54 protein-coding genes and 1 pseudogene are annotated in these 55,888 nt (G+C 68.4%); 18 read left to right on the top strand and 37 right to left on the bottom strand.

Annotation, left to right across the window (positions count from 1 at the left end):
- Together ACWEH3_RS24825 and ACWEH3_RS24830 are read right to left on the bottom strand one after the other, a co-directional pair.
- A partial coding sequence (locus ACWEH3_RS24825) for an aldehyde dehydrogenase family protein (protein WP_452358389.1) occupies positions 1-926 on the bottom strand: 926 nt, incomplete at its 3' end.
- Positions 927-1,027: 101 nt separating this feature from the next.
- Positions 1,028-1,225, bottom strand: coding sequence for a hypothetical protein (locus tag ACWEH3_RS24830; protein ID WP_450023655.1), 198 nt, complete (start codon positions 1,223-1,225; stop codon positions 1,028-1,030).
- A gap of 61 nt (positions 1,226-1,286) precedes the next feature.
- On the opposite strand from ACWEH3_RS24830, the gene ACWEH3_RS24835 reads away from it, so the two are divergent.
- The 7 genes from ACWEH3_RS24835 to ACWEH3_RS24865 all read left to right on the top strand — a co-directional run bounded on the left by ACWEH3_RS24835 (position 1,287) and on the right by ACWEH3_RS24865 (position 7,245).
- A complete protein-coding gene (locus ACWEH3_RS24835; protein ID WP_450023653.1) occupies positions 1,287-1,850 on the top strand; it encodes a hypothetical protein in 564 nt (187 codons plus the stop codon).
- Positions 1,847-2,497: a hypothetical protein gene (locus ACWEH3_RS24840; protein WP_450023651.1), complete on the top strand. Its 651-nt coding sequence runs from the start codon at positions 1,847-1,849 to the stop codon at positions 2,495-2,497. Before ACWEH3_RS24835 ends, ACWEH3_RS24840 begins: the two co-directional genes overlap by 4 nt.
- 16 nt (positions 2,498-2,513) lie before the next feature.
- On the top strand, positions 2,514-3,389 hold the full coding sequence (locus tag ACWEH3_RS24845) for a lysophospholipid acyltransferase family protein (RefSeq protein ID WP_450023649.1): 876 nt from the start codon (positions 2,514-2,516) through the stop codon (positions 3,387-3,389).
- A gap of 76 nt (positions 3,390-3,465) precedes the next feature.
- A complete protein-coding gene (locus tag ACWEH3_RS24850; protein WP_450023659.1) occupies positions 3,466-5,340 on the top strand; it encodes a hypothetical protein in 1,875 nt (624 codons plus the stop codon).
- Positions 5,337-5,525 (top strand): hypothetical protein, encoded by a 189-nt coding sequence (locus ACWEH3_RS24855; RefSeq protein ID WP_450023647.1) that lies wholly within the window; start codon positions 5,337-5,339, stop codon positions 5,523-5,525. Before ACWEH3_RS24850 ends, ACWEH3_RS24855 begins: the two co-directional genes overlap by 4 nt.
- The gene (locus tag ACWEH3_RS24860; protein ID WP_450023645.1) at positions 5,525-5,911 is read left to right on the top strand and encodes a hypothetical protein; all 387 of its coding nucleotides are present in this window, start codon (positions 5,525-5,527) and stop codon (positions 5,909-5,911) included. The genes ACWEH3_RS24855 and ACWEH3_RS24860 overlap by 1 nt, the downstream gene beginning before the upstream one ends.
- A complete protein-coding gene (locus ACWEH3_RS24865) occupies positions 5,908-7,245 on the top strand; it encodes a hypothetical protein (RefSeq protein ID WP_450023643.1) in 1,338 nt (445 codons plus the stop codon). Before ACWEH3_RS24860 ends, ACWEH3_RS24865 begins: the two co-directional genes overlap by 4 nt.
- A 274-nt stretch (positions 7,246-7,519) precedes the next feature.
- Here the strand turns inward: ACWEH3_RS24865 and ACWEH3_RS24870 are convergent, their stop codons facing one another.
- The 9 genes and pseudogenes from ACWEH3_RS24870 to ACWEH3_RS24910 form a co-directional block, all read right to left on the bottom strand.
- On the bottom strand, positions 7,520-8,581 hold the full coding sequence (locus ACWEH3_RS24870) for a methyltransferase (protein WP_450023641.1): 1,062 nt from the start codon (positions 8,579-8,581) through the stop codon (positions 7,520-7,522).
- Positions 8,582-8,631: 50 nt separating this feature from the next.
- Positions 8,632-10,356 (bottom strand): GAF domain-containing sensor histidine kinase, encoded by a 1,725-nt coding sequence (locus tag ACWEH3_RS24875; protein WP_450023639.1) that lies wholly within the window; start codon positions 10,354-10,356, stop codon positions 8,632-8,634.
- 108 nt (positions 10,357-10,464) lie between these two features.
- On the bottom strand, positions 10,465-11,121 hold the full coding sequence (locus ACWEH3_RS24880) for a response regulator (protein ID WP_450023637.1): 657 nt from the start codon (positions 11,119-11,121) through the stop codon (positions 10,465-10,467).
- 180 nt (positions 11,122-11,301) lie between these two features.
- On the bottom strand, positions 11,302-11,958 hold the full coding sequence (locus ACWEH3_RS24885; protein WP_450023636.1) for a DUF2267 domain-containing protein: 657 nt from the start codon (positions 11,956-11,958) through the stop codon (positions 11,302-11,304).
- A 146-nt stretch (positions 11,959-12,104) separates the two neighbouring features.
- Positions 12,105-12,623: a DUF302 domain-containing protein gene (locus ACWEH3_RS24890; protein WP_450023634.1), complete on the bottom strand. Its 519-nt coding sequence runs from the start codon at positions 12,621-12,623 to the stop codon at positions 12,105-12,107.
- 28 nt (positions 12,624-12,651) lie between these two features.
- A pseudogene (locus tag ACWEH3_RS24895) lies at positions 12,652-13,017 on the bottom strand (hypothetical protein); the annotation flags it as partial.
- Between the two features lie 35 nt (positions 13,018-13,052).
- Positions 13,053-14,060 (bottom strand): Acg family FMN-binding oxidoreductase, encoded by a 1,008-nt coding sequence (locus ACWEH3_RS24900; protein ID WP_450023632.1) that lies wholly within the window; start codon positions 14,058-14,060, stop codon positions 13,053-13,055.
- 131 nt (positions 14,061-14,191) lie between these two features.
- Complete coding sequence (locus ACWEH3_RS24905; protein ID WP_450023630.1) at positions 14,192-14,401, bottom strand: hypothetical protein; 210 nt, start codon at positions 14,399-14,401, stop codon at positions 14,192-14,194.
- A 144-nt stretch (positions 14,402-14,545) separates the two neighbouring features.
- Positions 14,546-15,541, bottom strand: coding sequence for an Acg family FMN-binding oxidoreductase (locus tag ACWEH3_RS24910; protein WP_450023628.1), 996 nt, complete (start codon positions 15,539-15,541; stop codon positions 14,546-14,548).
- A gap of 141 nt (positions 15,542-15,682) precedes the next feature.
- Here ACWEH3_RS24910 and otsB point away from each other — a divergent pair, with 141 nt between their 5' ends.
- A complete protein-coding gene (gene otsB / locus ACWEH3_RS24915; protein ID WP_450023626.1) occupies positions 15,683-19,663 on the top strand; it encodes a trehalose-phosphatase in 3,981 nt (1,326 codons plus the stop codon).
- Positions 19,664-19,666: 3 nt separating this feature from the next.
- On the opposite strand, the gene ACWEH3_RS24920 is transcribed toward otsB, so the two are convergent.
- Together ACWEH3_RS24920 and ACWEH3_RS24925 are read right to left on the bottom strand one after the other, a co-directional pair.
- Positions 19,667-20,293 carry a hypothetical protein gene (locus ACWEH3_RS24920; RefSeq protein WP_450023624.1) on the bottom strand — a complete coding sequence of 209 codons (627 nt, stop codon included), beginning with the start codon at positions 20,291-20,293 and terminating at the stop codon, positions 19,667-19,669.
- 301 nt (positions 20,294-20,594) lie between these two features.
- On the bottom strand, positions 20,595-21,557 hold the full coding sequence (locus tag ACWEH3_RS24925; protein ID WP_450023622.1) for an MBL fold metallo-hydrolase: 963 nt from the start codon (positions 21,555-21,557) through the stop codon (positions 20,595-20,597).
- A 148-nt stretch (positions 21,558-21,705) separates the two neighbouring features.
- Here ACWEH3_RS24925 and ACWEH3_RS24930 point away from each other — a divergent pair, with 148 nt between their 5' ends.
- Positions 21,706-22,224 carry a phosphate signaling complex PhoU family protein gene (locus ACWEH3_RS24930; protein ID WP_450023620.1) on the top strand — a complete coding sequence of 173 codons (519 nt, stop codon included), beginning with the start codon at positions 21,706-21,708 and terminating at the stop codon, positions 22,222-22,224.
- A 207-nt stretch (positions 22,225-22,431) separates the two neighbouring features.
- Here the strand turns inward: ACWEH3_RS24930 and katG are convergent, their stop codons facing one another.
- The 10 genes from katG to ACWEH3_RS24980 all read right to left on the bottom strand — a co-directional run bounded on the left by katG (position 22,432) and on the right by ACWEH3_RS24980 (position 32,805).
- Entirely contained in the window at positions 22,432-24,663 is a 2,232-nt protein-coding gene (katG, locus tag ACWEH3_RS24935; RefSeq protein ID WP_450023618.1) for a catalase/peroxidase HPI, read from the bottom strand.
- Between the two features lie 35 nt (positions 24,664-24,698).
- Positions 24,699-25,142 carry a Fur family transcriptional regulator gene (locus tag ACWEH3_RS24940; RefSeq protein ID WP_355079392.1) on the bottom strand — a complete coding sequence of 148 codons (444 nt, stop codon included), beginning with the start codon at positions 25,140-25,142 and terminating at the stop codon, positions 24,699-24,701.
- A gap of 232 nt (positions 25,143-25,374) precedes the next feature.
- On the bottom strand, positions 25,375-26,544 hold the full coding sequence (locus ACWEH3_RS24945) for a zinc-dependent alcohol dehydrogenase (protein WP_450023616.1): 1,170 nt from the start codon (positions 26,542-26,544) through the stop codon (positions 25,375-25,377).
- On the bottom strand, positions 26,442-27,071 hold the full coding sequence (locus tag ACWEH3_RS24950; RefSeq protein WP_450023614.1) for a hypothetical protein: 630 nt from the start codon (positions 27,069-27,071) through the stop codon (positions 26,442-26,444). Before ACWEH3_RS24950 ends, ACWEH3_RS24945 begins: the two co-directional genes overlap by 103 nt.
- 193 nt (positions 27,072-27,264) lie before the next feature.
- Positions 27,265-28,026, bottom strand: coding sequence for an enoyl-CoA hydratase (locus ACWEH3_RS24955; protein WP_450023612.1), 762 nt, complete (start codon positions 28,024-28,026; stop codon positions 27,265-27,267).
- Between the two features lie 211 nt (positions 28,027-28,237).
- The gene (locus tag ACWEH3_RS24960; protein ID WP_450023610.1) at positions 28,238-29,428 is read right to left on the bottom strand and encodes a glycoside hydrolase family 19 protein; all 1,191 of its coding nucleotides are present in this window, start codon (positions 29,426-29,428) and stop codon (positions 28,238-28,240) included.
- Between the two features lie 324 nt (positions 29,429-29,752).
- Complete coding sequence (locus tag ACWEH3_RS24965) at positions 29,753-30,427, bottom strand: hypothetical protein (RefSeq protein ID WP_450023608.1); 675 nt, start codon at positions 30,425-30,427, stop codon at positions 29,753-29,755.
- Between the two features lie 143 nt (positions 30,428-30,570).
- Complete coding sequence (locus ACWEH3_RS24970; RefSeq protein ID WP_450023606.1) at positions 30,571-30,846, bottom strand: hypothetical protein; 276 nt, start codon at positions 30,844-30,846, stop codon at positions 30,571-30,573.
- A gap of 122 nt (positions 30,847-30,968) precedes the next feature.
- Positions 30,969-32,192: an oxygenase MpaB family protein gene (locus ACWEH3_RS24975; RefSeq protein ID WP_450023604.1), complete on the bottom strand. Its 1,224-nt coding sequence runs from the start codon at positions 32,190-32,192 to the stop codon at positions 30,969-30,971.
- Positions 32,143-32,805 (bottom strand): TetR/AcrR family transcriptional regulator, encoded by a 663-nt coding sequence (locus ACWEH3_RS24980; RefSeq protein WP_450023602.1) that lies wholly within the window; start codon positions 32,803-32,805, stop codon positions 32,143-32,145. The genes ACWEH3_RS24975 and ACWEH3_RS24980 overlap by 50 nt, the downstream gene beginning before the upstream one ends.
- Before the next feature lie 172 nt (positions 32,806-32,977).
- Between ACWEH3_RS24980 and ACWEH3_RS24985 the strand changes: the two genes are divergently transcribed.
- The gene (locus tag ACWEH3_RS24985) at positions 32,978-33,406 is read left to right on the top strand and encodes a hypothetical protein (protein WP_450023600.1); all 429 of its coding nucleotides are present in this window, start codon (positions 32,978-32,980) and stop codon (positions 33,404-33,406) included.
- Positions 33,407-33,415: 9 nt separating this feature from the next.
- Here the strand turns inward: ACWEH3_RS24985 and ACWEH3_RS24990 are convergent, their stop codons facing one another.
- On the bottom strand, positions 33,416-33,586 hold the full coding sequence (locus ACWEH3_RS24990; protein ID WP_450023598.1) for a helix-turn-helix domain-containing protein: 171 nt from the start codon (positions 33,584-33,586) through the stop codon (positions 33,416-33,418).
- 15 nt (positions 33,587-33,601) lie between these two features.
- A complete protein-coding gene (locus ACWEH3_RS24995; protein ID WP_450023596.1) occupies positions 33,602-34,363 on the bottom strand; it encodes a GlxA family transcriptional regulator in 762 nt (253 codons plus the stop codon).
- A gap of 71 nt (positions 34,364-34,434) precedes the next feature.
- On the opposite strand from ACWEH3_RS24995, the gene ACWEH3_RS25000 reads away from it, so the two are divergent.
- Positions 34,435-34,770 (top strand): cupin domain-containing protein, encoded by a 336-nt coding sequence (locus tag ACWEH3_RS25000; protein ID WP_452358390.1) that lies wholly within the window; start codon positions 34,435-34,437, stop codon positions 34,768-34,770.
- On the opposite strand, the gene helR is transcribed toward ACWEH3_RS25000, so the two are convergent.
- The 8 genes from helR to ACWEH3_RS25040 form a co-directional block, all read right to left on the bottom strand.
- Positions 34,755-36,965: an RNA polymerase recycling motor ATPase HelR gene (helR, locus tag ACWEH3_RS25005; RefSeq protein ID WP_450023538.1), complete on the bottom strand. Its 2,211-nt coding sequence runs from the start codon at positions 36,963-36,965 to the stop codon at positions 34,755-34,757. The genes ACWEH3_RS25000 and helR overlap by 16 nt on opposite strands.
- A gap of 152 nt (positions 36,966-37,117) precedes the next feature.
- Complete coding sequence (locus ACWEH3_RS25010) at positions 37,118-37,564, bottom strand: nitroreductase/quinone reductase family protein (RefSeq protein WP_450023536.1); 447 nt, start codon at positions 37,562-37,564, stop codon at positions 37,118-37,120.
- A gap of 69 nt (positions 37,565-37,633) precedes the next feature.
- Positions 37,634-38,620: a glycine betaine ABC transporter substrate-binding protein gene (locus ACWEH3_RS25015; protein ID WP_450023534.1), complete on the bottom strand. Its 987-nt coding sequence runs from the start codon at positions 38,618-38,620 to the stop codon at positions 37,634-37,636.
- Positions 38,617-39,354, bottom strand: coding sequence for an ABC transporter permease (locus ACWEH3_RS25020; protein ID WP_450023532.1), 738 nt, complete (start codon positions 39,352-39,354; stop codon positions 38,617-38,619). The genes ACWEH3_RS25015 and ACWEH3_RS25020 overlap by 4 nt, the downstream gene beginning before the upstream one ends.
- Entirely contained in the window at positions 39,351-40,634 is a 1,284-nt protein-coding gene (locus ACWEH3_RS25025) for an ATP-binding cassette domain-containing protein (protein WP_450023530.1), read from the bottom strand. The genes ACWEH3_RS25020 and ACWEH3_RS25025 overlap by 4 nt, the downstream gene beginning before the upstream one ends.
- A complete protein-coding gene (locus ACWEH3_RS25030; protein WP_355079357.1) occupies positions 40,631-41,275 on the bottom strand; it encodes an ABC transporter permease in 645 nt (214 codons plus the stop codon). Before ACWEH3_RS25030 ends, ACWEH3_RS25025 begins: the two co-directional genes overlap by 4 nt.
- Before the next feature lie 622 nt (positions 41,276-41,897).
- Positions 41,898-42,743, bottom strand: a complete 846-nt coding sequence (locus tag ACWEH3_RS25035; protein ID WP_450023528.1) for a helix-turn-helix domain-containing protein — start codon at positions 42,741-42,743, stop codon at positions 41,898-41,900.
- 154 nt (positions 42,744-42,897) lie between these two features.
- The gene (locus ACWEH3_RS25040) at positions 42,898-44,559 is read right to left on the bottom strand and encodes an FAD-dependent monooxygenase (protein WP_450023526.1); all 1,662 of its coding nucleotides are present in this window, start codon (positions 44,557-44,559) and stop codon (positions 42,898-42,900) included.
- 109 nt (positions 44,560-44,668) lie between these two features.
- Between ACWEH3_RS25040 and ACWEH3_RS25045 the strand changes: the two genes are divergently transcribed.
- Positions 44,669-45,154 carry a MarR family winged helix-turn-helix transcriptional regulator gene (locus tag ACWEH3_RS25045; protein ID WP_450023524.1) on the top strand — a complete coding sequence of 162 codons (486 nt, stop codon included), beginning with the start codon at positions 44,669-44,671 and terminating at the stop codon, positions 45,152-45,154.
- A 78-nt stretch (positions 45,155-45,232) separates the two neighbouring features.
- Here the strand turns inward: ACWEH3_RS25045 and ACWEH3_RS25050 are convergent, their stop codons facing one another.
- The gene (locus ACWEH3_RS25050) at positions 45,233-45,652 is read right to left on the bottom strand and encodes a YrdB family protein (protein ID WP_450023522.1); all 420 of its coding nucleotides are present in this window, start codon (positions 45,650-45,652) and stop codon (positions 45,233-45,235) included.
- Between the two features lie 87 nt (positions 45,653-45,739).
- Here ACWEH3_RS25050 and ACWEH3_RS25055 point away from each other — a divergent pair, with 87 nt between their 5' ends.
- Together ACWEH3_RS25055 and ACWEH3_RS25060 are read left to right on the top strand one after the other, a co-directional pair.
- Positions 45,740-46,555 (top strand): class I SAM-dependent methyltransferase, encoded by an 816-nt coding sequence (locus ACWEH3_RS25055; protein ID WP_450023520.1) that lies wholly within the window; start codon positions 45,740-45,742, stop codon positions 46,553-46,555.
- Between the two features lie 377 nt (positions 46,556-46,932).
- Positions 46,933-47,691: a dienelactone hydrolase family protein gene (locus ACWEH3_RS25060; protein ID WP_450023518.1), complete on the top strand. Its 759-nt coding sequence runs from the start codon at positions 46,933-46,935 to the stop codon at positions 47,689-47,691.
- A gap of 60 nt (positions 47,692-47,751) precedes the next feature.
- Here the strand turns inward: ACWEH3_RS25060 and ACWEH3_RS25065 are convergent, their stop codons facing one another.
- Complete coding sequence (locus tag ACWEH3_RS25065; RefSeq protein WP_450023516.1) at positions 47,752-48,165, bottom strand: nuclear transport factor 2 family protein; 414 nt, start codon at positions 48,163-48,165, stop codon at positions 47,752-47,754.
- A 276-nt stretch (positions 48,166-48,441) separates the two neighbouring features.
- On the opposite strand from ACWEH3_RS25065, the gene ACWEH3_RS25070 reads away from it, so the two are divergent.
- Positions 48,442-49,341, top strand: coding sequence for a MurR/RpiR family transcriptional regulator (locus ACWEH3_RS25070; RefSeq protein ID WP_450023514.1), 900 nt, complete (start codon positions 48,442-48,444; stop codon positions 49,339-49,341).
- Positions 49,342-49,358: 17 nt separating this feature from the next.
- On the opposite strand, the gene ACWEH3_RS25075 is transcribed toward ACWEH3_RS25070, so the two are convergent.
- Positions 49,359-50,753: an amino acid permease gene (locus tag ACWEH3_RS25075; protein ID WP_450023512.1), complete on the bottom strand. Its 1,395-nt coding sequence runs from the start codon at positions 50,751-50,753 to the stop codon at positions 49,359-49,361.
- Between the two features lie 157 nt (positions 50,754-50,910).
- Between ACWEH3_RS25075 and ACWEH3_RS25080 the strand changes: the two genes are divergently transcribed.
- The 3 genes from ACWEH3_RS25080 to ACWEH3_RS25090 are packed head-to-tail and all read left to right on the top strand — an operon-like array spanning position 50,911 to position 54,629.
- Positions 50,911-51,684 carry an enoyl-CoA hydratase/isomerase family protein gene (locus tag ACWEH3_RS25080; RefSeq protein WP_450023510.1) on the top strand — a complete coding sequence of 258 codons (774 nt, stop codon included), beginning with the start codon at positions 50,911-50,913 and terminating at the stop codon, positions 51,682-51,684.
- Position 51,685: 1 nt separating this feature from the next.
- Positions 51,686-53,836: an acetate--CoA ligase family protein gene (locus ACWEH3_RS25085; protein WP_450023508.1), complete on the top strand. Its 2,151-nt coding sequence runs from the start codon at positions 51,686-51,688 to the stop codon at positions 53,834-53,836.
- The gene (locus tag ACWEH3_RS25090) at positions 53,829-54,629 is read left to right on the top strand and encodes a crotonase/enoyl-CoA hydratase family protein (RefSeq protein ID WP_450023506.1); all 801 of its coding nucleotides are present in this window, start codon (positions 53,829-53,831) and stop codon (positions 54,627-54,629) included. The genes ACWEH3_RS25085 and ACWEH3_RS25090 overlap by 8 nt, the downstream gene beginning before the upstream one ends.
- 104 nt (positions 54,630-54,733) lie before the next feature.
- On the opposite strand, the gene ACWEH3_RS25095 is transcribed toward ACWEH3_RS25090, so the two are convergent.
- A complete protein-coding gene (locus ACWEH3_RS25095; protein ID WP_450023504.1) occupies positions 54,734-55,771 on the bottom strand; it encodes an NAD(P)-dependent alcohol dehydrogenase in 1,038 nt (345 codons plus the stop codon).
- Between the last annotated feature and the right edge of the window lie 117 nt (positions 55,772-55,888).

The following is a 55,888-nucleotide window of genomic DNA, read 5'->3' on the forward strand; positions in this document are numbered from 1 at the left end:
CGTGGTCCTGAGCCACTTCGCGGCCCCACCCCCCCCAGCGCCCCCCCCCGCCGGGGGGGGGCCACCCCGCCCCCCCCCGGCAGCACGAACACCGGGTTGACACTGGACATCTCGGCGAAAACGGGGATGGGTACCGGCCGTGCCGCGGCCGCCGCGACGAGCGCGAGCCCGGCCCGCCGCGAACCGGTGAAGCCGACCGCCCGGATTCGGGGGTCGCGCACCAGCGCCAAGCCGGTGTCCACGCCGCCGTGGATCAGCGAGAAGGTGCCTTCGGGCAGGTCGTGCTCCCGTACGGCCGCGCGGACCGCGCGGCCGACCAGTTCGGAGGTGCCCGGATGGGCGGGGTGGGCCTTGACCACCACCGGCGCACCCGCCGCCAGGGCCGAGGCGGTGTCGCCACCGGCAACGGAGAAAGCGAGGGGGAAGTTGCTCGCCGCGAACACCGCGACGGGTCCGAGCGGGATCCGGCGCTGCCGGAGATCGGGCTTGGGCAGGGGGCTGCGCGCGGGGTCGGGCCGGTCCAACCGGGCGCCGGTCCAGCTGCCATCGCGCACCACGTCGGCGAACAGCCGGAGCTGGCCGGTGGTGCGGCCGATCTCGGAGCGCACCCGGGCCTCCGGCAGTCCGGTCTCGGCGATCACCCGGTCGACCAGAACCTCGCCGAGCGCCTCGATCTCCCGGGCGACGCTCTCCAGGAACGCCGCGCGCGCACCCAAGCCGGTGTGCCGGTAGCGCTCGAAAGCGGTCGCGGCCAGTTCGGCGGCATGGGCGACCGTCCCGGCGTCGGCTTCGCCGTACTCCGGACCGAGGTCGGCGCCGGTCGCCGGGTTCGTCGCGTGGAACAGCCCGGCGGAGCCGGGGACGTCGGCGGCGCCCACCAAGTTGGCGCCGGTGAGATGCGCGGCATCGATGCGTGAGGTGGTCATCAGCTCACTTTCTTCACAAGGTCGGCCAGCTCGGCGAGTTCGACATCCTCGAGGCGTCGGTCAACGGGCTGCGGACCGGGCCCCCGGGCGTCCGATCACTTTCATGCGCCGCCCTCGACATCCATCGAAATCTGGCAGGACGGCCAGCGCATTCCCGGGATCCCTACCGTATCGCCGACGGTCTGCTCACCTTGCCGTCGCGCCCCGGACTCGGCGTCGAACTCGACGAGGAACAGGTCGCCGCCGCGAACGAGCTCTGGTTCGCTGACCTCACCACGTCGAAGCCTCTTGACGAACATATGTTTGGGACCACGGCCAGGAGGCATTACCCCAGCGGACAAGCTCGACAAGGAGGTTCAGATGTCGGCTGGAGTATGGGTAATCATCGTCGTCATCGCCATTGTCGTCGTCGCGGCCGTTGTCGCGCTCCTGGTGTGGCCGATGGTGCGTAGACAGCGACTACGCCGCAGGTTCGGCCCGGAATACGACCGGACGGTCCAGGAGCACGAGGATCGCAAGACCGCGGAGCGGGAACTCGCAGAGCGCGAGCGCAGGCACGCGCAACTGCGTCTACGCGACCTGTCGGACGACGAGAAGCGGGTCTATTCCACCCGCTGGGTAGAGGTGCAGGAGCGGTTCATCGACGACCCCGCCGGGGCGTTGACCGAAGCCGACCGCCTCGTCACCACGATCATGTCCGAGCGCGGCTACCCCACGGAGAACTACGAGCAGCAGGTGGCTGATCTTTCCGTGGAGCATGCCGAGCCGCTGGGCCACTATCGCGCCGCGCACGACATCGCGACCCGCCCCGCAGGTACGGCGGTATCCACGGAGGACCGGCGCACAGCCATCGTGCACTACCGGGAAGTGTTCGAAGATCTGATCGGCGTGGGCGGCGAAGGCAAGAAGGACGTGAAAGCATGAGCACCGAATCCGAGCGTCGTCCCTATCGCGATGGGGCGGAGGAGAATTCGCCGACAGCAGGTGAGGGGCGGGTCGAGTCGCAGTACGAAGGAAGCGGGCAGGCGGACCGTGGTCCGCAAGCCGGGCCGGCAGGCGAAACGGCAGCGCCGCGGCGCGATCCCGGGCAGACCGAGGCGTCTCCCGGGATCGGCGAGGCCGAGCCCGCGCAGACCACCGGAACGGCGGCCGAATCGAACACGCCCGCGGCGCACGGATCGGAGCCGGCCCGCGCGGATGCCTCGCGACGGGATGTGATCGACAGCGAGTGGAGTGACACCGGCAGGACTGGCCGAACCGCCGCCCAAGGTGCGCCGACGGCGGAAACCGCGTCGGGCGGCCCTGCGCCGTTGTTGCCCGATGCCGATCTCGATCGCCTGCGCACCCAGTGGCGGGAAGTGCAGGTTACCTTCGTCGACAACCCCAAAGACGCGGTCGCTCGCGCGGACGAGTTGCTCGGCGATACCATCCACCAGCTGACCACCACCTACGACCAGCGCAAACGCGAACTGGACGAGCGGCTCGGCGACACGTCCGACACCGAGGGGCTGCGCCAGGCCTTGCGCGGGTACCGGGCGTTCTTCGATCAGTTGCTCTCGATCGGCGGCTAGCCGGAAGCCGTTGGTCATGAAGGTATTCCGATTGGCCGGCGGGACGGTCGACCGGGCGACGGACTGGGTCGCCCGGCAGGTGAAGGCGCGAGTGCCCACCGCCGACCCCGCCGACCGCGATCCGGAGTTCATCGCCGACACCGTGGATCTGGGCTGGCTTCTCGTTCGCCTCTACTTCCGGGCGGAGGTGCGCGGCTTGGAGCGGGTTCCGCAAGAGGGGCCGGTCTTGCTGGTGGGTAACCATTCCGGCGGGAACGTATCGCCGGAAGTCTTGGTGACCACGCTGGCCTTCGTCCGGCGTTTCGGACCGCAGCGGCCCTTCTTCCAGCTCGCCCACGACATGGTGATGGCCTACCCGGTGATCGGCTCGTTGCTGCGCCGCTTCGGAACGGTCAACGCCGACCCGGGTAATGCCGAGCGAGTGCTGCGCGACGGCGCGGCGGTGCTGGTCTACCCCGGCGGTGACTGGGAGGTACACCGTCCTACGTGGGAGGAGGGCCGGATCGACTTCGCCGGTCGCACCGGTTTTCTCCACCTGGCCTGGAACGAGCGGGTTCCGATCGTGCCGGTGGTGAACATCGGTGCGCAGCAGAGTCAGTTGGTGCTCACCCGCGGTGATCGGATCGCGCGCCTGCTGCGGCTGGATCGGATGCTGCGGCTGAAGGTGTTCCCGATCTCGATCGCGCTGCCGTGGGGACTCGACCTCGGTGATCTTGCTGGGCATCTGCCGTTGCCCAGCAAGATCACCGTGGAGTTCCTCGACCCGATCGATCTTCGCGACGTGCTGGGGTCCGAGCTGGATCTGGACGCCGCCTACCGGCACGTCACCGGAATCATGCAAGGGGCGCTGACCAGGCTGGACGAAGAGCGCGCCCTGCCGATCGTCGGCTGACCCGAAACGGTGGCGCGATTACGGGCGATGCCCGTCACTTTCATGATACCGTTGGTAACATATACTCGCTCGTGTGATGGAGGTCACCATGCGCGACGCCGCGCATGCAAGGATCGAATGGTTCGCCGCTCCCGGCACCGAGGGCGGGGGAGCGGCGCTGGACCAGGTGGCGATCATGACCGGAGCCGCCGGACTGGTCGCGGTCCTTCTGCTGTGGATCGGGTATCTCCACCGAACCCGCCGGATCACCTGGTTACAACGCGTCGCCGACCGTCTCGGGCGGCTGTTCAACCGGCCCGGTTGGGTGGCCCTTCCGCTGGCGATGTTCCTGGCGACGATCCTCACCGCGCTGCTGGGCTTCATCTGGGATGTCAGCCTGCACGTCGGCAACGGCCGGGACAACGGGCCACTGGCGAATCCGGCGCACTATTTCATCCTGGCGGGATTGTTCTTCCTGTTCACCGCCGGGATGTCGGCGATCGTGCTGCCCCTGGACGAGAAGCCCGGTGCCGCAGCGGTGCGGATCACCCGCACCTGGTACGCGCCCGTCGGCGGCATCCTCATCGCGGGCGCCGGTCTCTACGCCTTGATCGGCTTCCCCCTCGACGATATCTGGCATCGGATCTTCGGGCAGGATGTCACGCTCTGGGGGCCGACGCATCTGATGCTCATCGGCGGCGCCGGGTTGTCACTGATCGGTGTGTTGCTGCTCGAGTTCGAGGGCAGGCACAGCAAACCGGAGCCCGACCGCGCCGACGGCAGGCTGATGTGGCTGCTGCGGTCCTTCGCCTTCGGTGGCTTGCTCATCGGACTGTCGGTATTCCAGGTGGAATTCGACTTCGGGGTGCAGCAATTCCGGCTCGTTCTGCAGCCGATGCTCATCGCCGCCGCGGCCGCGGTGTCCCTCGTCGCCGCCCGTGCGAGCCTGGGGCCGTTCAGCACACTGGTGGTGGTCGGCTTCGCCGCCCTGGTCCGCACCGTGGTGGCCGTGCTGGTGGGCGGACCGATCATGGATGCTCCGCGCAATGTCTTCCCGCTGTATCTCGGCTGCGCGGTCGTGGTGGAACTGCTCGCGCTGCTACCGCTCATCCGGCGGCCGATCTGGTGGGGCGCGCTGTGCGGATTCGGGATCGCGACAGTCGGCCTGTGGCTCGAATCCCTCTGGGTTCGGGCGGTATTCGTCAATCCCTGGCCTGCCGCCATGTGGCCGGAACTGCTGGCGATGGCCGTGCCCACCGGTATCGCCGGTGGTGTCGTCGGCGCACTGCTGGCGATGACGCTGCGCGGGGAACCGCTGCCACGCCCGCCGGTGCGGCGTGGATTGATGGCCGCCGCGGTCGTGGTCGTGGCGGCTGCCACCGCCAACGGGCTGCTCATCGACGTGCCGGAGCAGGCCACCGCCACGGTCGCGCTGCGTGACGTCGAATCGGGCCCAGGCGGGAGGATGGTGCTGGCGGACGTCCGCGTTACGCCCGCCGATCTGATCGGCTCCGACCCCGAATGGATGCAGATCCTGTCCTGGCAAGGTGGCATCGGCAGTGACAGTCCCGGCCGCGGCCTGGTCGTCGACCACCTGCAACGAGTGGGCCCGGGGCACTACGTCTCCACCGAACCCGTCCCGGCTCATGGGTCGTGGAAAACTGTTCTGCGGCTGCAGGACGGGCGCGTCCTGACCGCTGCGCCGATCTTCATGGCCGCCGACCCCGGCATCGGCGTCGATGAGGTTCCCGCGCTCGCGTCGTTCAACCGTCCGTTCATCGCCGAGATCACGGTGCTGCAGCGGGAGCGTTCGTTCGATTACCCGTCCTGGTTGTTCGGCGCGGCATCGCTGGTCGTCCTGGTGTGCAGCCTCGTCCTCGTCGGCGCGCTGTCCTGGGGCGCGGCGCGGATCAACGACCGGTATCCGCACACGAGCCGGACGGCCGTGGCGGAACCGGCGGTCTCGCGATGACCGGGGGCGCCGACGGCGTGGACGTGTTGGCCCATCACTCGCTGCTGCTCGCGATACCGGCCTTCCTGCCCGCCCTGGCCGTGGTCGCCGTCGTCGTGTTCGTCGCCGTGCGAGACCGCCGCGCCGAGGCGCGTGAGCGCACATCTGGTTCGCCGTCCGAGCACGGCGCGGAGAAGGAGCGGTGATGGCATCTGTGTGGCGGTGGGGCGCGCTGGCGTTGCTGAGTGGTCTGTTCGTGAGCGGCTGTGCCTCCTCCGATCCCGACACCGCCTCGCCGCCAAGCGCGACGGTTGGAGACTCGGAGAGTCTCGTCGTCGCGGTCCGGATCGCGGCCGGGTCGGTGAGCCCGGCAGATGTCCGCCTCGAGACCCGGGTGGGACGACCGATCGAGGTGGTGGTCGACAGCGACGCCGACGACGAACTGCACGTACACGGCACGCCGCAGCACACGTTCGCGATCACCCCGGGGGCTGGACAGCGGTTCCGCTTCACCGTGGATGTGCCGGGGCGGGTAGAGATCGAACTGCACCACGCGCGGCGAACGGTGGCGACATTGCTCGTTCGCGGATGACGGTTCTCGCGCACGGTATCGGCGGCGCGACGGATCTGCCGATCCCACTGTCGTACGCGCTTGTCGGAGCGGCCTGGGCCTTGACGTTCTCGTTCGCGGTGCTGGTGCTCGCCTGGCGCGAACCGCGGCTGGACCCGCGATCACCGGGAATCGCGCTTCCCTCGGTGGTGGGTGCGATCGTCTACTCCCCGGCGGTCCGGGTCGTGATTTCGGGAGCGAGCGTGGCCGTCACTCTCGTGGTCGTCGCGATCGGTGTCTTCGGAAGTCCCGATCCGGCGCGCAATCCCGTGCCCGGTGTCGTCTACATCTACCTCTGGGTCGGTGTCATGGTCGCCTCGCTGGTCGCCGGACCCGTGTGGAAGGTCTTGTCGCCGGTGCGCGCCGTGCACCGCGCCCTGTGCCTGATGCGGCGCCGTCCACCCGCCCAGGGATTGATGCGTTATCCCGGTTCTTGGGGGCAGTGGCCCGCGGTGCTGGGCCTGTTCTCCTTCGTCTGGATGGAACTGGCCTACCCGGAACCGGGTTCGGTGGCCGCCGTGACAACCTGGCTCGTGGCGTATCTCGTCGTGAACACAGCCGGACTGATCATGTGCGGCACCGCCTGGGCCGAGCGTGCCGACCCGTTGGAGGTGTACAGCAGTCTGCTGGGCAGGCTGAGCCCGTTGGGGCGTCGCGATACCGGTGAACTCGTGCTGCGATCGCCGTTGGACAATCTGGCGGGAACTCCGGTCCGGGTGGCCGCGGTGGCCGTGGCCGCCACCCTGCTCGGCTCGACCGCGTTCGACAGCTTCAGCACCTTCCCTTCCTGGCGTGGCCTGCTGGCCGACGCCGGTGGCGGCGGATACGAGTTCCTGCCGACCGTGCTGAAGACACTGGGGTTGCTGGGTTTCATCGTGGTCGTCGGCGGCCTGTTCTGTACCGCCGCGAGGGCGACCGGAGGCCTGCCCGAAGCCGACCGGAAACTGCTCCCGGCCCGCCTCGCGTACAGTCTGTCCCCCATCGTCGCGGGTTATCTCATCGCCCACTACCTCACCTTCTTGGTCGAGAAGGGCCAGGCGACGGTGCTCTTGTTCGCGGATCCGTTCGGACGAGGATGGAACCTGGCCGGATTGGCCGACCGCGACGTCGCCTACCTCTTGTCCACACATCCCGCGGTGCTGGGGACGATCAAGGTGCTGGCCGTGGTGATCGGCCATATTCTCGGCGTCGCCGCCGCGCACGACCGCTGCCTGCGACTGCTGCCGCGGGCCCATCGGGTGACGGGTCAACTGGCTTTGATGCTGACCATGGTCGGTTTCACCTTCACCGGCCTTTACTTGCTCTTCGAGTCGTGAGGCACATCCGAATCTCCCACCGCGACAAGCGTTTCGCGCAACGCCCTGCTGGAAGGATCACCGCAGCGGTGTCCGCGACGATCGCCGCGGAACTGGGCGTCCGGCCACCGTCGACGAGTTGGCTCGTATCCCTGCGCGCACACTCATCGGCGCGACGAACGCGCTCACCCGGATGATGCCCGAATTACCGCACCGCCTACTCCGGCGCCACCGCCGGGCAGCTGTATGAACGGGGATCGGCGATCGACGGAGGCAGCAGCGAGGTTTTGGCGGGTTATGGCTCAGCGATGGGCAGCGACGTGGACGCTCGGCCGGGGCCTTCACGATCGGCGAGGTGTAACTCGATGATCGAGCGGGAACCGGCCGGAATGACCGAGCCGACCCGTAGACCGGCCGACTCGGCGATCTCGCGCAGCCTGCCGAGGGGGCGTTCCCGGCCGCGGACGTAGCACAGCATCCGCAGGTCGCCTTCGGTATCGGGTGCGCCACCGTCGGCATCGCCGATGTGGTCGAGAACGAGCACCTTCCCGTGCTCCGGAACCGCGTCGGCGCAGCGTCGCAAGATGCGAACGGCGGCCTCGTCGTCCCAGTCGTGCAGGACACCCGAGAGCAGATAGCCGCCCGCTCCGGCGGGAAGGGGATCGAAAAAGCTGCCGACCTGCGCGTCGGCCCGGTGCTCGAGGCCTGCCGAGCAAATGGCCTGCCGTGCACGAAAGACCGGGCCGGCCAAGTCGAGCACCGTCCCGCGCAGGTCGCCATGGGCGCGAAGAAGGGCGACGAGCAAACTGGCGTCGCCCCCACCCACATCGACGAGGTGACCGAGCGCGCCCCATGAGTAGGCGTCGGCCACCGCCGGGGCATCCGCCGCCAACCGGGAGCCCATCAGAGCGTCGAACGACGCTCCCAGCGCGGGATCGGCGGACAGATCCTCCCAGAACGTCCGGCCGAACTGACGTGGAAAAGCGGGCTCACCGGTGCGAACGGTGTGCAACAGCTGGACGAAGCACAGATCGGCGCGCCCGACGGCCCCCTCCAGATCGATCCAGCGCCGCACGCCTTCCGGATGATCGTCCCGCAGGCGCTCACCCAACGACGTCAGTCCATAGCCGCCGGTACTTCCACCAGACAGCACACCGGCGGTCACCAGGTGGTCCAGCAGACGCCCCAGCGCGTCCCGGTTCACGTCCACCGCGGCGGCCAGCGCCTCGCTCGTCCGCCTGCCCGCGGCGACGTGGTCGGCCAGCCGCAGTGTCGCGGCCACGCGGATGGCCATCGGCGTCACCAGGTCGGCGGCGGCCCACAGCGCCCCGCCCCATTCGATCGGCTCCTCGGCCATAACCCTCCTCGCTCGTCGGCTCCGGGTCGCCGATCACATGACTCCGGCGGTCAGCGCAGCGGCACCTGCCAGCACAACCGCGTGCCCGCGGTACGCCCGTCCGGTTCGGTACCGGCCGTGATCATGAAGGTCCCGGCCGCTTCCTCGGCGCGCCGGGCCAGATTCGTCAGACCGCTCGGGGCGACGTCGGTGGGCACCCCGCAGCCGTCGTCCTCGACGACGATGGTCAGGTCGTCGGCCACGGTGATCTCGACCGAGACGGTGTCGGCTCCGGAGTGCCGTACGGCGTTGCTGACCGCTTCGCGCACAACGGCTTCGGCGTGATCGGCCAGTTCGGGATCGACGACCGAGAGTGGCCCGCTGATGCGCACGGAGGTGCGGATGCCGCTGGGCGCGGTCTGCTGGCGGATGGCTTCCTCGATGCGTTGACGCACCCGCGCGCTGTCGCCGCCGTGCAGGTCGAAGATCGAGGTGCGGATTTCTTGGACGACATCTTGCAGGTCGTTGATCGCCTCGTTGATCCGCTCGCGCACTTCGGGCACGCGGGTGCGGGGGACGGTGCCCTGCAGGCTCAGTCCGACGGCGAACAGCCGCTGGATTACGTGGTCGTGCAGGTCGCGTGCGATGCGGTCGCGGTCGGAGAGGATGTCCAGTTCCCGCATGCGCCGTTGTGCGTCGGCCAGTTGCATCGCCAGCGCGGCCTGGTCGGTGAAGGCGGAGGTCAGTTCGAGGATCTCGTTGTTGTAGGGCGCCGAATCCACCGCCCGCAGCGCGACCAGCACGCCCACCGTGGAATCGGAGGTCTGCATGGGCAGCACGAGTGCGGGCCCGGCGTCGGGGAAGATCTTGCCGAGATCCGCGCGGCGAGCGTCGTCCACCCGCTGGGGAGAACGCTGTCGGAAGGCCTGACCGATGGTGGTGTCTCCCAACGGCAGCTTGATCAGCCGCTGGTCGTGCGCGGCGCCCCCGGTGTGTGTGATCAGCAGTTCGGTGATCTCTTCGGGTGGCCCCTCGGAGTCCGGGACGACCGCGAGATAGGTCCGTTCGGAGCCGGTGAGCCGGTGTGTGGCTTCGACGAGGTGGGTGAGGACCTGGCCTGGGGCGGTGCCTGCGAGGAATTCGGTGGTGATGTCGCGGGTGGCTTCGATCCAGGCTTGGCGGGTGCGGGCGGATTCGTAGAGGTGGGCGTTGTCGATGGCGATTCCGGCCGCGGCGGCCAGGGCTCGCACGATGACTTCGTCGTCTTCGGTGAAGGGTTGGCCGCCTGCTTTCTCGGTGAGATAGAGGTTGCCGAATACTTCGTCGCGGATGCGGACGGGCACGCCGAGGAAGGTGCGCATCGGGGGGTGATGGGCGGGGAATCCTACCGAGGAGGGGTGGTCGGCCAGGTTGTCGAGCCGGATCGGTTTCGGCTGGCTGAACAGTAGTCCGAGGACGCCGTGGCCTTGGGGGAGGTCGCCGATCGACTCGCGGGTCGGTTCGTCGATGCCTTCGTAGATGAATTGGGTGAGTTGCTGGTCGTGGCCGCGGACGCCGAGTGCGCCGTAGCGGGCATCGACCAGGGAGATGGCGGTGTGCACGATGGTGCGCAAGGTGCGGTTGAGGTCGAGGCCGGAGGTAACGGTGAGCATGGCCTCGACCAAGCCGTCCATGCGGTCACGGGCATCGATGATCTGCTCGATGCGATCCTTGACCTCGCCGAGCAGTTCGCGCAGCCGCAGTTGGGAAAGCGTATCGCGCACGGAGTAGGGGTCGGCCGACGCGTAATCAGTCATATGCGCCCCTGAAACGCCGTCAGCGCGGCTTCTCGCCATGGCTCAAGAATATTTCACCTGGTTCCGGAAATGAACGCCACCGCCGAGCGGATATGGACGCGCCACCGGTCAGGAGTCGATGGTGGAACCGGACGGCCGGGACCGGAGTTTGGAGGCGTAGACCGCGGCCTGGGTGCGCCGTTCCAGCCCGAGCTTGGCGAGCAGGCGGGATACGTAGTTCTTCACCGTCTTCTCTGCGAGGAACATGCGCTGAGCGATCTGGCGGTTGGTCAGTCCTTCGCCGAGGAGGTCGAGCAGTTTGCGTTCCTGATCGGTGAGCCCGGCCAAGGGGCCGTCGTGGTGGGTGTTGGCGCGTAGTCGTTGCATCAAGGCGGCGGCGGCGCGGTTGTCGAGCAGGGAGCGCCCCGCGCCGACTTCCTTGATGGCTTTGGCCAGCTCCATGCCCTTGATGTCCTTGACGACGTAGCCGCTGGCTCCGGCGAGGATCGCGTCCAGCATCGCCTGTTCGTCGGTGAAGGAGGTCAGGATCAGGCAGCGCAGATCGTCGAGCTTGGACAGCAGGTCACGGCAGAGTTCGATCCCGTTGCCGTCGGGCAGGCGCACGTCGAGAACGGCGACGTCCGGCCGGAGTGCGGGAATACGGGCGAGGGCCTGGGCGACGTCGCCTGCTTCGCCGATCACGGTGAGTTCCGGGTCTTCGGAGAGCAGGTCGGCGAGGCCGCGGCGGACGATCTCATGGTCGTCGACCAGAAACACCGTGATCATCGAGTGTCCAATCCGGGGGCGGGGGTGGGGTCGACACTACGCATCGGGCACGCCGCTCGGTACGGACCAAAGTCCCTTCCTGGGTGGCGACGGGACTCGCCGCGCAGGCATGTCACTCACGGTGCGACACACCGCGCTGCGAAGTATCCGGTAGGGCCGGTCGGGAGAGCCCGGCAGCGATCAGGTCGGCGCCTCCGAGCGGGTGAGGCCTTCGGCGATCAGAATCCGGTGGGCTTGCTGCGCGGCGGAGACCTGCGCGCTGTCGGGCGGTTCGCCGCCGGCAAGATCTTCCAGGCTGCGGGCGAGCACCGCCACCGCGTCGGTGAGTGCACGTAGCCGGCCGTCCAGCTCGTCGAGACGAGACGATTCGGGTCGCGTGACCGGAGTGGCGTCCTGCTGCAACGTGCCCGCGAGGTCGGCTCCGCGCAGGACGGCCCGCAGATCTTCGGGCAACAGCGCGAACACGTGATCGAGCTGGCCGGGCGAGAACAAATCGGCCAGCGCGTCGGTCACCGCACCCGCGAGAGCGTAGGCCTCGTCTCGGGAGACGCCTGCTTCCAGTGCGAACTGATCGAGGAAGGAGGGCACGTCGTGCGGGAAGGGCACGTGTGCGGGCACCCAGCCCTCGTAGAAGATCCCGCGCAGCAGTTCGGGCAGCTGGGCGCTCAGGTGCGCGGCCGCGTTGACACCGATGCGGTCACGCACCGTGTGCAGCCAGGCGCGCAGTGCGCGGTGCGCGAATGCCCGGTCTTCGGTGGCGAGTTCGTCGGTCAGAGTGCGCAGCCACTCGTGCGCGGTGTGCACCGCGGGTGCGAGGGGGTCGCGGTGGTAGCTCATGACGTGTGCCTTTCACGGGTGAATCGTGGTCGAGGTGCGATATCCACGAGACTGCTCGTCCGAGCCGGGACCGGTGAGAGGACTCCTACCCGCACTGACGGGACCATGGTCACCCCGGATGCCGGATCGCCGTGGACGCGACCGGATCACGTCCGCGCGGGCGACGAATCGCGGAGGACAGCCAATGCGGCGGCGAGCCGCCGCCGTAGCTCGCCCGCGACGGACCGCAGCCCCGGCTGCGCTGTGACGCAGACCAGCAGTTCCGGATCGGCGACCTCGACCTGTGTGCCGGTGTCGGTCGAGCGCACCACGAGACCGCACGAGAACATCGCCCCGGCGTGGCGGTCGGCCGACAGCGCCCGGTAGGTCAGCTGGGGGTCGCAGACGCCCAGCAGCAGGTAGTTCTCGATCTGTTCGCCGATCGTCTCGCGCAGCGTGGCCTGCAGGTCGACTTCGGCGATCACCGCCAGTTCCGCACCGCGCAAGGCATCCCTGGTCCTGCGCACCGCCTCCTCGAAAGGGGCGTCGAGATGCACCGCCACGGTGACGGCGGGGGCGACCGGCAACCGGATCTCGGTGAGCAGTCGCCGGGCGTCGGTGACCTCGTCCGGGCCGATGAGGTAGGCCTCGGTAGGGGGGGCCGATCGGCCGGTAGCCGCTGTCACGCAGCCATTCCTGGAGCGCCTGATACGCGGCGGCGAGGTCCCGGTAGCTGCCGCGGTGGCAGGTGCGAGCGACGAGAGTTCCCGGCAGGACGACCACTTGCGCGCCGGAGCTGGGCCCGAGGTTGGGTGCGGGCTCCACCGCGACGCCGAATTCCACCGCGGCCGCTTCGCCTCCGAGTGTGTCGTCGCGGAAGGTGATCGTGGGCGCGCCGCTGGCGACCAGACCGGCCTGCCGCACGACGCGGGTCACTTCCCGCATTCCCTCGGCGATGTCCTCGCCGAGCAGACCTGGGTCGGGACGGAGCCTGCGTGCCATCCGCAGCACCGTTTCCGGTGCGGACTCGACCAGGGCGATCCGGTATTCCACCGCGTCCTCCTCGATTCGTCGTGCCATGGGCGCGGGCCGCCGCCCTTCGGGTGTCGGTGGGCTCAGCGGGAGCCGGTGACGGTGAAGACGTCGGTGACCGGGCGCCGGGGAGTCGGGGGGACCATGTCGGCGTCGTCGGGTGCGGTGCCGACACGGAGCAGCACCTGAGGTGTCGCCGGACGGGGAACCAGACTGGCGAGCAGTCCCCGGGTCGTCGGCAGTTCGGTGACATGGGTGAGCGCGCAGGTCGCCAGGCCTGCGGCGGTGCATTCGAGCAGCACGGCCGACAGCGCTTCGCCGGTGCGCAGCCAGCGCGTCACCGAATCCCCGTCGGTGCCGAGCAGAACCAGCCGCGCGTGATCATCGAGCCGGGCCCGCCGCATCGAACGCGGCGCCGGGGGGAACGCGCGCCCGACTCCGACCCGGGCGAATTCCGCGTCGGACACCAGCGCGGAGGCCGGCACGCCTTCGAGCGTCTCCGAATGCCCGGCCCACCATTCCAGTTCGGTCTGATACAGCAAGTCCTGGCGGCGCAGCGCACCGATCTGTTCCGAGGCGGCGGCGAGCCGAGGCCGGGCGCTGTCGTCCAAGACGTCGAGTTCCACCTCGTGCGGGGAGGTGAGCATCCGCAGCCGGTGTAGCAGGCCTGCGAAGCCTTGCGGTTCGAGCATCGGCAGCCGGTCGGTGCGGCGCCGGTCGATGACGCGTGCTCGGGTGTGGATCCCCTCGGGCGGGTCGGTCCACGGCCGGAATTCGATCACGGCGAGATGGTCGGGTCGCTGCCGATCCGGCACGCGCACCGTGTCGGTGTGCCAGCCTTGGTCGGCGAAGGCGGTTCGCGCGTGATGCAGGACGGTTCCGCAGCTGATCACCAGCTGGCGGCCGTGCGGGTCGGTCGAGGGCAGCAGCCGATCGGCGTCGGTGTAGAGGTGCAGGCGGGTTCCGTCGAACACCCACCGCCACGGCTGGGTGTTGTGCACCGACGGCGCGCGGGTGGCCAGCCGCAACGCAGCCAGGATCACCCGATGCTCGGGTACCGAAATGGCGGGTGCTTCGTCGTTCGCGGTCATGGTTCGAGTCTTCGCGGGATCGTCCGGGGCGGATACGGGCGTTCCGCCCGCGACGCAGGGTCCTTGGTCACCGTCGCCGCTGTCGGCGGCCGGTCCGGCGCGAGGCCGCCGTGATCTCTCCGCACAACGTTCTACTCCTCGGTGTCCGCCACCCCGGCACGCAGGATCGTCACGCCCCACCACAACAGCCGCAGCGCGAGACCGGCATAGATCAACACGGCCAGATACACCAGGCCCGCGCCGTAGTCGCGCGCCCAATCGGGCAGCAACAGGACGAGCGCCACGAGCATCCCGATCAGCATGATCGCAGCGAGCACCACCGCGGGAACCGCCAGCGGCACCGAGTCCGGGTCCGGAGTTCCGTCGGGTGGACATGGAGGTATACGACGGGGCGACATAGCACACAGCTTGCTCGAGGGGCGGGGGCGAGGGGAGGGTACTGCTGCCCGGAAAGCGGGGGCGAACGTCCCGATATCGATGTGGCCTCAGTCCACCTCGCCCTGTGGACCGGACATTTCGAGGATCTCCGAGAGTGGGCGGCGCGGCGTCAGCGGGACGTCCTGCGCGGATTCGGGCGCCGAGCCGACCCGGACCAGCACCTGCGGCAAGCCGAAACCGTCGGTCAGCGTGCGGACCAGCGCGCGGCTCTGCGGGACTTCGGTCAGGTGGGTCAGCGGACAGGTCGCGTACCCCGCGAGAGTGCACTCCAGCAGGACCGTGGACAGCACCTCACCGCAGTGCAGCACGTCGTCGGGGGTGTCGCTGTCGGTGGAGAGGACGAGGATCACCGAATGGTCGTCGGCGACCTCACCGCGCCGGTCACCGGAGACGGTGGGGAACTTGCGGCCCACGCTCACCCGCTGCCGTTCCTGCTCGGAGATCAGCGACTCTTTGGGGACACCGGCGTCGGCCACGACGTGCCCCGTCCACCATTGCAATTCGGCGTGGTAATCCGGGTCGTAGCGGCGCAGCGACGCGGTCATCTCCGAGGCGCGGGCCAACGTGGGGCGGCTGTCGTCGTGCAGGACGTTCAGCGTGGCGTCGGCGGAATCGAACGTGCTGCGCAGCACGGTTTCGAAATCGGGCCATCCGGGCGGTGCCGCGAACGGCAGCCGGTCGGTGTGCCTGCGCAGGATGGCGTCGGCGCGGGCGCGGTCGGCGTCGGTCACGAAATGCGACCGATGGAACGTGAGGGTGGCGAGATGATTGCGACGATTCGGGTTGGGGAAATGGGCGACGAGGGTGCGCCATCCGGCAGCGGACATGCCCGCCCGGAGATGGCCCAGCGCGACACCGCAGCTGATCAGCATCTGACGACCGGCGGTGTCGGTCGCCGGGAGGCGGCGTTCGGGTACCGCGAACAGCCGCAGCGCTTGGCCGTCGAACGTCCAGTGCCAGGGCTGGCTGTTGTGCAGCGACGGCGCCCGGCCGGCGAGGAGGACGGCCTTCTCGATGGTTTCTCCGGTGGGTAGCTCGTTCATATGGCCGACGGTAGGTCTCCCACGCCGATGGGAAAACAGTCGTTGGTCCCGGATCTCGTCGCTGGTGGCCCCCAGGTCAGGCGGTTGTTGCGGACTTTCGTCCCTGGACGGGACACCGGCGGCTCGGTCAGGCTTGAAGTCGTGGGCAACGGTGTGCGGGCGACACCGCGGATCGATTCGCGCCGCCACGACGCGGTGATCTTCGACATGGACGGGGTGGTGACCGACAGCGCGTCGATGCACGCCGCGGCGTGGACGGAATTGTTCGACGACTTCCTCACCCGGCGTCCCGCCGGCGCCGGACAGGACCGGTCGCCGTTCACCGAAACCGATTACCTCCGCTTCGTCGACGGCAAACCACGCTATCGAGGCGTGGCGGACTTCCTCGCGGCGCGAGGTATCGCGTTGCCCTGGGGCACCGCGGCCGATCCGGAGACGGCCGAAACCGTATGTGGGCTCGGAAACCGCAAGGATCGCCTGTTCCGCGAGCGCGTCGCACGTGAGGGTGTCCAGGTGTTCCCGTCGACCGTCGACCTCGTTCGTCGTTTGACGGCCGCGGGCATCGGCACGGGCATCTTTTCCGCCAGCCGGCATTGCGCGCAGGTGCTCACGGCCGCCGGTGTCGCGGACCTGTTCACGGTGCGAGTGGACGGGAACGATGCCGAGGCATTGGGCCTGGCGGGGAAGCCCGATCCGGCGATGTTGCTCGAGGCCGCGCGCCGACTCGGGGCCGGACCGGACCGGACGGTTGTGGTCGAGGATGCCGAGGCAGGCGTCGCCGCCGGTCGCAGTGGGGGCTTCGCGCTGGTCATCGGTGTCGATCGGCGAGCGAACGCGGATGGGCTGCTGGCGCGGGGAGCCGACGTCGTCGTCGATGACCTCGCCCGGGTGCGGTTGCGCGGGGGCTTCCGGCGGATGTCGGAGCTGCCGGACGTCGAGGAGGGCTGGCCACGTATCGCCGACCGTCTGAGCACCGAGAAGGTCGCGGTGCTGCTCGACTTCGACGGTACCGTCGCCGATATCGTCCCCGATCCGAATGCCGCCGAACCCGTCGCGGGCGTGGCGGCCGCATTGCGGAAGCTGGCCGCGGAATGCCCCGTCGCGGTCGTCAGCGGACGCGATCTCGCCGATCTGCGTGCCCGCGTCGGCGTCGGCGGAATCTGGTACGCGGGCAGTCACGGCTTCGATCTGGTGGCGCCGGACGGCACCGGGCACGTGCACGGTGCCGCGCCCGGCGCCGAGGAGGCGCTCGCCGCGGCAGCCGGTGACCTTCGGCGTCGCCTGCGGGACGTCCCCGGAATCATGGTGGAGCACAAGCGGTTCGCGGTCGCCGTTCACTACCGCAACGTTACGGCGGACCACGTCGGGGGAGTGGTCGCCGCGGTGCACGAGGCAGGGCACACGGCGGGTTTGCGCGTCACCCATGGCAGGCGTGTCGCCGAGCTGCGTCCGGATGTGGACTGGGACAAGGGCGCCGCGGTGCGGTGGATTCTCGACCATCTCACCGTCCCGGTGCTGCCGGTCTATCTCGGCGATGATCTGACCGACGAGGACGCGTTCGATGCCGTCGAAGCGGATGGGCTCGCCATCGTGGTGCGCCACGAGGAGACCGGTGACAGGCACACCGCCGCCCGGTACGCGATCGACGGGCCGCATCGTGTCCGCGACTTCCTCGATCGGCTGGCCCGCAGGCTGCGACCCGATACCGTCGCGGCCGCGCCGGAGTCGTGGACCCTCGACTTCGATGGATATGATCCGGCCCGGGAGAAGCTTCGGGAGTCGCTGTGTACGGTCGGCAACGGTTATTTCGCCACCCGCGGTGCGGCTCCGGAATGCGGGGCGGGAGCGGTCCACTACCCGGGTACGTATGTGGGCGGTGTGTACAACCGGCTCTCCGACACGATCACCGGCCACGTGGTCGACAACGAAAGTCTGGTCAATCTGCCGAATTGGCTCCCGCTGACCTTCCGGATCGAACGCTGCCCCTGGTTCGACATCGATACCGCGGACTTGCTGGATTACCGCCAGCAGCTGGATCTGCGCCGCGCCGAACTCGTGCGGCGGTTCCGTTTTCGCGATCCGTCGGGTCGGATCACCGCGGTGACGCAACGCCGGTTCGCCGCCATGCATCGTCCGCACTCGGGCGCGATGGCGACGACGATCACCGCCGAGAACTGGTCGGGCGAACTGACCATCCGCTCGGCGATCGATGGATCCGTGCGCAATCAGTTGGTGCAGCGGTATTGGGACCTGTCCGACACCCATCTGGTGACCGAACACGCCGTCCACCTGTCCGCGAGATCGGTGCTGCTCTCGGCGCGGACCGGCGCCTCGAGAACACCGGTGGCCGTCGCGACCCGCACCGGTCTGCGACGCGGCGGGGAGCCCATCGACCCGGCATGCGAAGCGATCCACGAGGACGGCCTGATCGGGCACGATCTCACGGTTCCGGTCACCAGCGGGGACGCGGTGACCGTGGAGAAGATCGTCGCCGTGTTCACCGGACGTGATCCGGCCACGGCGGGACCCGACGAGGAAGCCGCGCGCTGGATCGACGCCGTCGACAGCTACGCGGATCTGTTCGAGGGACACGCGGTGGCGTGGGAGCATCTGTGGGCGCGGCTGCGGATCGACCTGGACGGCGCCCAGGGCGCGACGCGCATCGTGCGCCTGCACTTGTTGCACCTGATGCAGACCTTGTCACCGAACACCACGAACATGGATGTGGGCGTGCCCGCGCGCGGCCTGCACGGTGAGGCCTATCGCGGTCATGTGTTCTGGGACGAGCTGTTCGTCTTTCCCGTGCTGAATCCGCGGTTTCCCGAGCTGACCCGTTCTCTGCTGCGGTACCGCTATCGCCGTCTGCCCGAGGCCAGGCGAGCGGCCGCGGAAGCGGGACTCGCCGGGGCGATGTTCCCGTGGCAGTCCGGCAGTGACGGCCGTGAAGAAAGCCAGCGGATGCATCTGAATCCGCTGTCGAGACGCTGGAATCCGGATCCCAGCCGCCGTGCGCACCACATCGGGATCGCGATCGCCTACAACGTCTGGCAGTACTACCAGGCCACCGGCGACCTGGAGTTCCTCGTCGGATGCGGGGCGGAGTTGCTGGTGGAGATCGCTCGTTTCTGGTCGAGCCTGGCCCGCTACGACGCCGAGCGCGACCGCTACACCATCCGCGGCGTGATCGGCCCGGACGAGTTCCATTCCGGCTATCCGGACGCGCCGGAGGCCGGTATCGACAACAACGCCTACACCAATGTGATGGCGGCCTGGGTGATCCTGCGGGCGATCGACGCGCTCGCCCTGCTGGCACCGCGCGAACGATCGGAGCTGCTGGAGAAGCTGTCGGTGCGACCGTCGGAATCGGCGCACTGGTCCGTTGTCGCTCGGCGAATGTACGTCCCTTTCCACGACGGAGTCATCAGCCAGTTCGAGGGATACGAGCGACTGGCCGAACTCGATTGGGATCACTACCGTCGTCGATACGGCAACATCCAGCGGCTGGACCGGCTACTCGAGGCCGAGGGCGACGACGTCAACCGCTATCGCGCCGCCAAACAAGCCGATGTCCTGATGCTGTTCTATCTACTGTCGGCCGACGAACTCCGGGAACTGCTGGGCCATCTCGGATACGAACTGCCCGCCGAGATGATTCCGCGGACGATCGACTACTACCTCTCGCGCACGTCGCACGGCTCGACGCTCAGCGCGCTGGTGCATTCGTGGGTGCTGGCGCGGGCCAACCGGGAGCGCGCCGTGGAGTTCTTCGATCTGGTACTCGGCTCCGACGTCGCCGATATCCAGGGCGGAACCACCGCGGAGGGGATTCACCTCGCCGCGATGGCGGGCAGCGTCGATCTGTTGCAACGGTGTTTCACCGGTATGGAGCTGCGCCGTGACCGCCTGGTGTTCTGCCCGTATTGGCCGGAGTCCTTGGGCGCCTTGTCGTTTCCGATGATCTATCGCGGCCATCGGCTGACGGTGCGTGTCAGCGGCGATGGCGTCGAGATCAGCTCGGATCCCGGCGCGTCGCCGCCGATCGAGGTCACCTGCCGGGACCAGACCGCGCGGCTCGAGGCGGGAGCGACGGTTCGGCTGCCGATGAACTCGGTGGGCGGATGATGATCACCGGCTCTTCCGCCTGTGCGGCGGTACCGCTCGACCGCGGTCGTCAGCCGGAGCTGCCCATTGGTCGAGTCGTTGATCTCGTGCATCGTTCCGGTGCCGGCAATCCGGGTGCGAGATCCGATCCAGTTCGGTGTGGGCGATGCGCGCGGCCCAGGCACGGGCGCGTTCCAGCTCTCCTGGACCGAGCGGGCCGGTCGAGTCTTCGAGGAGGAAATCCATCGGGTCGTCGGCGAGGGCATAGCCCAAGCGCCGCAGTCGTTTTCCGATGCCGCGTGCGGTCGATCCGGGCGGCCACGACTGACCGGCCGGTTTGGTGGCGAACGCGATGGCAGTGTGCCCCCGCGGAACGGGCAGTGCCGCTTCGAGCCACTCCAGGACACCGATATCGGCGATCGGCGCATCGGTTCGCTTGGTGGCGTCGCGGCGGGTACGCCGACGGCCGAGCCGGAAGGTGCGGGTCGGTCCGCCGACCACGAGCAGATGCACCTTCGGAGCGGGCACTTCGGCGGCCGCGGCCACCGGCACGACTTCGACGTCGGCGTGCTCGCGCAGCCCTTCCGCGATGGCTTCCGCGACCGCCGCGGTGTTGCCGAACATCGATTCGTAGACGACTCGTGCACGCATGGCTGGCTCTCCTCCGCACCGCGCCTCGCCGAACGCGGATACTTCGGACGCTATGCGGCGTGAAAGACCGTGCACAGAGTCGAACCGACACTTGCCGCGGGACCTTGGCCCCGTCTTCTTGTGATCCGGCGGGTTCGGAGACCGCGGATCAGAAGTTCCGGGCGCCGCTGGCCGCCTCTGAGCTGCCCGCCCTCATCGATCGCGTCAGGAGATGAGCGAGGTACGCCGCGTCTGGTGACCAGCGCGGCTCCGGGTCACGGATGCTGGCGAAGGGGGCGGCCCAGTACACCAGACCGCGCGGTTATCGATGCGCCCATCTTTTCGCCGCGGTGTGGTCGTGGGTGGGAATGACCTCGACGTCCGCGGGCAGGCGGTGCAGGCGGTGGATCGCTGCGAACGCGGCGGATCGGTCGTGGTCGACGAGAAGCCCTGGCAGCGGGGGTTTCTCGCGCAGCAGCCGGATCTGCTCCCGCCGCCAGACGGCGTCGCCCGCCAACAGCACGGTGCCCCCGTCCGCTACCGCGAGAACGAGCCCGATGCTGCCAGGGGTGTGCCCGGAAAGGTCCACCGCCAGCACCGAGCCGTCGCCGAAGAGGTCGTGGCTGCGGGAAAAGGTGAGTACTGGAGGCCCGTCGAGGTCGAAGGCCGGTGTCGGTCGTGAGCCGAGCGACTCCGCGACGCCCACGGGGGCCGTCTCGGGGTTCGTCGCCCATCCCAATTCGGCCGTGGTCACCCGCAACGCGAGGGATGCCGGCAGGTCGAGCAGTCCGGCCACGTGGTCCCAGTGGATGTGCGTCGCGATCGCGAAGTCGAGTGCGTCCACGGGGACAGCGGACATCGCGAGCGCATCGGCCAGGCCGACAAGCGATTTACGTGGAGCGACGAGATCGCGATACGGGCGGCGCAGCTGCGGCAGGACCCGGGCGTGTACGTCGGCGCACATCGCCGGATCGACCACGAAACGAGCCTGTGGGTGTTCGACCAGAAAACTGGTCATAGCGATCGCTACCGAGGGCGGCCGCAACGCTCCTTCGATCACCCCGTAGGCCGGAGCGGGCCGCACACCATGGATGAGCGCGGTCAGCCGGACCCTGGCTCGCGCCGGGGGCAATCCCGCGTCGGTGAGCGTGTCGAGCAACTCCGTGTCGCGACGTCGCGGCTGCAGCGTGCGCCACGGCATCGACATCCCGGCGGCGCAACACGACCACCACGTCCCGGCGGTACCGGTCCGCGCCGTCAACGGCCCCGCTGATGGCAGATCCACACCCGCCCCTTCCAGCCCGACCGGCAGCGGCACGGCCGACGAACAGCTTTCTCAGGCAAACCACGATGTTAACTCAGGTTCCGGCAGTCGACCGGTGCGCGATCGCGGACCCGCAGCGCGCCGGCGGGATGCGCGCGATGATGGAGGGGTGCGCACCCGCTTCCACGATCACCTCGAGCAGCTCGCCGACCACTTGCGAGCGATGTGCGTGCGCAATCGGGAGGCCATCGCGATGGCCACCGACGCCCTGCTCGGCGCGGATCTGGAGCTGGCCGAACGCACCATCGACTACTGCGCCGAAACCGCCGCGATGCGCGAGGACGCCGAGCACGCCGCGGTCACCCTGCTCGCCCTCGAAGCTCCCGTCGCGGGAGAACTGCGGCAGGTGGTGACGGCGCTGCAATTGGTCGATGACCTCACCCGGATGAGCGCGCTGACCGAGCACATCGCCGACGCCGCCAGACGCAGGCATCCCGCCGGCGTGGTCCCCGAACCGGTGCGAGACCTGATGACCCACATGGGTGCGGCGGCTGTCGACCTCGCCGACGCCGCGGTCGGTGTGCTGACCACCGCCGACCCCGGCGACGCCGCGGACCTCGACGCTCGCGACGACACCATGGACGATCTGCACCGCGACCTACTGGAGGCGATCCTGGCCGAAGGATAGGACAACGGCACCGCAGCCGCGGTCGACGTCACTCTGCTCGGCCGCTACTACGAACGCTTCGGCGACCACGCCGTCGAGGTGGGCCGCCGCACCCTGTACATGACCACCGGGCGCCGCCCGGACGACGAGGTCGCGCGCTCGATATAGGTCCGTGACGAGACGATCCAGGCCGGCCACGAAGGACCGGCCTGGATCGTCGAATATCGATCAGGCGAGATCGAACCGGTCGTTGTCGACCACCTTGACCCACGCAGCGACGAAGTCGTCGACGAACTTCGCCTCGGCGTCGTCCTGCGCGTACACCTCGGCCACCGCCCGCAGCACGGAGTGCGATCCGAAGATGAGGTCGTTGGCCGTCGCCGTCCACTTCGCCGCACCGGAGGCGCGGTCGAAGCCTTCGTAGACGTTCTCCGCCGACTCCGATGCCTTCCACTCGGTGTTCTGGTCGAGCAGGTTGACGAAGAAGTCGTTCGTCAGCACGCCCGGCCGGTCGGTGAACACACCGTGGTCGGTGCCGCCGTAGTTGGCGCCCAGAGCGCGCAGACCACCGATGAGCACCGTCAGCTCCGGAGCCGTTACGTCCAGCATGTACGCCCGATCGAGCAGCAGGCGCTCCAGCGGAGCCTTCTCGCCGGTCCGCGTGTAGTTGCGGAACCCGTCGGCCCGCGGTTCGAGCACCGCGAACGACTCGACGTCGGTGTTCTCCTGGGTGGCGTCCGTGCGTCCGGGTGCGAACGGCACCGTGACCTCGTGGCCCGCGTCCTTGGCGGCCTTCTCGATCGCCGCGGACCCGGCCAGGATGATCAGGTCGGCGAGCGAGACCTTCTTGCCGCCGGAGGCCGAACCGTTGAAGTTCTGCTGGATCTGCTCGAGCACCGGCAGCACCTTGGCCAGCTCGTCCGGCTCGTTGACTTCCCAGTTCTTCTGCGGCTCGAGCCGGATCCGGGCACCGTTGGCGCCACCGCGCTTGTCGGTGCTGCGGTAGCTGGCTGCCGAGGCCCAGGCGGTCTTGACCAGTTGCGCGACCGACAGGCCGGACTCGAGCACCTTGCTCTTCAGCTCCGCGATGTCCTGCTCGTCGATCAGCTCGTGATCGACGGCGGGAACGGGATCCTGCCACAGCTGCGGCTCGGGAACCCACGGGCCGAGGTAGCGGCTGATCGGGCCCATGTCGCGGTGCAGGAGCTTGTACCACGCCTTGGCGAACGCCTCGGCCAGCTCCTCGGGGTGATCGAGCCAGCGCCGGGTGATCTCCCGGTAGATCGGGTCTTCGCGCAGCGACAGGTCCGTGGTCAGCATGGTCGGCGTACGCGCGGGGCCGCCGAACGGATCCGGGATCGCGCCCTCGCCCGCACCGTCCTTCGGCTTCCACTGCCAGGCCCCGGCGGGGCTCTTGGTCAGCTCCCATTCGTAGCCGTAGAGGTTCTGCAGGAAGCCGTTGCCCCACTTGGTCGGGGTGGCGGTCCAGACGACCTCCAGGCCGCTGGTGATGGCGTCCTTGCCCTTGCCGGTGCCGTAGGCGCTCTTCCAGCCCAGGCCCTGCTGTTCGAGGGGAGCGCCTTCCGGCTCGGCGCCGACCAGGCTGGCATCGCCCGCGCCGTGCGTCTTGCCGAAGCTGTGTCCGCCGACGATCAGCGCGGCGGTCTCCTCGTCGTTCATCGCCATGCGGCCGAATGTCTCGCGGATGTCGCGCGCCGCGGCCACGGGATCCGGCTGACCGTTGGGCCCTTCGGGATTCACATAGATCAAGCCCATCTGGACGGCGCCGAGCGGGTTGGCCAGCTCGCGGTCACCGCTGTAGCGCTCGTCGCCGAGCCAGGTGTCCTCCGGACCCCAGAAGACCTCCTCCGGCTCCCAGATGTCCGGCCGGCCGAAGCCGAAGCCGAAGGTCTTGAACCCCATCGATTCGAGGGCCACGTTGCCCGCGAACACCAGCAGGTCGGCCCAGGAGATCTTGTTGCCGTACTTCTGCTTGACCGGCCACAGCAGCCTGCGCGCCTTGTCCAGGTTGGCGTTGTCCGGCCAACTGTTCAGCGGCGCGAAACGCTGCGCGCCCTGACCGCCGCCGCCGCGGCCGTCGGAGATGCGGTAGGTGCCCGCGGCGTGCCAGCTCATCCGGATGAACAGGCCGCCGTAGTGGCCGTAGTCGGCGGGCCACCAGTCCTGCGAATTGGTCAGGACCGCCGCCACGTCGGCCTTGAGGGCGTCGACGTCGAGCTTCTTGAATTCTTCTGGGTAGTTGAAGTCCTCCCCGAGCGGGTTGGACTTGGACGTATGGGCGTGCAGCACCGAGACATCGATCTGCTCCGGCCACCAGTCCTTGTTGCTGCGGGGGCGGTGGTCCGTCTTCGCGGTGGGGGACGGGATCGCCGGGTTCTCGCTCTCGCTCGCGCTGTGGGTCTTGGTGTCAGGATTGGGCGGGCGGCTATCGGATGACACAGCATTCCTTCCTGAATGAGTGATGTGGGCTGCGATCACGAATGTGATCGGGAAGCCTGTGATTCCACACAATCGGGGCACAGGCCCCAGTAGATGACCTCGGCTTCATCGATCGAGAACCCGCTGTCATCGGACGCGGTCAGGCACGGGGCCTCGCCGATGGCGCAGTCGACATCGGCGATCACCCCGCACCCTCGGCATACGACGTGATGGTGGTTGTCGCCGACCCGCGATTCGTAGCGGGCGACGGACCCGGACGGCTGGATACGCCGGACCAGGCCGGTGGCGGTGAGTGCGTTCAGGGAGTCGTAGACCGTTTGGTGGGACACCTCGGGCAGCGCGGATCGAACAGCGCGGATGATCGACTCCGTGTCGGCGTGCGGGTGGTCGTGCACCGCGCTGAGCACCGCGACCCGCGGGCGGGTCACACGTAGCGAAACTCCTCGCAGCATCTGCTGGAACTCCGAGGCCGTTGGCATGCTCGGAAGTCTCGTCCGTTTTCTGGAACGAGTCAAGAGTTTGTTCGGAAGTTGCGCGGTACGGGTCGCGCGGAGGCCGCCTCGAGGGTCGTCGCGCAGCGTACCCACTGCCGCGCAGAGCGCGTGGGCGTTTGCGGCGATTCGATCGAGCCGACGAGGCGCGGAGGATCCGGCGACCGGATCGGATGGGCAACCAACGAGCTATCTCGGCGCTGCGGCCACATGGGCCCGCTCAGGGCCGGAAAACGGATCGGATGCAGCCTTCCTTTTTGTGCTTGAAGACGTCGTAGCCGTATACCGCGTCGTCGAGCGGCATGTCGTGGGTGATCAGGTAGGAGGGGTCGAGATCGCCCTGTTGGATGTAATCGAACATGCGGGGTACGAACCGCTGGCCGTATTGCTGTGCCGTGCGAATGGTGAGGCCCTTGTTCGTCACGGCGCCCATGGGGAATTTGTCGGTGAGACCGTATACGCCGAGCACCGAGACGATGCCGCCTTTCCGGCACGCGAGAATCGCTTCCCGCAGCGGTGTCGCGCGATCCGATTCCAGCCGGAGCAACTGTTTGGCCCGATCGTAGAGTTGCTGGAGTCCGGTGCCGTGTCCTTCCATCCCGACGGCCTCGATGCAGGCGTCGGGGCCGCGCCCACCGGTACTTTCCCGCAGGACCTCGTAAACGCTGTCGACGGCGGTGTAGTCGATGGTTTCCGCGCCGAACTGCTCTTCCGCCACACGCAGCCGCTCGGGAAGGCGGTCGATGACGAAGATCCGCTCGGCGTCGAGCAGGCGTGCCGTGTGCCCGGCCATCAACCCGACGCCGCCGCTGCCCCACACCGCGACGGTGTCGCCGGGGTGGATGTCGCAGAATTCGGCGCCCATCAGTCCCGTCGGCACGGCATCGGACACGAACAATGCCTGTTCGTCGGTGATGCCCTCCGGTATCCGGAAACAGTTGGTGTCGCCGAAGGGGACACGGACATATTGCGCATGGGAACCCTGATAACCCCCGAAGGGATGGGTGTAGCCGTAGATTCCGCCGGTCGGGTAGCCGAAAAGCGGTTGTTGCAGAGCGCTGTTCGGATTGGTGGTATCGCAGAGGGAATACAGTTCGTGGTCGCAATACCAGCACGATGCGCACCCGATGAAGGACGGGACCACGACACGGTCACCCACGGCGATCGAGGTGACTTCGGCTCCGGTTTCTACGACCTCGCCCATGAATTCGTGGCCGAAGACGTCGCCTTCCCGCATTCCCGGCAGATATCCGTCGATGAAGTGCAGATCGGACCCGCAGGTGGTGGTCAGGCGGACTTGGACGATGACATCGTGCGGATTGACCAGAACCGGATCGGGGACGGTTTCCACGGCGAGTTCGTTGACGCCGTTCCAGCAGAGCGCGTGCATGTCTCCTCCTGTTCACCGAGCGGAAGAGCGGGCGCTCGGATTGTGGGCCAGGGTGGGCATTTCGCCGGTCTGCAGCCGGGCTCGGGCTCGGTAGAGCGCGTGAACATGCCCGCGCCCGTCAGCAGGTCGGGCAGCGGGGTCCGGGCTCGCATCGTCACTTCGGTCCCGAGATTTCGCGGTGCTTCCCGGAAGGTGAGTTCGATTTCGAGACCCTGGCCTGCGTCCTGGTCGGCGGAGCCGACGAACCGGAAGTGTCCGTCCTCCTCGCGCAGTGTGGTCTTCCAGGTCGTGTGTCCGTCGGCGCCCGCGTGCAGCCTCCACTCGTAGGTCGACGGAGCGGGAGATCTGACCTCGGCGATCTCGCCGAGTACCTCGGATAGGCTCGTCGGGTCGCGCCAGAACTGCTCGACCTCGGCTCGTGGCCGGGCGATGGTCACGGTTTGGCTGCCCGAGTAGCTGGTCGCCGACTCGATCACCCGTCCCACGAGATCGCTGAGCAGGTGTTTGGTGTCATCGATGTAGTGCATAGGGCCCTCCTGTCGGTCTCCGTGGTCGCAAGGCACCCGACACACACGAAGGGACCCTGCGATTCGGACACGAACCATCGGCCGCAGAGTCGTGCGCTTCCTATGCGGTCTCGGAGCGGCTACCCGCCGCCGGAAACGCCAAACCGATTTCGTCCGGCTCCGCCGACCTCCGCCCACACCGCGCCGCCGCCGTTCATCTCGATCGGCCGATCTCCGCCTGCTTCGCTGTCAGGCGCGCGGCGAATTCCGGGGAGTCGAGGGAGGCGACCTGCGGCACGATCTCGGCGTCGACGGCATCGGCGTGGGCGTCGAGGTTCGCGGTGTGGCGCATGGTGCGCTTGGTGGTGATGAGCAGATCGCGCGGAGCTTCGGCCGCGCCGCCGGCGAAGTCGATCGCTCCGGCGAGCAGCGCGTCGTGATCGCCGTCGATCACCCGGTGCGCCAATCCGGCGCTCAGCGCCGACCGGGCATCGAGGATCTCTCCGAACAGCGTCATCGCGGCGGCCTGTTGCGGTCCGACGGCGCGTTGCAGCATCCAGGTCATCCCGCCGCCGGGATGAAGGCCGAGCCGCAGGAATCGCGCGTCGAACCGCGCGCGGGGACCGGCGATCCTGACATCCGCGGCCAGCGCCAGATTGAGTCCCGCGCCGACGGCGGCGCCGCCGACCACCGCGATGGTGGGCAGTGCGCAGCGCGCGACCGCGAGGAATCCGTCGTAGATCACCCGCAGCCCTTCCTCGCGTGCCGCACCGAGCGCGCTCAGATCGGCTCCGGCGCAGAATGCGGGCGGGGTTCCGGTGATGAGCACCGCGTGCACGCCGGTATCGCGCTCGGCCTCGGCCACCGCGGCGGCCAGTTGTTCGGACAGCGCCGGTGTCAACGCGTTCCGCCGATCCGGGTCGTGCACGGTGATGACCGCGACCTTGTCCCGCCGCTCACTCCTGATCTCCGCCATGACCGGATCGTAGGCGCCGGGGACGGTCGGAAAGACGCTCGGGACCGCGCACCGTGTCGGACGATGCCCGATCGCGAACGTGGTCGCCGACCGCTGCCACGGGCCGCGCCGACCGCGTCAGTCGATCGGCGGCAACTCCGTTCGTGAACCGACGGCGAACGCTTGGATACCATTTGCACAGGTCCGCGGATGCGTGGCGAACAATTTGCGTTCATTCCGCGTCGAGTACCTTGCGGGCACGGTCGTAGTTCTCCTTGCGCTCCGAAGCGCCATTGGAACCTCCGTTGATCGATCTGGTGATCGCGCCGACATCCGATTCGTCGGCCCGGTCGTTCAAATCCTTGGCGTCCCAGAACCACCCAGCGGTTGCGAAGGCGTACTTCGGATCGGCGGCCAGCTTGTGATCGCCGACGAGATCGACACCGAGGGCGTCGCCCGCCTTCCGGTAGTTGTTGCGACCGGTCAGCTGCAACGCGCCACGGCCGTGGAAGCGGGCGCCGTCGCCGGGCTTGTTGTTGCCCAAGCTTCGGCCCACGCTGGAGCCGGGCCCGTAGAGGCGGTTGAAATATTCGTCGTCACCGTATTCGTCGAGCGTTTTCAGGTCGTCGGTTTCCACCCCGATCTGGGCTAGGAAAGCGGCTTCCCGCTTCGGCGTGTCGATCCCGAAGTCGCGCATCGCCTGGTCGAGGTAGGGCAGGTACTCCCGCAATTTCGCGCGGGATGTGCCGGGGAAGATCCGCTCCAGTTGCTCCAGGCTCAGCGGGCCCGTGGTCCCGGCCCGGTCGGCATTGTGCCCGGCGACCGCGGCGAATTTCGTCTCCACCCGCACGAGGGTTGCGACGACTTCGGTCAGGAGGGCCTTCTCCTCGGTCGGCGACAATTTCTTCGAGCGCGCCGAGACCGCCACCGTGGCAGCTTGCAGCACCGGTGCGAGACGTGCTGCCTCGTCTCCGATCGTTCCGATCAACGCGATGTTGTCCTTCGCCACGTCGCCCACCTTGCCGGATATTTCCGTGGCTTGGGCTTTCAGATCGTCGGCAAGGCGGGCCAGCTTTCCGGACTTCTCGTTGTAATGCGTGGTGACGATGGACTCGTTGGCCACGTCGTACAAGTCGGCCTCATCGAGCAGGACGATCAGGTCCGGAATGCCCTCGGGGTGTCCGTTGCCGAGTTGGTCGACCATGAGATCCAAGGCGTTTCGAGTGAACTCGATGACTTCCCGCAGCGTGGCCGAGGCTTGTGGTGGGGCGATCAGACTCTCGATCTGTTTCCGGGTATCGGCGACCGCCGAGGACGCCGGCGGGGTCGGATCCGACCCGAGTACCTTGGCCGGTAGTGCGAGCAGACCGTATCGTGCCCGCCCCCAGGGATCCGCCTGCAACGGGTCGTAGGGGGTGCCCATGTCCACGATTCTCGCATGACCAGCGCAAACGTCCGCCAGTCTCTCCCCAGCTTTGACAAGGCGGTCTCACCCGGCGGGGAATATCGAGCGAGCGCTTCGAGTGTCTGCCGACTCAGGTGGTGACGACTCCGGCGCAAGCGGCATGCATGCCGGTGCGAGTGCCGGGCAATCCGTCCGCCGCACAGTGTTTCGCATGAACGAGACACGTGAAGTGGTGGTGGTCGGCGCCGGGCCGGTCGGGCTCATGCCGGCCTGGGCGCCCGGCGGTCTGCTCGACACCTACACCGCCGAACGCCATCCCATCGGGTTCGGCGGGCGCCGCGGTCAGCTCAGCAGGCGCTGTTCCAGTTGCGCGAGGACGGCTCGGTTGCGTTCCGCGTCCAGGGCAAGGGCCGCCGCCCAGACGTGCGCCGAGATGACTCCGGTCTGGACTCGGTCGATCCAGTCGTGAATGGTGCTGCGCCGATCGAGGGTGTCGCTGTCGAAGGTGATCGGTTCGAGCTCCGGCAGATGCACGTAGCGCAGCTGGGTGATCTCCCTTCCGCGGGCGTCGAAGATGCTGGCGGCCCACACTTCCTTGGGGGTGGAGGATTCTTCCGGCCCGTCCGGCGATGGGGTGATCGTGTCGGGCTGGTTGTCGATCCCGTGCACGACGGCGTCCGTGGCGGCCTGGTGGGCCAGCCCGAATCCCCACAGGCGGCCGTTCATACCCGCCATCATCCGCCCGGCGATGTCCAGGATGGGAGAGCCCGCCACGGTGGGGGTGTCGTTGGGCGAGAATTCCGCGAAGCCCGCCGCACTCGCGCTGTCGTCCTCGCCGGTGCCGGTGAAACCCCAGACGTGGACGAGGCCGGTGTCGGTGGTCGGCGCACCGCTGCGGCGCGTGATCATGGCGGGCAGCAGGATGTCGATGACGGATCGGGCCGGATACCGAATCGCCGGTACGGTACTCGGACGACGTGAGTTGTTGTTGCGCTTGGGGTTCCGGCGGCCGGACATAGAACTTCTCCGTCGAAGTGTGGTTTCGGACAAGGCGTCGATCCGGTGGTGCTCAGCGTTGTCAGTGTAGATAGACCGACCGGTGACGTTGTCGACAACAGCGCATACTCGTCCGCGTCGCATGCCCGAACCAACGGCCTCGGCTACCGCGCTCGGTTCACCGTCTCGCCGACTGCCGCGGGTTGTTCGTCCAGGTCGGCGCTGCGGTGGGCCGGCTCCTCGCCGTGTGTGCTCGCACCCGCGCGGGCGGCGTCGGCATCAGGACGTGTTGACAAGCGTGAACCCAGCGACGGCAGCCTTTCCCGGGCGGCGTCAGCCGGAAAGCCGTTCGTCAGGTCAGGTGGTCGGTCGGTGAAGCAGAACCTGAGGTTCGCCGTGCCTTTCGCGGTCTCGGTCGTCGTGATGAGCTGGTAGCGCAATGGTGCTCGGTGCGCGGCGGCGGTGGTCCAGATGGAGCGGTGGCTCGTCGCGAGATTCTCCGACGCGCCGCCGATATGGGCTGTCCCGCAGCACCGGCGGGGTCGCGCTGCCGCATCGGCGGTCAAGCGGTGCGATCCAGCCGCGGCGCGGAATGCCCTATCGTGGCGCTGGTTTCGCCGATGAGGCGCCGCAGGAAGGCTTCCTGCTGCTCGCGTCCGTGGATGGCGGCGCGGTCGAGGCCGCCGGGAGTCAGGTGGGTGTAGGCGGTGCGCACGAGGTTGACCGGGATGCGCAGCGCCGGGTACCAGGGCGGGACATAGGCGGGCAGGCCGAGGATACGCATCGCCTTGGGTCCGAGGAAGGCGCTGCTGACCGACAGGTGCTGGGAGCGGGCGAGCCGGCCGCGCAGCGTGGGCAGGTTGGGATAGGACCAGTTCAGTGGATCGTCGGCCATAGGTAGGGCGAGCTGGCGGCTGGTCTCGTCGGGATTGGTGATGGCGGTCAAGCAGTGGTCGAGGATGGCGATGCCGTCGCGGAAGCTGGTGGGCAGCCATTGCTCTTCGACGCCGATCAGCCAGCCGACGTAGCGGGTGAGGTGGGCGGCGGCGGCCAGCTCACGGGGGGAGAGGATGACGCCGAGCGCCATGCCGCCGACGACGGGAGCGAGCAGGGCACCGACGAGAGTGGCGGCCATGTCGGTCTGGTTGATCGGCAGGCCCCATTCCCCGGTGCGCCAGTCGGGCATGGCGGCGACGTGCCTGCGGACCAGCGAGTGGATGAGGCGCACGTGCAGGGTGGAGCGGTAGCCGACACCGTAACGGTCCATGCCGTTCTCGGTGGACACGTCCATCGCCCATTGCAGGGTCTCGGCGAACCGGCGGGCGGGGCCTTTCTCCAGGGCGCCGGTGCGCAGAAGGGTCTTGTTGAAACCGGAGGCCAGATAGCCGCCGATGAAGGAGACGTCACGGGCGAAATACAGCCCGTCGTTGCCGCCGGAACGGAACACACGCTCGCCGTCGCGCAACAACTTCGGGTCGACCCAGGCAGGGGTGTCCTCGACGGCGGTGAAGAACTCGCGCAGCGGCGCGGGCGCGCCGGGGATGCTGTCGATGCCCGACCGGAGTGCCTGCTCGAACAACGGCCGCGTGACGGCCATGCCTTCGGTGTACATCCACTCGACGAGGCTGTCCATCGGCTCGTCGCCGACGAGCAACGAGGCGCCGAGCAGCTGCCAGCGCTGCGGGGAGGGTTTCCCGATGCGCAGCAGCGCGGCGAGCGGGCCGAGGCCGGGCGCCTTACGAGGCCGATCGGGATGCCGGGCCGGGATTGTCGCGGACGTCGTCATGGGTGGGCTCCTCGTCGGGGCGGGTGATGCCGTGTTTCATCAAAGGCACGATGGTGGTGCGGACAAAGGCGCGGGCGCGGTCGTCGTCGGTGAAGTCGACGCTGCCGCCGCCGGGGGTGAGCATCAGCGAGTGGGCCAGGCGGGCGACGAGTTCGGCCACCGGGCGCGGGTCGTACTCGTCGACGAGGCCCGCGGACTGGGCATGAGTGAGCATGCCGACGATGTACTCGATGCCGATGGACACCAGGCGTTCGCCCTGGACGGTGGAGAAGCGCAACGCTTCGTCCGGCGCGACCCGCAGCAGCTGGGTGACCAGCCGGTGGATGCGGGTCTGCAAGAGGACGTGCAGCATCGTGTCCTCGATCTGGGCGTCCACGTCGATGGCGGTGGCGGCGATCGCGGTCACCTCCGCGAGCATGCGTCGGGTCTCGCGGGCCAGCACCGCTTGGATCAGGTTGTCCTTGCCCGCGAACCGGCGGTGGATGGTGATCCGGCTGAGCTCGGCCATGCGGGCGATGTCCTCCAGGCTGGACCGGCGGATCCCGACCTGCAGGATGCGTTCGAGCGCGGCGTCCATGATCCGTTCGTCGACGCCGTCGGAACCCTCGCTCATGATACAAACATATAAAGACTGTGTCATTGAGTCAATGATTCGACGAGTGTGGCCGTGACACCGGTCGCGATCGTCGCAGCGCCACGTTGTCGCTCCCGGATCACCCGCCACGAATAGAATTGCGCGGGAAGCGGACTCCCGATCCGTGCGGCCGCGGGAAACGTGGGAGACGATGACCGGACTGCGATGGCCCACCGTAGCGCTGCGCTGGTCCGCCGGGCTCGCGTTCGCGGCTTGGACGGGCGGATGCGCGACCTTGCTCGGTGAGCCTGCTCCGCCGCCTTCGGCCGAGGAGATCGCCACCGCCGCAGCGGAATTGGCCGGACTACCGGCTTCGGAGGTGGCCGAGCAGCGGATGGCGTCGGTCGGGGCCTGGCCCGGGTTCCAGGAAACGGCCCGAGCGCCGGCCGCGTCCGTGGGTGCGACGGACATGCTGCCGGGTGCGGCATCGTCACCGGACCGGTACGTCACGTTCGAAGGCTCGGATGGGGCCGAGTGGGACAGCAACACCGAACTGTCGGTGTTCGCCGATGCCCGGTCGATGACGATCACCGCGACCGTGGGCTGCCGACTACCCGCGGATGAGCGGTCGCCTCGGTGACTTTCCCTGTCAGACCTGTATTCCCGTGCCCCGGAACGCTCGCCGGTAGGCGCCCGGGGTCGTGCCCACCTGGGCGCGGAAGCGGCGGCGCAGGTTGACCGCGGAGGTCAGGCCGACCCGTGCCGCGATCGCCTCCACCGGCAGGTTCGTCTCCTCCAGCAGGGTGCGCGCCTCGGCCACCCGGCGGGACAGCAGTCATGCCCCCGGGCTCGTGCCGAGCTGATCGGCGAAACGCCGGGCCAGCGTGCGCGGCGAAACGCTGAGGTGTGCGGCCAGATCGCCGACCGACAGCGCTGTCCCGAGCCGCGCGCCGGCCCACTCGAGCAGGCCGTCCAGCGCGTCCATGGGTGGTGCGGGCGGGGCGTATTGTGCTTGGCCGCCCTCGCGGTGCGGCGGCATCACCATGTGCCGCGCGACGAGCGTGGCATGCGCTGCCCCATGGTCCTTCCGGACCAGGTGCAGGCACAGGTCGATGCCCGCGCCCGCTCCGGCGCTCGTGGCGACATCGCCGTGGTCCACATAGAGCACGTCCGGTTCCACCCGAACCTCCGGGAATTCCCGCGCCAGCTGTGCGGCGCGCGCCCAGTGCGTCGTCGCCGAGCGTCCGTCCAGCAAGCCCGTGCGGGCCAGCGCGAACACTCCGGAGCAGATCGTGACGAGCCGCGCCCCACGGGCGTGCGCCCGCAGCAGCGCGCAACGCACGGCGGCCGAGAGTGGCGCCTCCACCGGCGCCCAGCCGGGGATGAGCACGGTGTCCGCGGAAGCGAGCGCCGAAAGGCCCTGCGACACTTCCAGCGTGTACCCGGCCGATGTCGGTACCGGCCCTGGCGTCTCCGTGCACACCTCGAACTCGTAGTAGTGCGGCACCCCGGCCCGCTGTGTGCCGAAAACCTCCGCGGCGCAGCCCAGCTCGAATGTCGACTGCACCGGCCGCACCAGGGCTACCACGCGATGCATGGCAAGAATGTACCCGGTGGCGGCAGACTGGACACTTTCTCGGTCTGCTTCCAGGCGGCACCGTGAAGGCCATGCATTCCGAAATCCTCGCCCAGGAGGGCTACACCTCTGTGTCCGTCGCGGAATCCCCGATCCGGGAGCTATTTCCCGGAATCCGGGTTCGGCACCTATGGACCGGGCCGTCCGGGGCGAGCGCCAACCTGCTGGAGATGGACCCGGGTACGTCGTGGCCGCGCCGCGACGTCCACGAGCCCGGCCCCGAGGAGGTCTACGTGGTCGCGGGCACCTTCAACGACGGCGCGCGCGACTACCCGGCCGGGACGTTCCTGCACGCCCCGGCCGGATCGTGGCACGTGCCGGGGACTGCGACCGGCTGCACGCTGTTCGTCTTCTACCCGGAAGGCTGACCGCGCCAGCGGTCTCCGGCCCCGACGGGCGTCGAGGTTTCGGCGAGGCCGGTCAGCGCCTGCGGCAGTGGCCCTTGGTGCAGCACGCCGAGACGTTGGGTGGCGCGAGTGAGGGCGACGTAGAGTTCGGCCGCGCCGCGCGGGCCGTCGGCCAGAATTCGTTGCGGCTCCACGACCAGGACGGCGTCGTATTCCAAACCCTTGGTCTCCGCCGCCGCCACCGCGCCCGGCACCTCCGGTGGCCCGATCACGACGCTGGTGCCTTCGCGTGAGGCTTCGTCGCGGACGAATTCGTCTATGGCGGAACTTATTTCGTCGGCGGTGACCTGCCTGGACCACGGCCGTACGCCGCATGCGCGAACCGACTCCGGTGGCTGGACGCCGGGTGCGAACGTGGCGAGCAGCTCGGCGGCGACGGTCATGATCTCCGCCGGGGTGCGGTAGTTCACCGTCAGCGATCGGTAGACCCACCGGCCGGGTACGTACGGATCCAGCATCGCGCCCCACGAGGTCGCTCCGGCGGCCGACCGGCGTTGGGCGAGATCGCCGACGATCGTGAAAGATCGCCCCGGGCAGCGCCGCATCAGCACCCGCCAATCCATTTCGGACAGTTCCTGGGCTTCGTCCACCACGACGTGCCGGTAGGTCCAGTCCCGGTCCGCCGCCGCGCGTTCGGCGAGTTCCCGGGTGTCGCGCTCGACGAAGCGATCCGCCAGATCCTCCGCGTAGAGCAGGTCCTGGGCGAACAAGTGGTCCTCGTCGTCCATCATGTCCTCGCGGCTGACCAGAATGTCCAGCACACCCGCCGCGTACTCGGCCTGGGCCTGCTGTTCCCGCTCGGTGTCGTCGTCCCGCTGCACACGGCCGAGCAGATCGACCAATTCATCGAGCAGCGGCACGTCCGACACCGTCCAGGCATCGCCTCTGCGGCGCAGGAGGGCCGGGTCGGCGCCCGCCGCTGCCAGCCGTTCCGGGGATTCGTACAGCTCCGCCAACAGCGTCTCCGGTGTCAGGGTCGGCCAGAGTTCGTCGAGCGCGGCGGTGAACCGGTCGTTGTCCGCGAGTTCCGCGCGCAGGTCCGACCGCAGGTTCTCCCATGCTTCGCGGTCGTCGCGGGTCAGCCAGCCCCGGCCGATGCGGGCGATCGCCCGCTCGGTGAGCACCCAGGTGACGATCTCGGTGAACACGGCGCGAGCTTCGTTGTGCGGTAGCCCGCTCGCCCGCGCCTCCTCCCGGCCCCACTCCGCGGTTTCGGCGTCGATTCGCACGGTGACGTCGGACAATTCGATCGACAGCGGATGCTCCGGTACCCGCTGCCGATCGGCTACGGCCGCCGCGAGCACGTCCAGGATCCGCAGCGACCCTTTGTGCCGGGCGGTGTCCGGGTCGTCCTCCGCGGTGACGTGCAGGCCGGGCACCAGGTCGCCGGTGGTCGTGAACACGACGTTCGTCTCGCCCAGCGACGGCAGAACGCGGCCGATGTGGTTCAGGAACGCCGGGTTGGGGCCGACCACGAGCACGCCGTGGCGTTCCATCCGCTCCCGCTGGGTGTAGAGCAGATACGCGACGCGGTGCAGCGCCACGACGGTCTTGCCGGTGCCGGGGCCACCCTCGATCACCAGCACGCCCGGGTGGTCGAGCCGGATGATCTCGTCCTGCTCGGCCTGGATCGTCGCCACGATGTCGCGCATCCCCTCGCCACGCGGCGCGTCGACCGCCGCGAGCAGCGCCGCGTCGCCTCGCTCGGCGCCGCCGGGGCGGCCGAGGACCTCGTCGGTGAAATCGACCACCCGGCGCCCGCGGGTATGGAATTGCCTGCGCCTGCGCATGTTCTCCGGGCTGGCGGCGGTGGCGACGTAGAACGCGCGCGCCGCGGGCGCCCGCCAATCGAGCAACAGCGGTTCGTACTCGTTCTGTGCGTCGAACAGGCCGATCCGGCCGATGTAGGAACGTTCGCCCGACAAGGCGTCCAATCGCCCGAAACACAGCCCGTTGTCCGCCACGTCCAGCCGCTTCACCTCCCTGGCCAGCGTGCGCACCTCGACATCCCGTTCCATCGGCGTTCCGCCGTTTCCGCGCAGAGCGGCGGTGTATCCGCTCCTCGCTCGCGCGCGCTCGGCGTCGAGCCGCGTGTAGAGCCCGGCCACGTAGCTCCGCTCGGACCGCAATTCGTCCTCGTACCCCTGAGTTGACACAGGCCCCTCCGTTTCGTGGCTCGACGATCCCGCGCGGACGCCGCTGCTCGCCTGCTGGCATCGAGCAGTAACGCCGCAGCCAGCGATTCTGCGGCACGACCCGGGTCTTGCCGCAAGCCCCCGGGTGCGCTATAGGTTGTAGGTGGATGGGGTCAGACGCGGGTGAGTTCGAACAGCGGAATGACGCGTTCGGTCTTCGCCTGGTAGTCCGCGAGAACGGGCGCCAGCTCGACAACTCGCTCGAAATACCGGTCGCGTTCGTCGCGCGGCAACTCACGAGCGATCACGGCATAGGCATCGGTGCCGACCTCGACTCGGGCACGCGCGTCGGCACGCAGGTTGTGCACCCACGCCGGATCCTTGGGCGAGCCGAGGTAGGAGCCGACTACCAGCATCCGCCCGTCGACGGTCACATACGCCAGCGGTGACAGCCGGGGCGCGCCCGACTTCGCGCCCGTCGTGTGGAGCAGCAGTAGCCTGCCGCCCGGTAAGCCGGCGACCTCGCCGCCGTTGGCGCGGAACTCTTCCACGATGCCGCGGTTGAAGCCGTCCAGCGCGTCGGTGTCGGAAGCCAGTCTGTCCTTGTCGATCTCGGTCATATGCATGGCAACTGTCCGATGGGCGAGGTCCATTCCGGGCATGTCGCGGCGGCCGAAATCGTCCCGGCCCTACTCGACCAGCCTCGCGCTCTTCAGCCAGTCGTAGGCGACGTCGGCGGGGTCTTCGCCGTCGATGTCGACCCGGCCGTTGAGATCCTGCATCAGCTCGTCGGTGAGGTGCTCGGAGATGGTTGCGAGCAGCGCGCGCAATTGCGGGTACCGATCGATGATCGCGCCGCGCACGACGGCGGTGCCGCTGTAGGGCAGGAAGAACTTCCGGTCGTCGTCGAGGACCACCAGGTTCAGGTTCTTGACCCGGCCGTCGGTGGTGTAGATCATGCCGAAATTGCACGGGGCGCTCTTGGCCGTGGCCGTGTAGACGACACCGGCGTCCATCCGCGTGACGTTGCCGGAGGGGACACCGTTCGGATCGTTGTAGGGGATACCGTATTTCTGCAGCATCGGAATGAAACCGTCGGCGCGGCTGAAGAATTCGTCGTCGACGCAGAATGTCCGGTCGGGCACCGGGAGTGCGGCCACGTCGGACAGCGACTTCACATGCAGGCGTTCGGCGGTCGGGGTCGAGGCGCCGAAAGCGTACGTGTCGTTGAAGTTCGCCGGCGGCAGCCACTCCAGATCGTGGTCGCGCTTCTCGATGTCGTGCACGCGCTGCCAGAGTTCGGTCGGGTCGGAGATCGTCTCGGTCTGGTTGTGGTAGTTGACCCAGCCGGTGCCGGTGTACTCCCAGAGCACATCGGCGTCGCCGCCCAGCTGAGCCTGCCGGGACGAGGCCGACCCCGGCGCCCCGGTCAGGTCGGTGACCTTCGCGCCCGCCGCGGCCAGGTAGGTCGCGGTGATCTTGCCCAGCAGCACCCCCTCGGTGAAGCTCTTCGAGGTGACGACCAGCTCGGCGCCGTCCAGCGGCCGATCACCGCCGGGCAGGCGCGCGTCGTGGAAGGTTCCCGAGGAGCTCACCAGACCGCACCCGGCGAGCGCCGCCGCCGATACGACGAGTGCGCAGAGCAGGGTGACCAGCCGGGCTCGTGGCGATCTCATGAGATACCTCGTGGGGTCGCGGCCAGTTCCACCAGTCGGCCGAGCCAGTCGATGATCAACGCCAGGAGTCCGACCAGAATCGCGCCGGAGACCAGCAGTTTGGGCAGGAAGAGGGTGACGCCGGTGGTGATCAGCGTGCCGAGGCTGGTCGCGCCGATGAACGTGCTCAACGTCGCGGTGCCCACGAGGATCACCAACGCTGTGCGCACCCCGTTCAGAATCACCGGGACCGCGAGCGGCAGTTCGACTTGCAACAGCGTGCGCGCGGCGGAATAGCCGATGCCGCGGGACGCCTCGATGGTGCGCTGATCGACTTGCCGGAGCCCGACGATCGTGTTCTGCAGGATGGGCAGCACCGCGTACACGACGAGACCGACGATCGCCGTGCGGAATCCCGTGCCCAGCCAGAAGGTGAACAGCACGAGCAGCCCGACCGCGGGCGCGGCCTGGCCGATATTGGCGATATTGACCGCGATGGGCTCGAGCCGCCGCAACGCGGGGCGGGTCAGCGCGATGCCGAGCGGAATCGCGACGACCACCACGATCACCGTGGCCACCACGGTCAGCTCGATGTGCTGTGCGATCGTGGTCCGCAGGTTGTCCCAGCCGAGGGACGCCTGCTCGGTCGCGGTGAATGTCGTCGACCGGTACCAGAGGATGTATCCGACAGCGATGACGAGGATGACGATCGGTTCGAACCACACGTCGATCGGCAGGCGGCGCAGACGGCTCATGACGGTTCGTCCGATCCGGGTTCCTCGTCGGCGGCGACCACCGGCGTGGGCGCCGGATCGGTTCCGTCGACGTAGGTGACGTAGGAGAGGTCCTCCGCGTCGGCGCGGCCTTCGGCGAGTTTGGTCCGGATCACGTCGGTGACCGTGTCGATGCTGAGTGAGCCGAGGACCGCGCCGCGGCCGTCGGTGACCAGGGCGGCGCCTTGGCTGGTGGCGAGCATGGCGTCGAGCGCGTCGTTGAGCGTCGAGGATCGTGCGACCACGGGCAACCGCCGATCGAGGTAGTCGGAGACCTCCGGTTTGGTCGCCAACTCCGTGAGCGAAGGCCACGACCGGGGCCGTCCGGCCTCGTCGACGACGACGACCCAGGTCTGTCCGGCGGCCTCGGCGCGGTCGATCACGCCCCGCGCCGACTCGCCGATCCGCGCGGTGATCACATCGTCGTAGGCGACGTCGCGCACCCGCGACACGGTCAGATAGGCCAGCTTCGCACCGGACCCGACGAACTCCTCCACGAACGGTGTGGCCGGATCGGTGAGGATCTCCTCCGGGCTCGCGTACTGCTCGACCTGCCCGCCTTCGGACAGGATGAGCACCTTGTCGCCGAGCTTGGTGGCCTCTTCGAAGTCGTGGGTGACGATCACGATGGTCTTGCCGAGTTCCTGCTGGATCGCGATCAAGCTGTCCTGCAGGCGAACCCGGGTGATCGGATCGACCGCGCCGAACGGCTCGTCCATGAGCAGCACCGGCGGGTCGGCGGCGAGCGCACGCGCTACGCCGACCCGCTGCTGCTGTCCGCCGGACATGTCCTTCGGCAGCCGGTCGGCGAAGGTGGCGGGATCCAGACCGACCAGATCGAGCAGGTACTCGGTGCGTTCGGCGATGCGCTTCTTGTCCCACCCGAGCACCCGAGGGATGGCGCCGACGTTCCTGGCGACGGTCCAGTGCGGGAACAGGCCGCCGGACTGGATGACGTATCCGATCGACTGCCGGAGCTTGTCCGGGTCCTCCCTGGTGACATCGCGGCCGCCGATGAAGATGCGGCCCTCGGTCGGCTCGATCAAGCGGTTGATCATCTTCAACGTGGTCGTCTTGCCGCACCCGGACGGGCCGACGAACGCGACGATGTCTCCCGCCTCGATCTCGAGGTCGAGGCGCCGCACCGCAGGCTTGTCCTGGCCTTTGTAGCGCTTGACGACCGAGTCCAGTGTGATGGACGCACCGGTCACCGAGCGTTGCGTCGGCGCGGGAGCGGGCCCGTTGGTCACATGCGCGGTCATGACAGTCCCTTTGCGATCGTGAGGCGTCCGAGCAGGACGAGGAGTGCGTCGAACACCAGCGCGATGATGACGATGAGGATGGTTCCGGTGAGCGCCATCTCCAGGGAGTTCGCGCCGCCGAGGCGGGAGAGGCCGTTGAAGATCAGCGATCCGAGGCCCGGTCCGAGGACGTAGGCCACGATGGCGGCGACCCCGACGATCATCTGCGTGGACACCCTGATACCGGTGAGAATCACCGGCCAGGCGATCGGCAATTCGACGGTCAGCAGAATGCGCCGGCGCGAGAAGCCGATCCCACGGGCGGATTCGACGACCGAGGCGGGCACCGACCGCAACCCCACGATCGCGTTGCCGACCACCGGCAACGCCGCGAAGAACGCCAGCATCACGAACGACGGGACGACCCCCAGCCCGAACGGGACCAGCAGGATAGCCAGCAGTGCCAGCGAAGGAATCGTCAGCGCGACCCGGCTGGTGGTCAGCGACAGCGCGGACAGCAGCGGCAGCCGATAGACCGCCACCGCGATGAGGACGGCGACCACCGTTCCGACCAGAACGGTTTGGAACGCCAGGGAGGCGTGTTGATAGGTCAGGAACGCCAGGACTTCGCCCCGCCCCCGGATATAGCTCCATAAATTCACGGGATTCCCATCGTCAGCCGAAGACCGGTCGGTGCCTGTCCGTGTACAGCCGCGCGAGCCGGCGAAAAGTCGTGGACAAAGCGGGTTCGATTTCCGGCGGCACGCGGAAAGCGAATCGCCGCACGGCCGAATTCGCGCTCCTTTTCGACCGTAACCGATTCTTTGCCGGACACGAGTTCTGTGGGCACGAGTCCTCCGGTCACGAGAACGGGTTATGCCGCCCGTGCGACGGGGTCGACCGTCGAGTAGAGCCCGGCATTGCCCGCCGTCACGGTGCTCGGCGCGCCGACGTGACCACCTGACTCGACCACCTGCGGAGCGGATGCGATGCCGGCTGTGTGATCGGCGGACATACCAGGGCCTTTCGCTCGAACCGGATGATCGGGTCAGAGGAAACCACGCCTACCCCGGTGCGGCCAGCATTACAGTCAGCCGGATCGAAATGGGCGTGCTTCGCCGTCTCCGGTGCCGTCTCACCGGTCTGCGCGCAGATCCACCGGCAGGATCACGGCCCGGCTGTGGCAGGTGTCGAGCGACATGCTGATCGCTTGACGGGCACGTCTTCAGCTCTCGGAGCCCTGCCCCGGGCGCGTGGCGACAGGGTGGCGAGAGCTGAAGGCGTTCACCGGAAGAATGTTCCCCACACTCGGTAGCGGTGTTTCGAGATGGCGGTGAGCGGCTCCGCCGTCAGCGCACCCGGCGTGATCTCCGCGAAGCTCGACACGTCCCGGCAGAGGTGGGACTGGTCGGTGTATCCGCAGGTCGCCGCGACGTCGGCGGCAGGAAGACCCGTCAGCAGGCCTTCGACCGCGTGCCGGAACCGGACCAGCATCGCGGCCCGCTTCGGGGTCAGTCCGATCTGGGCTTCGAACCTGGACCACAGCCGTTTGCGGCTCCATCCGCAGCATTCGGCGAGCTCGCCGACCAGGACCCGCCCTCGGCTCGCGACGATGCGTCGCCAACTGGCGACGACTTCCGGGTCCGGGGCCCGGGTAGGGTCGGCGCACTGCCGCAAGAACGAACTCGTCAGCGCGAAACGCTCCTCCCAAGTCTCGGCACCGGCGAGCCGCTCACGCAGCAACAGCGCCCCGCGACCCCACAGATCGTCCAAGCCGACTACCGTGCGGCCCAGATCGACCGGATCGATAGTCGACAACGAATAGAACTGCAGCGGCGACAAGCGCGCCTCGATGCATTCGGCCCGCTCGGTGCGCACCCGCATCGTCCCGTGCGGAAACCCGGAGACGAAGCCGCTGAGTGCCTGCCGGCCCGCCGTGCTGTCGACGATCAGTTCGTTCTCCCCGAACTCGATCAGCACCGTGACCGCCGGTAGCGCGGTGACCCGGAGGTCCAACCCGCCGGCCCCATGAGCGCGATACCCGATCATCGCCGTGCCGCCCACCGGTGCGGCGGCGGACGAACGGCGAAAATCCCACCCGGTGTCATGCTCGAGCCCGATCGGTGCCACCCGCTCAGGCTAACCGCCTCGACCCGCGATGAGAGCGGGCCGCCCAGGACGGGTCGACGCGTTCGAGGGCGAAGCGTGCCAGATCGGTGGAAACGGTCTCCGGCCGTCCACCGGAGTGTCTCGCCGCGGCGGTGAGCACGGCGCGTCCGCGCTGTCAACGCCGGTTGGGCGGCCTATGAAACATCCCGAACGCGGGCTGGTTTGCTCTGCCATCCGCCCCATATGCCGAGCGCGTCGAGTCATCGTTCTCCACGCCCGCCCGCACGTCCTCTCCGATGTCGGCCAAGCGGGGCCGCCCGCTCGCGATCGTGGGTTCGTCGCGGAACACGGCTGCGATGTAGCCGTCGGGACGAATGAGTACCGCGGTGTCGCCGGTGATGTCGTAGTTGCGGTGGACACTGCCGTCTCCATCGATCAGCGTGTCCGCTCCGGTAGTGGCTGTGTCGGTGGTGATCCGGATCGTTCGCGTTGCTGCGGTGCCGCGGGTGTCGGCCTGGTCGGGAGCGTCGCCCTGGTCGAAGGTGAGCAGGGTCCACTGCGGACCGCGCAGCAGATCGAATACCCGGACTTCGCGACCGGACGAGGCCTCGATACCGATGGCGTCGGGAGCGCGGTCACCGGCGCGAACGCGGCCGGTCCGCGGGCCGGGGCCGGTGAGCGGACTGTCGGGGTAGGCGACGGTGAGCCCGGTGGTGAAATCGTCGGTGAGCCTGCGGACGGCCGACGCTCCGTCGCCGTCGCCCGCGGAGCGCATGAGTGCGTGCATACGGTCGGTGCTGTCGTCGAGGACGGCCCGCGCGACCGCGCGGCGTTCGAGTTCGTAAGTGTCCAAGAGGGTTTCGTCGGCCCCGTCGAGGACGGCGGCGAGTTTCCAGCCGAGGTTGTAGGCGTCCTGGATGCCGGTGTTCATGCCCTGTCCGCCGGCGGGGGAGTGGATATGCGCGGCATCCCCGGCGAGGAAGACCCGCCCGACCCGGTAACGGTCGACCAGGCAGACGTTGATCCGGTAGAGCGACAACCAACCGGCATCCTCGATGCGGACGTCTCCCAGTCCGGAATGCTCGGTGAACAGGCGCCGGAACAGGTCGAGCGTCGGCGCGGCCGGCTCGGGGTCATCGGCGGGAATGGACGCCTGGAATTGCCAGACATCGGTGCTGGGCAGTGGGAACAGCGAGAGGATCCCGTGCTCGGGACTCATCCACACGTGCTGGCAGCGGCCGTCCAAACCCTCGATCCGCACATCGCCGAGCCACCAGCGGTGGTCGCCATAGGACACCCCGGCGAGTGTGGCGCCGATCCGCTCCCGGACCACGCTGCGCCCACCGTCGCAACCGACGACGTAGAGGGCGCGCATTCGCCGATCACCGGTGGTCGTGGACACGGTCACCTCCACGGCGTCATCTGTCTGCGCGACAGCCGTCACCTCGGCTCCCCACTCGACCCGCCCGCCGAGTTCGGCGAGCCGATCGCGCAAGATCTGCTCGAACAGCGGCTGCGACAACCACACCGGCGCGTACGGCACGCCTGGATCGCGTACGCCCAGCGCGGCCTCCACGGCCTCGGAGATCACACGGTCACGGTCGTAGTGCCGGGTCGGCACATGCACCCGCCCCAGCTCCAATACTCGATCGATCACGCCGAGGTCGTCGGCGACCTCCAAGGCCCGGGGCTGGATGGTCTTGGCTCGCGACGCCGTGCTGGGTCCGGCGGCGCGGTCGACGATGCGGTAATCGACGCCACGGCGGGCCAGGTCGATCGCCAGGGCCAGACCGGTCGGGCCCGCGCCGACGATCAGGATTTCGGTTGAGGTCTGCATGTCATCTACCTACCTTAGGTATCTATTATTCGGCCGCACGCCGCCACTTTCGAAGGGGTGGGATGCCGAGTACTATATACCTAACTTAGGTATCTGGACAAGGTGGGAAATGAGCGGCGACAATGATGCGCTGAAGGGGCTGCTGCCGCGCATGGCGCAGCTGAGCAACACGCTGGGCCGCGGGCAGTTGTTCGAAACCGCCACGGCGACAGCGGGAATCACTCTGGAACGGCCCGCGGTCACGATCCTCGTGATCCTGGAATCCGCCGGGCGGCCCTTGCGGGTGGGGGAGATAGCGGCCCGGATGCAGGTGGCCGGGCCGCACGTCACGCGCCAGCTCAACGGTCTCGAACAGCGCCGCCTCGTGCGTCGTGTCCCGGACCCGGACGACCAGCGCGCCCGACTGATCACCCTCACATCGGCCGGCGAGCAGCTGATCGGCCGCTACTTGCGAGTCATAGACGGCTGGTTCGACCGGGCCCTGTCCGGATGGTCCGAGTCCGATCAGCGCGACCTCGTTCGCCTGCTCGGCCGTCTGGTCGACGACCTCTCGGCGCACTTGGACACCGTCGTCGAGGACGCTCTCCCCGAATAGCGCCACCACCACGCGTCGCTCATCGGTGGGCGGGGTCTGCGACTGGCTGCTCGCAGCCGAGCGGCAGCAGCGCCGGCGTCACCCCTGGTTCCATGCCAGGCGCAGCACGCCGTTGACGAGGTAGCAGGCGAACAGGATCGCGGCCGGGGTGAGTGACGCGGCACCGTACAGCGCCAATGCGCCGGTGCCGAACCAGGCCAATTCGAACAGCATTCGAGCGAAGCCGTGCAACGGGTACGTGGCATTGGTTCCGCCGCCCGCGGCGAACAGTCCCCATAGCACCGCGAGCAGCAGAGGCGTGCCGATGCCCGCCACGATCTTGATCGGCCACTGCGAATTCACGGTGAAACCCCAGTATCCGGCGCTCCCCAGCACGCTCAACTCCAACAAGAACATCAGGCCGAGATTGGCCGCTTTGACCGCGCCGAGCACAACTACCTCCAGTGATAACCGCTCTTTCTTGAGAGCAATGCTCTCATTTTGGTGGTGGCGCGTCAAGCGGCGACGGTCACCGTCCGGTGTGTGGGTTATTGGTCCGATCGGTAGGGTGGCGGCATGCAGGTCGGGGAACCGAGTAGAACCGCCATGGCCGTAGCGCGAGCGAGGGCCCACCACCAGATCGCCGACGAGCCGCGGGTGTTCACGGATCCGCTGGCTGTGCGGATCGTCGGCGAAACCGCCGTCGTGGCGAGCGAATTCGACCGAGGCGTCGACGCGGACCTGGCTCGTCGACGGCGTTTGTTCATCGCGGCGCGCAGCCGCTTCGCCGATGACGTCGTGGCGGCCGCGGTGGCGCGGGGGACGAACCAAGTAGTCGTCCTCGGTGCGGGGCTGGACACCAGCGCCTACCGCAATACCCACGAGAACGTGCGATTCTTCGAGGTCGATCATCCCGACACCCAGCAATGGAAGCGGCGCAGGCTTGCCGAGGCCGAAATCGCCGTCCCGCCATCGCTGACGTTCGCCCCGATCGACTTCGAAGAGTCCACGCTTGCCGCCGGATTGGCCGCGGCCGGTCTGGACCGCAGCAGCGACGCGTTGTTCGTCTGGCTGGGTGTTGTCATGTACCTGACCAGGGCATCGGTCGATGACACACTGCGCTACATCGCCGGTCACGCCGCCGCCGCGGAGGTGGTCTTCGACTATCTGTACCCGCCCTCCTCGGCGCCGCATGACGTCGTGGCCGACGACAGGCAGGCACGCGCGGATCGCGTCGCCGCGGTCGGTGAGCCATGGCTCAGTTTCTTCACCGCGGAGGAGATCCGCGATGCGTTGCTGTCCTTCGGCTTCACACGGGTCGAAGACCGTGCTGCGACAGAGTTGTTGAGCGCGTATGGCGTCGGAGCCGCAGCTCGGTCCGCGAATTCGGTGCCGCACCTGGTCCACGCCGGCACGGTGTGAACCCGGGCGTCCTCGCCTGCCCGGCATACTCCTCGCGGTCGGCGGACCGCCACGCCGTCCACCTGGGTCTCACCCCGCCTCGGCGGGTGTTCGCGCTCATTACAGGCACGGCAGCGACTTCGCCGCAACCGGACGACTTGCCACCTGTGACGGTGTGCGGCGCGAACCCTCGCCGCTCGAGTCGGGGTCCTCGCGGTCAGGTCGGGGGCCGCGACGCATGGGGTAGGCGACGATCCCGGCGCAGCCGAGGACGTCGGGCCGGATCCGCCGTCCGGGTGCGGTCCGCTGGGCGTCCTGGCGCAGTGCCCGTGGTTCCGGAGAGCCGGTGCGCAATTTCCGCTGGCGCGGTGGCGATCCGAAGCGGTTAGAGTGGCCTCGTGACATACGAGATCACGGCCGAGCAGATCGAAATCCCCCAGGACGACGCGACACCCATGGCGGCTTATCTCGCCCGGCCGGAGGGGGCGGGCGACTACCCGCTCGTCCTGGTCGGAGCCGAGTTGTGGGGGCTGACCGATGAGGTCCGGGCCGTCGTGCGCGATGTCGCCGCCCTCGGGTATGTGGCGATCGCGCCGAATCTGTACCACCGCTCCGGTCCCGAGACCTCTGCCGGGTTCGAGGAGAGCGATGCCAACCGGGCCCGCGCGTTCGAACTGCTGGGCCGATTGACCCGCGACGGTGTCGAGGCGGACCTGCGCGCCGCCGCCGAGCATGCCCGCGAGCATGCCGGGGCCGGTGACCGGATCGGCATGTTGGGCTTCAGCCTCGGTGGCCACGTCACCTATTTCGCGGCGACCCGGCTGCCGCTGCGCGCCGCCGCCATCTACTACCCGGGATGGGTGCCCGACTCGGGTATGGCGTTGAGCGTTCCGGATCCGCTGTCGGCGGCGACGCCTGGTATCACCGCCCGGCTGGCCCTGTTCTTCGGCGGGCAGGATCACATCATCGATGCCGATCAGCGGGAGCGGATCGGTGCGGCGTTGTCGTCGGCGGGTGTCCGGCACGACGTGGTGGTGTATCCCGAGGCTCGGCACGCCTTCTTCTTCCCCGGTCGTGAGGTGTACGACAAGCAAGCCGCCGAGGATTCCTGGCAGCGGGTGCGCGAGCTCTTCGCCGCCGAGCTGACAGCGTCCTGATCCGGTTATGCGGTAACGATCCCGGCCCCCGCCGGGCCGAGCCGGCGGGGTGGGGAGAGATCACTCCTCGTGCATCCAGGCGAGTGTGGTCCGCGACTCCCTGAGTCGCCAGCCCGCAGGCGTCCGTACGACGGTGCAGGCCATGCGCAGGCCGCTTGTTCGATAGGGTGCTCGGCCTTCGCGGAAGAAGTACACGAGCGAGTTCGCCGAGGCAGCCGCCTGGTCGCCGTGGACGTCCACCAGCAGATCGGTGGTCACGTGCTGGGTGTGCTCCTCCGCGACCTCGGCCTCTCGCATGAGGCCGACCAGGTTGTCGATGCCCTGGAGTTCGCCGTTGCGGGGCGAGTGGATCGCCACATCGTCGGCGAAGACGGTGGCCGCGTCCTCCCATCGCTTCTCGTCGAGCAGGCGCGCCAGGCGCGCGAACAGATCGGCGATCTCGATGCGATCGGCGATCAGGGTGTTCGTGGACATGAGAGCCTCTTTCGTTGGCGGCACTAACATTGGCTGCGCCAACTATATCTGATTTTGATTGGCATCCCCAATGAAATCGTGTTGGTGGTGTGCAGCAGACGGCGAACGCGACAATGCCGCGAAATGCGGTGCGAGCCGGGCGGTGGGGCGGGATGTGCTCTCCGGCGCGACCGATTTCCTGCTCCTCGGATCGGGGGCCGACCCCGGGGGCCCGGTCGGCTCGGTCGGATAGATTGGGAAAGAATTCGTGGTGGTCGAAGTGGTGGAGGAGGCGCGGTGGGCGCGAATGCGGAGTCGGCGACGGGTCCGGCGACATTCGACGATCTGGTCACCGAGATGCGCGCCAGATGGGATTCGCTGTCGGCCTCGCACAAGAAGCTGGCCGAGCGCGTGCTGTCCGACCCGGAGGCGGTGGCGTTCATGACCGTGTCCGATCTGGCGAGCGCGGTCGGCGTGAACGAGGCGACGGTGGTGCGGTTCGCGAATGGCCTCGGGCTGAAGGGATATCCCGGCTTGGCCCGCCTCTGTCAGGAGCGGCTGCAGGAGCGGGCCCAGTTGCTGCGCCGTTTCGAGAACCTCGAACACTTGGTGGCGCAGGGTGCGGGCCTGCGGGAGAGCCAGGTGGTGCTGGACCAGGCGAACATCGCGCGTTCCTTCGCGAGCATCGCGGACACCACTTGGGACGCGGTGGCCGCCCAGCTGGCGCGCGCGCCCCGAGTGCACGTGATGGGTCTGCGCAAGTGCCACGCGCCTGCTTATCTGCTGGGCTACCTGCTCGGTCTGTTGCGTGAGGACGTGGCGACCGTGACGGGGACCAGGGGGTCGCTGACCGACGAACTGCGCCGTGTTCGCGCGGGGGATTGCTTCGTGGCGATATCGATCCATCGCTACAGCTCCGACACGGTCCGTGCGGCGCGGTGGGCACGCCAGCGTGGCGCCCACGTGGTGGCCCTGACCGACACCCCGGCCTCGCCGCTGGCGGCGGCGGCGCACGAGACCTTCTACGTCGAAGCGTCGAGCGCGAGCGTGCTGCGCTCGATCACCGCCTTCACGTCGATCGTCCAGGCGCTGTCCGGCGCGGTGGCGCACCTCCTCGGCCGTGAGGTCCGCGAGACCTTGTTGGAGGAGGAAAGACTGCTGGGCGAATTCGGCGTATACGCCGCCGATGGCGTCTGATCCTGTTCTGCCGGTGGCTATTTCACCGGCGTCATCGCCGCGCCCCGGTCGGCGCGACGTTGGTGCAGCAGGCCCGCGGCGACGGCCAGGGTCGTGACCACCAGGGTGAGCGCCAGCGGCGTTCGGGTATCGGAACCGAACACCATCCCCACCACGATGCCCAGCAAGGTGACCAAGATCAGGTACGGCAGATAGGGAGCCCCCCACATCCGTACCGCCGGCGCGGCGGATTCCACGGCGGCGCGGTTGCGCCGACCGGCGATGTACGTGGCGCAGATGCACAGGTAGACCACCACCGCGACGGCGCCGGACGAGCTGAGCAGGAAGCTGAAAACCGCTCCGGTGGGCAGGAAGTAGTTCGCGGCCACGGCCAGGAATCCGGCGCTCGCGGCGGCGAGAACCCCGGCCGTCGGCACACCGGAACGGGTGACGCGGCCCAGCGGTCGCGGCCCCTCTCCGCGTTGGGCCAGCGCGAACAGCATGCGCGACGCGGAGTAGAGCCCCGAGTTCAGGCACGACAGCACCGCGGTGAGCACGATCAGGTTCATGATGGTCCTGGCACCGGGAACCCCCAGCAGGTTCAGCACGGCGGTGTACGGACTTTCGGTGATCTCGGCGCTGTCCCACGGCAGCAAGGTCACGACGACCAGGATCGAGCCCACGTAGAAGACGAGGATGCGCCCGGCGACGCTGCGCATGCTCGCCCGCACGGCGTTGACCGGATCGTCGGCCTCACCGGCGGCGATGGTGACCAATTCGGTGCCGAAGTAGGAGAAGAAGACCGTCAGCGACGCGGCCAGCAGGGGAGTGAATCCGTTGGGCAACAACCCGCCTCGTCCCAGCAGGTTCGTCGTGCCCGGTGCGGTGTAGTGGGTGAAAGCGCCACAGATCGCCGCGATACCGACGCCGATGAAGACGACGATCGCGGCGACCTTGATCAAGGCGAACCAGAACTCGAAACGCGCGAACGAGCTCACCGCGGCCAAGTTCACTCCGGTCAGGGCGCTCAGAAAGAGCAGGGCGAACGCCCAGGCGGGCACCGCAGGCGTCAACTGGTTGGCGATCGCGCCACCGGCGACGGCCTCGAAAGCGACCGTCACCGACCAGTGGTAGCTGTACACCCAGCCGACCGACAGTCCGGCCCATGGCCCGAGTTCGCGTGAGGCGTAACTGGAGAACGAACCGGTCTCCGGGCGCGCCGTGGCCAGTTCGGCCAGCATGCGCATCACCAGGATCACGACCAGGCCGGTGAGTAGATAGGCCAGGACGATGCCGGGTCCGGCGGCTGCGATCGCGTTGCCGCTGCCGACGAACAACCCGGCGCCGATGACACCGCCGATCCCGATCATCGTGAGCTGACGAGTGGTGATGGTGTGCTGCAGATTTCGCGTAGGGGGAATTGAGGTGGGCACGATGCCTCCCAAGGACCGTGGGTTGTGACCCGGGTAACTGATGGTCGGTCATGCAACACCCGCGTCACCGTGTATGCAAACTGAATTGCATTCAGAGCTGGGAATGCAATTTGTATGGCATAGTGTGACGTCGACCCGAGCAGGAGGAGATGTGCGAATGTCCACGGTGCTGGTGAGCAGGTCCGGTCCGATAGCGACGCTGACGTTGAACCGTCCGGAACGGCTCAACGCGGTCAGCGAAGAGCTCTACGAAGCGTTGATCGGCCATCTGGTGGTCGCCGACTCCGATCCGGCGGTGCGCTGCGTGGTGCTCCACGGTGCGGGCCGCGCGTTCTGTGCAGGCGCCGACCTGAAGGCGCACCACGCCGGCTCCCGCACGCCCACCGAGCAAGCGCACTACCTCGATCTCGCCCAGCGGGCGTGCGAGCAGATCCAGCGAATGGACACGCCGGTCGTCGCCGCCGTCGCCGGGTACGCGCTGGGCGCCGGCGCCGAAATGGCGGTGAGCGCGGACTTCCTCGTGATGGCCGAGGACGCGCAGCTCGGTTTCCCCGAGGTGAGCATCGGGACGTTCGTCGGCGGCGGAGTCACCCATCGGTTACCGCGTTTGGTCGGTCTGCGCCGCGCCACCGATCTGCTCGTCCTCGGCGAGCGCTGCACGGGCACACAAGCGTTCGAGTGGGGTTTGGCCTATGCGTCGGTACCCGGCGACCTCCTTCTCGATACGGCGCGCGGACTCGCCGACACATTGGCGGGGAAAGCGCCGTTGTCGCTGGCGCGGATGAAGGCCGCGCTGCGCCGTGACGATCCCCTGGAAGTCGCGCTCGCCGGTGAGCCGCGCCAGATCCTGGAGTTGATGGCGACCAGAGACTGGGCCGAGGGCGTCGCGGCGTTCGCCGAACGCCGCACCCCTGTGTTCGAAGGGGAGTGACGTGCCCACACTCGACGCCTCGGTCCGCACCGCGCTCGAACGTCTGTTGGATCCACGCTCCGTCGTGGTGGTCGGTGCGTCCTCCGACCCGGCGAAGCGCGGTCACCAGGCCATTCGCGCTCTGCAAGAGGCCGGTTACGAAAACCCCGTCTACCCGGTCAATCCCAATGCCGGGCAAATACTCGGCCTGGATGTCTGCGCATCGCTCGATCAGGTTCCTCCCGGCGCCGATGTCGCGCTGATCGCCCTGCCCGCCGCCGCCGTGCCCGGCGCGCTGCGTGAATGCGCGGCCGCGGGCATCGCCGGAGCAGTGGTGCTCGCCAACGGTTTCGGTGAGATCGGGGCGGACGGCGCCGATCTCGCCGCCGCGCTGGCAGCCGCGATCGACGAGACCGGCATCCGCGTCATCGGTCCCAACACCTCCGGCCTGCTCAACCTCACGTCGGGTGCGAATCTGGTCGGGCTGCAGGGTGTTCCGCGCGGACCGATCAGCGTCATCACGCAGAGCGGGAACATGCTGTTGTCGTTGGTGAACGACAACAGCGCCCTCAGAGGTCCCGGCTTTCACGCGTATGTGGGATTGGGCAACCAAGCCGACGTCCGTTACGACGAATGCCTGGCCGAACTCGCCCGTCATCCGGAAACCGGTGTCGTGGCGATCCATTCCGAGGGTTTCGCCGACGGGCGGTCGTTCCTGGTGGCGGCCGCTCGGACCGTGCCGGACACACCGGTCGTCCTGCTGCGCGGCGGCCGCTCGGAGGAGGGCCGGCGCGCCGCGGCCTCGCATACCGGCTCGATAGCGGGCTCGGACGCCGTGGCGACCGCCGTCCTGCGCCAAGCCGGGGTGGAACTGGTCGATCGCTCCGACGAACTCGCGGTCGTGGCGGGAGCCCTAGCCGTGTGCGCTCCGATCACCCCGGGGCGCACGGTCGCGATTCTCAGCGACGGCGGTGGACACGCCGCGTTGGCGGCGGACGCCCTGGCCGCGTACGGGATCGAATCCGCGCGGCTCGCGGAACGCACCCGGCAACAATTGCGGACAGTGCTCGGTGCGGCGGCCGCGGTTTCCGGCCCCGTCGATGTGGCCGGCGCCACCGATACCGACCCGATGGTCTTCGCCGAAGCCGCCGAGATCCTCATGCGCGATCCCGCGGTGGGCCTCGTGCTGATCATCGGGCTGTTCGGTGGCTACCACCTGCGTTTCGACGCGGGATTGCGCGGCAGCGAAGACGCGACGGCGGGCGTCTTGCTCGCGCTTTCGGCCGAATACAATGTGCCCTTGCTGGTCCAGAGCTGCTACGCCGGTCTCGATATCGCCAATCACGACCGGCTGCGCGCCGGCGGCGTACCGGTGCTCGGCTCGATCGAGCACGCCGTGCGAGCGGCGGCGGCCTTGCAGCGGCGCGGCCGCCTGATCGCCGAACGCGCCCGGCGCTCCTCGCTGACGCTGCCGCCGCCCGCCCCGCCCATCCCGGGTTCGGGGATCCTCGACGAGCCCACCGCGCGGCGGGTGCTGGCCGACGCGGGAGTAGACGTCGGCATGTGGACCTTCGCGCGCGACGTGGATGCGGTGGCTCCGGCAGTTGCCGCCTACCAGCGACCGTGTGCACTGAAAGTCGTCTCAGCACAGGTGGTCCACAAGTCGGACGTCGGTGGCGTCCGGCTGGGAGTGGTGGCCTCCACCGCGACCGAGAACGCCGAGGCCATCGTCGACGCGGTGACCGCGGAGGTGCCCGACGCCAGGATCGACGGAATGATCGTGACCCCCATGGCCGATGCTGGGGTGGAGTTGCTCGTCGGCGCGACACGGGATCCGATCTTCGGGCCGGTGCTGGCTTTCGGCACCGGTGGGTTGCTGGTCGAGGCGGTCCGGGATGTCGCGTTCCGAGCCGTCCCCCTCACCGAATCGGAAGCTCACGAGATGATCGAGGAGACCATCGCCTCCCGCATGCTCGACGGCTACCGGCACCTGCCCGCGGTCGATCGTGACGGGCTCGCGCGATTCCTTGTGCGCGTCGGGGATTTCGTCGCCGCGCACCCGGACATAGCCGAACTCGATCTCAATCCGGTGATCGCGTCCGGGCACGACCTCACGCCGGTGGATGTGCGAATCGTCCTGTCCGAGTCAGCGTCCGGAGGTCGCGATGAGTGACCCGATCCTGATCGACCGGACCGGCGATGTGGTCGTCTGGACCCTGAACAACCCGCGAGCCCGCAATCCGATCTCCGAAGCGGACACCATCAGTGCTCTCGAAGACGCGGTGGCGGCGGCCAACCGGGACCACAGCCTCCGGGCGGCCATCCTCACCGGTGCGGGCTCGGCGTTCTCCTCCGGCGGCAACGTCAAGCACATGCGCGACCGGGCCGGAATGTTCGGCGGCACACCGGCGCGGCTACGTCAGGAATACCGTCACGGGATTCAGCGGATCCCGAGAGCGCTGTATCACTGCGAGATACCCACCATCGCGGCCGTCAACGGCCCGGCCATCGGCGCGGGTTGCGACCTGGCCTTGCTGTGCGACCTGCGGATCGCCGTTGCCACCGCCGTGTTCGCCGAGAGCTTCGTCAAGATCGGCTTGGTCCCCGGTGACGGCGGAGCCTGGCTGCTGCCCAGGGCGATCGGCATGGCCAGGGCCTGCGAGATGGCGTTCACCGGTGAGCCGATCGACGCGCACACCGCACTCGACTGGGGGTTGGTCTCGGAGGTGGTCGAGCCCGGCGCACTCCTGGACGCGGCCCACCGGCTCGCTGCCCGCGTGTGCGCCAATCCGCCGCATGTGCTGCGAATGACCAAGCGGCTGCTGCGCGAAGGCACACACCAGACCTTGGAAAGCCTGCTCGAACTGTCGGCGGCCATGCAGGCCGCCGCGCATCACACCGAGGACCATCGCGAGGCCGTCTCGGCCGTGCTCGAGCGCAGACCACCCGAGTTCACGGGTGGCTGAGCAACTTCCCCGGCGGCGCACGGGCCACTCCGCCGACGGTACGGTTATCGGAGTCGGTGGCTTGCAGAGGTGCGGCGAAGGCTGGACCGCGGTCGCCGGGCAAGCTAGTCGGTGATGACGATCTTGCCTCTGGCGTGGTGTCCGAGCATGTGGGCGACCGCGTGCGCGGCTTCGCCGAGGGGATAGGCCCTCTCGATGATCACCTTGACGTCGCCGGACACCAAGAGCGCGGCGAGATCGTTCAAATTGCCCTGGCCGGGGAGGCAGGTGACGGTGCGGACGTCGGTCGAACCCCAACCCATCATCTTCGCTCGGGCGATCCTCGGCAGGCTCCCGAAAAGTCCTCTGGCGCTTCCGATGCTGTTGGGGATGAGTATCCCGGTGGGTGTCAGCAGATCGGCTGTCGCGGAGGGTGGATGGTTCAACACGTTGTCGAGGATCACGTCGTAGCGTTGTGTGCCGCGCGTGTAGTCCTCCCGGGTGTAGTCGATGATGTGGTCGGCGCCCAACGACTGCACGAGCTCGATGTTGCGGGTGCTGCACACGCCGGTGACCTGAGCACCGAGCGTCTTGGCGATCTGCACCGCGAGCGTTCCGACACCGCCCGACGCGCCGTTGATCAGGACCCGTTTCCCCGGCCCGGCCCGGCCCACGTCGCGCATTGCCAGCAGCGCCGTGATGCCCGACATGACCGATGCCGCGGCCTCCGCGAACGACAGTTCGGTGGGTTTGCCGATCAGCTGGGACGCCGGTACCACCGTGAATTCGGCGAACGTGCCTGCCAGCGATTTCGCGCTGTTGTCCCACAGCGAACCGAAAACCTCGTCGCCGGGCCGGAAGCCGGTCACGTTCTTTCCGACGGCCTGCACGGTTCCCGCGATGTCACTTCCGCGCACCGGCGTCGCAGGCCGGCGGAGTCCGAACTCGAGTCGGAGGAGGTACGGCACACCGGTCACCGCGAGCCAGTCCGGGGTATTCACGCTGGTGGCACGCATGCGGACCAGGACCTCGTCGTCTGAGGGAGTGGGGCGGGCGATGACGTCCGGTGCGAGTACCTGTTCCGGTGAACCGTAGCCGCGTTGGACGATCGCCTTCATCGTGGTGTCGCGTTCGGGCGTGGTCGCGTTCGTCGATGCCGACATGGTTTTCTCCCTCGAATGGTCACGACGGGCCGCGAGCGGCGTCGGTTGTGCGACCATCCTGGCGAACCGGCCGACGGACCACATCGGACGAGCGGTTCGATCCGAGTCGGCCGATAG

The organism is Nocardia sp. NPDC004718 (assembly GCF_053601535.1).

Excerpts from the sequence above, each read along its gene's own strand:
- ACWEH3_RS24910 (WP_450023628.1), bottom strand. The coding sequence starts at position 15,541 with ATGAACGAGCTACCCACCGGAGAAACCATCGAGAAGGCCGTCCTCCTC.
- ACWEH3_RS25000 (WP_452358390.1), top strand. The coding sequence starts at position 34,435 with ATGCATTCCGAAATCCTCGCCCAGGAGGGCTACACCTCTGTGTCCGTC.
- ACWEH3_RS25025 (WP_450023530.1), bottom strand. The coding sequence starts at position 40,634 with ATGACCGCGCATGTGACCAACGGGCCCGCTCCCGCGCCGACGCAACGC.
- ACWEH3_RS24860 (WP_450023645.1), top strand. The coding sequence starts at position 5,525 with ATGGCATCTGTGTGGCGGTGGGGCGCGCTGGCGTTGCTGAGTGGTCTG.
- ACWEH3_RS24965 (WP_450023608.1), bottom strand. The coding sequence starts at position 30,427 with ATGTCCGGCCGCCGGAACCCCAAGCGCAACAACAACTCACGTCGTCCG.
- ACWEH3_RS25045 (WP_450023524.1), top strand. The coding sequence starts at position 44,669 with ATGAGCGGCGACAATGATGCGCTGAAGGGGCTGCTGCCGCGCATGGCG.
- ACWEH3_RS24855 (WP_450023647.1), top strand. The coding sequence starts at position 5,337 with ATGACCGGGGGCGCCGACGGCGTGGACGTGTTGGCCCATCACTCGCTG.
- ACWEH3_RS24870 (WP_450023641.1), bottom strand. The coding sequence starts at position 8,581 with ATGGCCGAGGAGCCGATCGAATGGGGCGGGGCGCTGTGGGCCGCCGCC.
- ACWEH3_RS25010 (WP_450023536.1), bottom strand. The coding sequence starts at position 37,564 with ATGACCGAGATCGACAAGGACAGACTGGCTTCCGACACCGACGCGCTG.
- ACWEH3_RS24830 (WP_450023655.1), bottom strand. The coding sequence starts at position 1,225 with ATGTTCGTCAAGAGGCTTCGACGTGGTGAGGTCAGCGAACCAGAGCTC.
- ACWEH3_RS24850 (WP_450023659.1), top strand. The coding sequence starts at position 3,466 with ATGGAGGTCACCATGCGCGACGCCGCGCATGCAAGGATCGAATGGTTC.
- ACWEH3_RS24995 (WP_450023596.1), bottom strand. The coding sequence starts at position 34,363 with ATGCATCGCGTGGTAGCCCTGGTGCGGCCGGTGCAGTCGACATTCGAG.
- ACWEH3_RS24985 (WP_450023600.1), top strand. The coding sequence starts at position 32,978 with ATGACCGGACTGCGATGGCCCACCGTAGCGCTGCGCTGGTCCGCCGGG.
- ACWEH3_RS24875 (WP_450023639.1), bottom strand. The coding sequence starts at position 10,356 with ATGACTGATTACGCGTCGGCCGACCCCTACTCCGTGCGCGATACGCTT.
- ACWEH3_RS24840 (WP_450023651.1), top strand. The coding sequence starts at position 1,847 with ATGAGCACCGAATCCGAGCGTCGTCCCTATCGCGATGGGGCGGAGGAG.
- ACWEH3_RS25095 (WP_450023504.1), bottom strand. The coding sequence starts at position 55,771 with ATGTCGGCATCGACGAACGCGACCACGCCCGAACGCGACACCACGATG.
- ACWEH3_RS24955 (WP_450023612.1), bottom strand. The coding sequence starts at position 28,026 with ATGGCGGAGATCAGGAGTGAGCGGCGGGACAAGGTCGCGGTCATCACC.
- ACWEH3_RS25065 (WP_450023516.1), bottom strand. The coding sequence starts at position 48,165 with ATGTCCACGAACACCCTGATCGCCGATCGCATCGAGATCGCCGATCTG.
- ACWEH3_RS24945 (WP_450023616.1), bottom strand. The coding sequence starts at position 26,544 with ATGCACGCGCTCTGCTGGAACGGCGTCAACGAACTCGCCGTGGAAACC.
- ACWEH3_RS24880 (WP_450023637.1), bottom strand. The coding sequence starts at position 11,121 with ATGATCACGGTGTTTCTGGTCGACGACCATGAGATCGTCCGCCGCGGC.
- ACWEH3_RS25080 (WP_450023510.1), top strand. The coding sequence starts at position 50,911 with ATGTCCACGGTGCTGGTGAGCAGGTCCGGTCCGATAGCGACGCTGACG.
- ACWEH3_RS24865 (WP_450023643.1), top strand. The coding sequence starts at position 5,908 with ATGACGGTTCTCGCGCACGGTATCGGCGGCGCGACGGATCTGCCGATC.
- ACWEH3_RS25020 (WP_450023532.1), bottom strand. The coding sequence starts at position 39,354 with ATGAGCCGTCTGCGCCGCCTGCCGATCGACGTGTGGTTCGAACCGATC.
- ACWEH3_RS24960 (WP_450023610.1), bottom strand. The coding sequence starts at position 29,428 with ATGGGCACCCCCTACGACCCGTTGCAGGCGGATCCCTGGGGGCGGGCA.
- ACWEH3_RS24835 (WP_450023653.1), top strand. The coding sequence starts at position 1,287 with ATGTCGGCTGGAGTATGGGTAATCATCGTCGTCATCGCCATTGTCGTC.
- ACWEH3_RS24940 (WP_355079392.1), bottom strand. The coding sequence starts at position 25,142 with ATGCCAACGGCCTCGGAGTTCCAGCAGATGCTGCGAGGAGTTTCGCTA.
- ACWEH3_RS25040 (WP_450023526.1), bottom strand. The coding sequence starts at position 44,559 with ATGCAGACCTCAACCGAAATCCTGATCGTCGGCGCGGGCCCGACCGGT.
- ACWEH3_RS24950 (WP_450023614.1), bottom strand. The coding sequence starts at position 27,071 with ATGCACTACATCGATGACACCAAACACCTGCTCAGCGATCTCGTGGGA.
- ACWEH3_RS24975 (WP_450023604.1), bottom strand. The coding sequence starts at position 32,192 with ATGACGACGTCCGCGACAATCCCGGCCCGGCATCCCGATCGGCCTCGT.
- ACWEH3_RS24980 (WP_450023602.1), bottom strand. The coding sequence starts at position 32,805 with ATGAGCGAGGGTTCCGACGGCGTCGACGAACGGATCATGGACGCCGCG.
- ACWEH3_RS24900 (WP_450023632.1), bottom strand. The coding sequence starts at position 14,060 with ATGACCGCGAACGACGAAGCACCCGCCATTTCGGTACCCGAGCATCGG.
- ACWEH3_RS25090 (WP_450023506.1), top strand. The coding sequence starts at position 53,829 with ATGAGTGACCCGATCCTGATCGACCGGACCGGCGATGTGGTCGTCTGG.
- ACWEH3_RS24885 (WP_450023636.1), bottom strand. The coding sequence starts at position 11,958 with ATGAGCTACCACCGCGACCCCCTCGCACCCGCGGTGCACACCGCGCAC.
- ACWEH3_RS24845 (WP_450023649.1), top strand. The coding sequence starts at position 2,514 with ATGAAGGTATTCCGATTGGCCGGCGGGACGGTCGACCGGGCGACGGAC.
- ACWEH3_RS25015 (WP_450023534.1), bottom strand. The coding sequence starts at position 38,620 with ATGAGATCGCCACGAGCCCGGCTGGTCACCCTGCTCTGCGCACTCGTC.
- ACWEH3_RS25055 (WP_450023520.1), top strand. The coding sequence starts at position 45,740 with ATGGCCGTAGCGCGAGCGAGGGCCCACCACCAGATCGCCGACGAGCCG.
- ACWEH3_RS24920 (WP_450023624.1), bottom strand. The coding sequence starts at position 20,293 with ATGCGTGCACGAGTCGTCTACGAATCGATGTTCGGCAACACCGCGGCG.